51 protein-coding genes, 1 tRNA gene and 1 other annotated feature (2 of these 53 only partly in view) are annotated in these 57,671 nt (G+C 54.0%); of the genes, 35 read left to right on the top strand and 17 right to left on the bottom strand.

The features are described from left to right. The 4 genes from AC4G46_RS26155 to AC4G46_RS26140 all read left to right on the top strand — a co-directional run. A protein-coding gene (locus tag AC4G46_RS26155) for an ABC transporter permease (protein ID WP_491125278.1) crosses the window boundary here: on the top strand, nt 1-775 show its 3' portion. It extends 131 nt beyond the left edge of the window; 775 of the gene's 906 nt are visible here — the last part of the coding sequence; the start codon falls outside the window, past its left edge; its stop codon occupies nt 773-775. Nucleotides 776-792: 17 nt separating this feature from the next. Beyond that, nucleotides 793-1,680, top strand: coding sequence for a carbohydrate ABC transporter permease (locus tag AC4G46_RS26150; protein WP_491125277.1), 888 nt, complete (start codon nt 793-795; stop codon nt 1,678-1,680). Nucleotides 1,681-1,759: 79 nt separating this feature from the next. Beyond that, nucleotides 1,760-3,532, top strand: a complete 1,773-nt coding sequence (locus AC4G46_RS26145; RefSeq protein WP_491125276.1) for a sensor histidine kinase — start codon at nt 1,760-1,762, stop codon at nt 3,530-3,532. Beyond that, nucleotides 3,516-5,174 (top strand): response regulator transcription factor, encoded by a 1,659-nt coding sequence (locus AC4G46_RS26140; protein ID WP_491128981.1) that lies wholly within the window; start codon nt 3,516-3,518, stop codon nt 5,172-5,174. The genes AC4G46_RS26145 and AC4G46_RS26140 overlap by 17 nt, the downstream gene beginning before the upstream one ends. A 110-nt stretch (nt 5,175-5,284) precedes the next feature. Here AC4G46_RS26140 and AC4G46_RS26135 read toward each other — a convergent pair whose 3' ends face one another. After that, entirely contained in the window at nt 5,285-7,879 is a 2,595-nt protein-coding gene (locus tag AC4G46_RS26135) for a beta-L-arabinofuranosidase domain-containing protein (RefSeq protein WP_491125275.1), read from the bottom strand. A gap of 252 nt (nt 7,880-8,131) precedes the next feature. On the opposite strand from AC4G46_RS26135, the gene AC4G46_RS26130 reads away from it, so the two are divergent. Continuing rightward, nucleotides 8,132-9,100, top strand: a complete 969-nt coding sequence (locus AC4G46_RS26130) for a glycoside hydrolase family 43 protein (RefSeq protein WP_491125274.1) — start codon at nt 8,132-8,134, stop codon at nt 9,098-9,100. A 70-nt stretch (nt 9,101-9,170) separates the two neighbouring features. Here AC4G46_RS26130 and AC4G46_RS26125 read toward each other — a convergent pair whose 3' ends face one another. After that, entirely contained in the window at nt 9,171-9,998 is an 828-nt protein-coding gene (locus tag AC4G46_RS26125; protein WP_491125273.1) for a TerC family protein, read from the bottom strand. An 854-nt stretch (nt 9,999-10,852) separates the two neighbouring features. On the opposite strand from AC4G46_RS26125, the gene nifB reads away from it, so the two are divergent. From nifB to AC4G46_RS26050, 15 genes are all read left to right on the top strand, one after another. Continuing rightward, nucleotides 10,853-12,226 carry a nitrogenase cofactor biosynthesis protein NifB gene (gene nifB / locus AC4G46_RS26120; protein WP_491125272.1) on the top strand — a complete coding sequence of 458 codons (1,374 nt, stop codon included), beginning with the start codon at nt 10,853-10,855 and terminating at the stop codon, nt 12,224-12,226. A 6-nt stretch (nt 12,227-12,232) separates the two neighbouring features. Further along, entirely contained in the window at nt 12,233-13,099 is an 867-nt protein-coding gene (gene nifH, locus AC4G46_RS26115; protein ID WP_068728337.1) for a nitrogenase iron protein, read from the top strand. 47 nt (nt 13,100-13,146) lie between these two features. Next, nucleotides 13,147-14,604, top strand: a complete 1,458-nt coding sequence (gene nifD, locus AC4G46_RS26110; RefSeq protein ID WP_491125271.1) for a nitrogenase molybdenum-iron protein alpha chain — start codon at nt 13,147-13,149, stop codon at nt 14,602-14,604. After that, entirely contained in the window at nt 14,601-16,160 is a 1,560-nt protein-coding gene (gene nifK / locus AC4G46_RS26105) for a nitrogenase molybdenum-iron protein subunit beta (protein WP_068728339.1), read from the top strand. Before nifD ends, nifK begins: the two co-directional genes overlap by 4 nt. Nucleotides 16,161-16,447: 287 nt before the next feature. Then, entirely contained in the window at nt 16,448-17,809 is a 1,362-nt protein-coding gene (gene nifE / locus AC4G46_RS26100) for a nitrogenase iron-molybdenum cofactor biosynthesis protein NifE (protein ID WP_491125270.1), read from the top strand. Then, nucleotides 17,799-19,127 (top strand): nitrogenase iron-molybdenum cofactor biosynthesis protein NifN, encoded by a 1,329-nt coding sequence (nifN, locus tag AC4G46_RS26095; RefSeq protein ID WP_491125269.1) that lies wholly within the window; start codon nt 17,799-17,801, stop codon nt 19,125-19,127. Before nifE ends, nifN begins: the two co-directional genes overlap by 11 nt. Beyond that, nucleotides 19,102-19,512 carry a nitrogen fixation protein NifX gene (gene nifX, locus AC4G46_RS26090; protein ID WP_491125268.1) on the top strand — a complete coding sequence of 137 codons (411 nt, stop codon included), beginning with the start codon at nt 19,102-19,104 and terminating at the stop codon, nt 19,510-19,512. Before nifN ends, nifX begins: the two co-directional genes overlap by 26 nt. Then, nucleotides 19,496-20,062 carry a DUF269 domain-containing protein gene (locus tag AC4G46_RS26085; RefSeq protein ID WP_491125267.1) on the top strand — a complete coding sequence of 189 codons (567 nt, stop codon included), beginning with the start codon at nt 19,496-19,498 and terminating at the stop codon, nt 20,060-20,062. Before nifX ends, AC4G46_RS26085 begins: the two co-directional genes overlap by 17 nt. A 36-nt stretch (nt 20,063-20,098) precedes the next feature. Then, nucleotides 20,099-20,851, top strand: coding sequence for a HesA/MoeB/ThiF family protein (locus AC4G46_RS26080; protein WP_491125266.1), 753 nt, complete (start codon nt 20,099-20,101; stop codon nt 20,849-20,851). Beyond that, a complete protein-coding gene (locus AC4G46_RS26075) occupies nt 20,848-21,990 on the top strand; it encodes a hydroxymethylglutaryl-CoA lyase-like TIM-barrel protein (RefSeq protein ID WP_491125265.1) in 1,143 nt (380 codons plus the stop codon). Before AC4G46_RS26080 ends, AC4G46_RS26075 begins: the two co-directional genes overlap by 4 nt. Nucleotides 21,991-22,270: 280 nt before the next feature. Continuing rightward, on the top strand, nt 22,271-23,044 hold the full coding sequence (locus tag AC4G46_RS26070; protein WP_491125264.1) for a Cof-type HAD-IIB family hydrolase: 774 nt from the start codon (nt 22,271-22,273) through the stop codon (nt 23,042-23,044). A gap of 862 nt (nt 23,045-23,906) precedes the next feature. Further along, the gene (locus AC4G46_RS26065; protein WP_491125263.1) at nt 23,907-24,458 is read left to right on the top strand and encodes a hypothetical protein; all 552 of its coding nucleotides are present in this window, start codon (nt 23,907-23,909) and stop codon (nt 24,456-24,458) included. Nucleotides 24,459-24,578: 120 nt separating this feature from the next. Continuing rightward, nucleotides 24,579-26,276 carry a glycoside hydrolase family 13 protein gene (locus AC4G46_RS26060; RefSeq protein WP_491125262.1) on the top strand — a complete coding sequence of 566 codons (1,698 nt, stop codon included), beginning with the start codon at nt 24,579-24,581 and terminating at the stop codon, nt 26,274-26,276. A 133-nt stretch (nt 26,277-26,409) separates the two neighbouring features. Then, a complete protein-coding gene (locus AC4G46_RS26055; protein ID WP_491125261.1) occupies nt 26,410-27,144 on the top strand; it encodes a class I SAM-dependent methyltransferase in 735 nt (244 codons plus the stop codon). Further along, complete coding sequence (locus AC4G46_RS26050) at nt 27,145-28,185, top strand: MBL fold metallo-hydrolase (RefSeq protein WP_491125260.1); 1,041 nt, start codon at nt 27,145-27,147, stop codon at nt 28,183-28,185. Nucleotides 28,186-28,228: 43 nt separating this feature from the next. Here AC4G46_RS26050 and AC4G46_RS26045 read toward each other — a convergent pair whose 3' ends face one another. The 4 genes from AC4G46_RS26045 to AC4G46_RS26030 all read right to left on the bottom strand — a co-directional run bounded on the left by AC4G46_RS26045 (nt 28,229) and on the right by AC4G46_RS26030 (nt 31,375). Continuing rightward, complete coding sequence (locus AC4G46_RS26045; RefSeq protein ID WP_491125259.1) at nt 28,229-28,450, bottom strand: hypothetical protein; 222 nt, start codon at nt 28,448-28,450, stop codon at nt 28,229-28,231. 495 nt (nt 28,451-28,945) lie between these two features. Continuing rightward, nucleotides 28,946-29,716, bottom strand: coding sequence for a hypothetical protein (locus tag AC4G46_RS26040; RefSeq protein ID WP_491125258.1), 771 nt, complete (start codon nt 29,714-29,716; stop codon nt 28,946-28,948). Nucleotides 29,717-29,743: 27 nt separating this feature from the next. Then, nucleotides 29,744-30,436 carry a Type 1 glutamine amidotransferase-like domain-containing protein gene (locus AC4G46_RS26035; protein ID WP_491125257.1) on the bottom strand — a complete coding sequence of 231 codons (693 nt, stop codon included), beginning with the start codon at nt 30,434-30,436 and terminating at the stop codon, nt 29,744-29,746. A gap of 342 nt (nt 30,437-30,778) precedes the next feature. Further along, nucleotides 30,779-31,375 carry a phosphatidylglycerophosphatase A family protein gene (locus AC4G46_RS26030; RefSeq protein WP_491125256.1) on the bottom strand — a complete coding sequence of 199 codons (597 nt, stop codon included), beginning with the start codon at nt 31,373-31,375 and terminating at the stop codon, nt 30,779-30,781. 123 nt (nt 31,376-31,498) lie between these two features. On the opposite strand from AC4G46_RS26030, the gene AC4G46_RS26025 reads away from it, so the two are divergent. From AC4G46_RS26025 to AC4G46_RS25975, 11 genes are all read left to right on the top strand, one after another. Next, a complete protein-coding gene (locus AC4G46_RS26025; protein ID WP_491125255.1) occupies nt 31,499-31,930 on the top strand; it encodes a hypothetical protein in 432 nt (143 codons plus the stop codon). 15 nt (nt 31,931-31,945) lie between these two features. After that, the gene (locus tag AC4G46_RS26020; RefSeq protein WP_491125254.1) at nt 31,946-32,584 is read left to right on the top strand and encodes a hypothetical protein; all 639 of its coding nucleotides are present in this window, start codon (nt 31,946-31,948) and stop codon (nt 32,582-32,584) included. A 257-nt stretch (nt 32,585-32,841) separates the two neighbouring features. Next, nucleotides 32,842-33,960, top strand: a complete 1,119-nt coding sequence (locus AC4G46_RS26015; protein WP_491125253.1) for a GerMN domain-containing protein — start codon at nt 32,842-32,844, stop codon at nt 33,958-33,960. A gap of 178 nt (nt 33,961-34,138) precedes the next feature. After that, nucleotides 34,139-34,900: a ribonuclease PH gene (rph, locus tag AC4G46_RS26010; RefSeq protein ID WP_068723360.1), complete on the top strand. Its 762-nt coding sequence runs from the start codon at nt 34,139-34,141 to the stop codon at nt 34,898-34,900. 1 nt (nt 34,901) lies between these two features. After that, nucleotides 34,902-35,543, top strand: a complete 642-nt coding sequence (locus AC4G46_RS26005) for an XTP/dITP diphosphatase (protein ID WP_491125252.1) — start codon at nt 34,902-34,904, stop codon at nt 35,541-35,543. 98 nt (nt 35,544-35,641) lie between these two features. Further along, nucleotides 35,642-35,968 (top strand): hypothetical protein, encoded by a 327-nt coding sequence (locus tag AC4G46_RS26000; RefSeq protein WP_491125251.1) that lies wholly within the window; start codon nt 35,642-35,644, stop codon nt 35,966-35,968. A gap of 145 nt (nt 35,969-36,113) precedes the next feature. After that, entirely contained in the window at nt 36,114-38,063 is a 1,950-nt protein-coding gene (locus tag AC4G46_RS25995; protein WP_491125250.1) for a glycosyl hydrolase family 18 protein, read from the top strand. Nucleotides 38,064-38,295: 232 nt separating this feature from the next. Further along, nucleotides 38,296-38,730, top strand: a complete 435-nt coding sequence (locus AC4G46_RS25990) for an NfeD family protein (RefSeq protein WP_491125249.1) — start codon at nt 38,296-38,298, stop codon at nt 38,728-38,730. Further along, complete coding sequence (locus tag AC4G46_RS25985; RefSeq protein WP_090714863.1) at nt 38,730-39,668, top strand: SPFH domain-containing protein; 939 nt, start codon at nt 38,730-38,732, stop codon at nt 39,666-39,668. Before AC4G46_RS25990 ends, AC4G46_RS25985 begins: the two co-directional genes overlap by 1 nt. A gap of 108 nt (nt 39,669-39,776) precedes the next feature. Beyond that, nucleotides 39,777-40,232 (top strand): cupin domain-containing protein, encoded by a 456-nt coding sequence (locus AC4G46_RS25980; RefSeq protein ID WP_491125248.1) that lies wholly within the window; start codon nt 39,777-39,779, stop codon nt 40,230-40,232. A 217-nt stretch (nt 40,233-40,449) separates the two neighbouring features. Continuing rightward, on the top strand, nt 40,450-41,286 hold the full coding sequence (locus tag AC4G46_RS25975) for an aldo/keto reductase (RefSeq protein WP_491125247.1): 837 nt from the start codon (nt 40,450-40,452) through the stop codon (nt 41,284-41,286). A 23-nt stretch (nt 41,287-41,309) separates the two neighbouring features. Here the strand turns inward: AC4G46_RS25975 and AC4G46_RS25970 are convergent, their stop codons facing one another. The 3 genes from AC4G46_RS25970 to asnB all read right to left on the bottom strand — a co-directional run bounded on the left by AC4G46_RS25970 (nt 41,310) and on the right by asnB (nt 44,521). Further along, nucleotides 41,310-41,555, bottom strand: coding sequence for a hypothetical protein (locus AC4G46_RS25970; protein WP_491125246.1), 246 nt, complete (start codon nt 41,553-41,555; stop codon nt 41,310-41,312). Nucleotides 41,556-41,763: 208 nt separating this feature from the next. Further along, a complete protein-coding gene (locus AC4G46_RS25965; RefSeq protein WP_491125245.1) occupies nt 41,764-42,591 on the bottom strand; it encodes a CPBP family intramembrane glutamic endopeptidase in 828 nt (275 codons plus the stop codon). Between the two features lie 85 nt (nt 42,592-42,676). After that, nucleotides 42,677-44,521 (bottom strand): asparagine synthase (glutamine-hydrolyzing), encoded by a 1,845-nt coding sequence (asnB, locus tag AC4G46_RS25960; RefSeq protein WP_491125244.1) that lies wholly within the window; start codon nt 44,519-44,521, stop codon nt 42,677-42,679. A gap of 183 nt (nt 44,522-44,704) precedes the next feature. Here asnB and AC4G46_RS25955 point away from each other — a divergent pair, with 183 nt between their 5' ends. Together AC4G46_RS25955 and AC4G46_RS25950 are read left to right on the top strand one after the other, a co-directional pair. Next, nucleotides 44,705-45,073, top strand: coding sequence for a hypothetical protein (locus AC4G46_RS25955; RefSeq protein ID WP_491125243.1), 369 nt, complete (start codon nt 44,705-44,707; stop codon nt 45,071-45,073). A 187-nt stretch (nt 45,074-45,260) separates the two neighbouring features. Next, nucleotides 45,261-45,334 (top strand) — tRNA-Arg (locus AC4G46_RS25950). A 557-nt stretch (nt 45,335-45,891) separates the two neighbouring features. On the opposite strand, the gene AC4G46_RS25945 is transcribed toward AC4G46_RS25950, so the two are convergent. The 3 genes from AC4G46_RS25945 to AC4G46_RS25935 all read right to left on the bottom strand — a co-directional run bounded on the left by AC4G46_RS25945 (nt 45,892) and on the right by AC4G46_RS25935 (nt 48,721). Continuing rightward, on the bottom strand, nt 45,892-47,856 hold the full coding sequence (locus AC4G46_RS25945; protein WP_491125242.1) for an arginine--tRNA ligase: 1,965 nt from the start codon (nt 47,854-47,856) through the stop codon (nt 45,892-45,894). 84 nt (nt 47,857-47,940) lie between these two features. After that, nucleotides 47,941-48,161: a binding site (T-box leader), on the bottom strand. A gap of 80 nt (nt 48,162-48,241) precedes the next feature. Further along, nucleotides 48,242-48,367: a hypothetical protein gene (locus AC4G46_RS25940; protein WP_277815829.1), complete on the bottom strand. Its 126-nt coding sequence runs from the start codon at nt 48,365-48,367 to the stop codon at nt 48,242-48,244. 30 nt (nt 48,368-48,397) lie between these two features. Beyond that, nucleotides 48,398-48,721, bottom strand: a complete 324-nt coding sequence (locus AC4G46_RS25935) for a hypothetical protein (protein WP_491128980.1) — start codon at nt 48,719-48,721, stop codon at nt 48,398-48,400. Between the two features lie 213 nt (nt 48,722-48,934). On the opposite strand from AC4G46_RS25935, the gene AC4G46_RS25930 reads away from it, so the two are divergent. Beyond that, a complete protein-coding gene (locus AC4G46_RS25930; protein WP_491125241.1) occupies nt 48,935-49,285 on the top strand; it encodes a hypothetical protein in 351 nt (116 codons plus the stop codon). A 32-nt stretch (nt 49,286-49,317) separates the two neighbouring features. Next, nucleotides 49,318-50,934, top strand: coding sequence for an exosporium glycoprotein BclB-related protein (locus tag AC4G46_RS25925; RefSeq protein ID WP_491125240.1), 1,617 nt, complete (start codon nt 49,318-49,320; stop codon nt 50,932-50,934). 551 nt (nt 50,935-51,485) lie between these two features. Here AC4G46_RS25925 and AC4G46_RS25920 read toward each other — a convergent pair. The 5 genes from AC4G46_RS25920 to AC4G46_RS25900 all read right to left on the bottom strand — a co-directional run. Next, nucleotides 51,486-52,067: a thioredoxin family protein gene (locus AC4G46_RS25920; protein ID WP_491125239.1), complete on the bottom strand. Its 582-nt coding sequence runs from the start codon at nt 52,065-52,067 to the stop codon at nt 51,486-51,488. 135 nt (nt 52,068-52,202) lie between these two features. Next, on the bottom strand, nt 52,203-55,541 hold the full coding sequence (locus tag AC4G46_RS25915; protein ID WP_491125238.1) for a DEAD/DEAH box helicase: 3,339 nt from the start codon (nt 55,539-55,541) through the stop codon (nt 52,203-52,205). A gap of 210 nt (nt 55,542-55,751) precedes the next feature. Then, a complete protein-coding gene (locus AC4G46_RS25910) occupies nt 55,752-56,441 on the bottom strand; it encodes a TetR/AcrR family transcriptional regulator (RefSeq protein ID WP_491125237.1) in 690 nt (229 codons plus the stop codon). A gap of 67 nt (nt 56,442-56,508) precedes the next feature. Further along, nucleotides 56,509-57,546: an ABC transporter permease gene (locus tag AC4G46_RS25905; RefSeq protein ID WP_491125236.1), complete on the bottom strand. Its 1,038-nt coding sequence runs from the start codon at nt 57,544-57,546 to the stop codon at nt 56,509-56,511. Continuing rightward, nucleotides 57,543-57,671, bottom strand: the 3' portion of a protein-coding gene (locus AC4G46_RS25900) for an ABC transporter ATP-binding protein (RefSeq protein WP_491125235.1). It continues 603 nt past the right edge of the window; the window shows 129 of its 732 coding nt (coding positions 604-732); the start codon falls outside the window, past its right edge — the gene reads right to left on this strand; the stop codon is at nt 57,543-57,545. Before AC4G46_RS25900 ends, AC4G46_RS25905 begins: the two co-directional genes overlap by 4 nt.

Genomic DNA, 57,671 nt, shown 5'->3' with positions numbered 1-57,671 from the left:
CCCTATTTCTGGATTTCGTGATATGACCTGGACGGGTCTGGAGAACTTCCGTTATTTGCTTGACCTTCCCGGGTTTAGACAGGTGGTATGGAACACCGTTATTATCTCCGTACTCAAAATCATTGCCGGCCTGACCATTCCCGTGATCGCGGCGCTGCTGCTGAATGAGGTCCGCTCGAACGGTTTTAAACGTTCCATCCAGACGATCATTTATATGCCCCACTTTTTCTCCTGGGTCATTCTTGGCGGCATCATTGTTGATGTGCTGTCTCCAAGCAGCGGGATTGTCAACATGCTCCTGAAATCACTGGGCATCCAGCCCATTCAATTCCTGGCCGATAACGGCTGGTTCCGGTATGTTCTGGTCATTACCGACCAATGGAAGGAATTCGGCTTCGGAACGATTATCTATCTGGCCGCTCTGACCAGCATTGACCAGTCACTCTATGAAGCCTCGGTCATTGATGGTGCCGGACGCTGGAAGCAGACCTGGCATATTACCCTGCCGGGAATCCGCCCGATTATGATTCTGATGCTTACGCTCAGCTTGGGGAATGTACTGAACGGCGGTTTTGACCAGGTATTCAATCTGTACAATCCGCTGGTATACGAATCAGGCGATATTCTGGATACGATGATTTACCGGATCGGTTTACAGGAAGCGCAATATTCAGTCTCCACGGCACTTGGTTTAATCAAATCGGTCGTATCCTTTGTGTTTATCGGCCTGGGCTATTATCTGGCCTACCGTTTTGCTAAATACCGGATTTTTTAGAGAAAGGACTGGGCTGAATGCATCATACCTCTAGTGCGTACCGCTGGTTTCTCCGCTGTAATTATATGCTTCTGACTGTAATTGCGCTGCTCTGTCTCTTTCCCATTATCAATATTCTCGCCATTTCCTTCAGCTCAAGTGCGGCGGTCAGTGCAGGAAGCGTGACGCTGTGGCCCGTTGACTTTACCTTGTCCTCCTACCGCTACATGCTGGAGAACAACCAGTTCATTCAATCGTTCGGAACCAGTCTGCTTCGCGTCGTGCTGGGCGTATCCGTCAACCTGCTGTTTACCGTCCTGGTAGCTTACCCGCTCTCCAAGGAAGCAGCCACCTTCCGCTCACGGACTGCCTATGCCTGGATTTTCGTCTTTACGATGCTGTTCGGCGGCGGGTTGATTCCCGGATACCTGGTAGTCAAGGAAATGGGACTCCTGGATAGTGTATGGGCGCTTGTTCTACCGGGAGCGGTACCGATCTTTAACGTGCTGCTGATGCTGAACTTTTTCCGAGGCCTGCCCAAAGAACTGGAGGAAGCGGCCTGGATGGATGGAGCCGGCCATCTGCGCACCCTATGGAGTGTCTATCTCCCGGTCTCGCTGCCCAGCATTGCCACTGTAACGCTGTTCGCGCTGGTCGGCCACTGGAACGCCTGGTTCGACGGAATGATCTACATGCGCAGCCCGGAGCATTATCCGCTGGCTACCTATCTGCAGTCGATCCTGCAGCAGGTGTCGGTGCAGAATGAGAATGTTACCTTTGAGCAGGCAGCGCTGCTGAATGAAATCTCCGACCGGACGACGCAGGCCAGCCAGATCTTCCTATCTATTCTGCCGATCCTGGCGATCTATCCGTTTCTGCAGAGGTATTTTGTGCACGGTCTGGTCGTTGGCAGTGTGAAAGGGTAAACTGTAATAAGTATAAAGCAGGAGCTGCGTATTCGCGGTTCCTGCTTTATGCCAGTTTGGCAGGAGAGGACATTTTCCGATGAAACCATTCGCAATCCGCTGGAATCCGAATTCCATCGTTATCAAGCTGATCGGCGCTTTTTTGCTGGTTATGCTGCCGCTCTGTGTGCTCAGCATCTCGATAACCTATTACAGCTCTAATCAGATGCAGGCTGAGGTCGAACGGGCCAATGAATCGAAGCTTCATTTTTACTACAGCCATCTGGAATTCGAGCTGCAGCGTATGACTGCGCTGGTTACCGAATATTCGCTTGATGATGCGCTGTCGACCTTCAGCACGCGTATTCCGATCATGAGCCGTTATGAAATCGATTCCAATTTAAATGATATTCTCACCAAGCTTCTGCAGATACAGCAGACCAGTCCTTATATCAGTGACGTTGTCTATTATGTTCCGCAGATCAACAAACGGGTCAGCGCCGTGGACGGCATCAGAGAGGTTACGGACGCGGAGTGGCAGACCCTGCTTGGCACCATGGGTAATCTGAAAGGGGCATTATCCAAATCCGGGGATGAGCTGTATCTCCTGCGCAGCAATCCGTTTAATCTGGACAGCAATGTTCCTCCGAATTTTCTGCTGGGGATCAAGCTCTCTTCAGCGGAGCTTGAGCTGCGGCTGAAAGAATTCGCCGCCTCGGGCGGAAGTGATATTACACTGGCGTTTGGCAGCCATAATGAATATGTCGTTTCTTCCTCGGAACAACTGCCGGAGCTGCTGCCGGAAAGTTCTCCGGCGGAGGAGAGGGAGGCAGTGAGTGTTAAACGGTACCGGGTAGAGGATTCCTTCTATTATTCGCTGTATGACCAGGAGAATAACTTCACGCTGACTGCCGATATCCCGAATACAGTCCTAATGAAGCCGATTCACATTTACTCGCAGCTGCTGCGGCTGTTGCTGGTGGTCTCCATTGGAATTATCGTCCTTTTTTCTTTATGGACCTACCGGACCATTCACCGGCCGATGGCTGTGCTGATCCGCGGCTTCCGCAAAGCGGAGCAGGGACAGACCGGCATCTACATCACCCATTCCCGCAAGGATGAATTCGGATATATGTATTCCCGGTTTAATGAGATGCTGAAGCATCTGCATACCCTAATCCAGGAGAATTATGTGCAGCGCATACGTACAGGTGAAGCGGAGCTGAAGCATCTGCAGTCGCAGATTACACCGCACTTCCTTTACAACAGCCTATTCAGCATCAAGCAGATGGCAGAGGTTGAGAATGTGGAGCTGATCAAGGAATTTTCAGATTATCTCGGTCAATATTTCCGCTATATGACCCGAGACTTCGCCCAGGAAGTAACTTTGCAGCAGGAGCTGGATCATGCGCTCGTCTATCTTGCGATCCAGCGAATCCGCTTCGGAGCCAGAATCAATGCTGAAGTAGCTGAAATCCGGCCGGAATGGCGTGCGATTCAGGTCCCGCGCGTTCTGCTGCAGCCAATTATTGAAAATATATTCGAGCATGGGCTTCAGCATAAAAGCAGCAACGGACTGATTAAGATGAGCTATGAGACAACAGAAGACAGGCTGACCATAAAAATTGAGGACAACGGGGATAGTCTTGGCGTAGAACAGCTTGAGCTGCTGCAGAGGAAGTTTGCCTCCCAGGATACTGCCACCCAGGGCGAGATAACAGGATTACTTAATGTGCATCAGCGCATACGCATCAAGTTTGGTGCAGCTTTCGGGCTGCAGGCAGAGAGAAGTGAACTAGGCGGACTGTGTATTCGGGTTAACATTCCAGTAAGAGGAGGCAGCAGCGGTGCAGCGGATGATGATTGTGGATGATGAGCCGGTCATTCTGGACGGGCTGTATGAATTTTTTATGAAGGCGGAGCTTGCCGATCTGGAGATCATCAAGGTACATTCTGCGGACCATGCGATCGATTGGCTGAATGCAGTCAAGATAGACATTGTACTCAGCGATATTTGTATGCCCGGCATGGACGGCATGGAGCTGATCAAGGAGATTGTCGACCGCTGGCCGCGCTGTAAAGTAATTCTCTTAACGGGCCATGATGAGTTTAATTATGCGCATCAGGCGATTCGCAATCCTGTTGTAGTGGACTATCTGCTCAAGACCGAGGGAATGGACAAAATCCGTTCCGCCGTCACCCGGGCGCTGGAGAGGATCGCCTTGGAAGATGTGGACCAATACCAGACGCAGTGGTTCCGCGATAAGCTTCCCCGGGCTTTGCCCCAGTTACAGCAGCAATTGCTGCTGGATATACTTAGACGCACTGAAGGGATTGACCGGAAGGTCCTGCAGGATGAGTTCGATGCAATTCAGCTTCCGTTCCGGGCATCACAGCTGGTAGCACCGCTTATTTTGCGTATCGAAGCCTGGAGGGATGTAGAGACGGCCTCGGACCGGAGCCTGATCCGTTATGCCGTGGCTAATATCGCAGAAGAACTGTTTAGCGATAAGGCCGAAGTGAAAGCAGTGGATCTCGACCCGGGAACGATTGCCTGCTTTGTTCAGCCTGAGCGTGACAATCGTCTACAGGTGACAGAAGCGGAGCAGTGGTTGAAGACACTCCGGTTTGTTCACGGTACCATGGAGACAGTCCAGCAGGCTTGCAGCAAATGCCTGCAAGTATCAGTATCCGTGATTTCCAGTGATGGAGCAGTGGCGTGGCCCGAATTGAAATATGCTCTGAACCGGCTGCGGCTGGCCGTGTATGACCGGCCCGGACTTGGCATGGAAAAGCTGCTGAGGGTTAATGTTACAGAGGCAGGAGCCAGTCTTGGACCGATGATTAACCATAATGCAGCAGCCGAACTTCTGCTAGATTATGTAAAGCAGCGGCTACTTGAAGGAGACGGCGACTGGAGCGGATCGTTCTGTAAATGGGTGGAGCTGTGCGGAGAGGGAGGCCCGGAGGACCCTTTTTTCCGGCTGCGGCTGCTGTCCGGCATAAGCGGTACCTTGCTCCAGACCTTGCAGGAGCTGGGGTTGACGGAGGATGCCCTGAGTGAGATGGACCTGTCGGCCATGCTGCATTTTAATATTCATACCCGATGGACTGAAGTTGTTGCATTCTACCATACCTTTTTTGAATGGATCATTTCCAAGCGCAGCGCCTTCCGCAAGTTTGATGAATCGAACATCCTGTCAATGATTCACCAGTACATCAAGTTCCACCTTGGGGATGATTTGTCGCTGACCCGTATCGCCCAGGAGGTATCGCTGAATCCGTCCTACCTGTCACGCTGGTATAAACGGACCACTGGAAAGGGGATTTCCGATTATATTCTGGACAAGAAAGTGGAGCTAAGCAAGGAACTGCTGCTGGGAACGGCTATGAAAATGCACGAGATATCCGCCCAGCTCGGCTTCAGTGACCAGCATTACTTTTTCCGGTTTTTCAAAAAAACCGTCGGCTGCACGCCGCAGGAATTCCGGGAGCACCGGAAGGTTCAGATCTGAAGCTGTGTGCCGCTCCATCAGTCCAAAAAAGATCGTTCTCAATGTGCCGTTAAACGCACATAAGAACGATCTTTTTCGATTCGTTATCGCGAACAGGGCTGCCTCTGTTACTAAAGCGCCGGGCTCTTGATGATAGTTATGCTGTAATCCTTCGCTGCAACATGGTTCTCGGCCTTAACAGTAAGTGCCAGCACGGTGCTGTCCCCCTGCAGGGAGACGGTTCTTGGCTGTGTATCATCAATCAGGATACCGCTGCAGTAGAGCAGGCCATTCTTGTGTGACAGTCCGGCGCGAAGCACTACAGACTGTGTTCCGGAAGGCACGCTCAGGATGTAACGGCTCCGGTCTGCTGTGAACGGATGATCCAGTGTTCCGGCATCAAAGCTTAGGCTGTCCAGCTCTGCCCGCTGATCGAAGCCAGTCATCATCCGCAGCAGGTCAAAGATTCCGTTCATGCCGCCCGGAATGACGAATTTGATTTCCAGCTCTGTGCGATCCTGAACAGCCTCCGCAGGAATCAGATAGCTCTTTGTATAGAAGGAACGGGGTTTATCCGTCATCAGCGTATCACTGGCCAGCAGCTTGCCATCTGCATAAATATCAATGGCCTTGCCGTTATTGCCGGAGAAATAAGTGACAGACAGATAGTTGTCCCGCTGTGGCAGAACCTTGATCTGATAACTGAACCAGCCGTTATTCTCGGCCTGTCTGATGTTATATCCATCCCAGGTGGCTACAGTGGTGTTCTCACCTCTGATCTGATGCTCCAGCTCATACTGGTCATTGCCGACCGGAAGGTTGTCGATCGTTGCTTCCTGTACGCGCTGGCGCTGCTTGCCCTGCAGGATATGCTCCTGAAGCTCGACGGAGTCAGCCTCTACCAGCTTCCAGTAGATGCCGTAGCGCTCATCATGCTGCTTGTAATGAGGGGTGAACACCTGCCGGCCGTCTTCGTCCGTACCCCGGAGTACGAAAGCCAGCTCCCCGTCCTGTTGAACAAAATGCTGATCAAAATCCTCGAGCCAGCGATCCGCACTCTGGCCGGCAGGTGTAATGAAATCCTTGACCAGCATGTTGCGGGTCGGTACGCTGACAGCCACACCGGTAGCGGATTCGGCCAGATCCTCTGTGCCGAGTGCAGCGCTCAGGACCACCGGTCCATAACGGAAAGCCACGACATTCTGGGCATCCGGCAGTGTACGGTAGGACGGCTTCATCGGCAGCCGGAGACGGAGGGTATCCCCGTCTGACCACTCCCGCTCCAGCACGGCGTAGCGGCCGGACAGGTCAATGGCCTGCTTCTGCCCGTTAAGCGTCAGCTCCGCCTCGCCTGCCAGCCAGTGGGGCAGGCGAAGATGCAGGGCAACGGGCTGACCGGCCTCTTTTAGCGTACGGATTCTGAATTCGGCAGTGTCCTCATAGGGGAAATTGGCCGTCTGGGTCAGCTCAATGCCGTATTCCCCGGCAAGCACAGTCGAGCTTACGTACTGGTTCACATGGATGCCGCTGCTGCCATGGAAATACAGGCTGTCGTTCAGCTTGGTGAAGCTCTCCATTCCTGTTCCGGTGCAGCACCAGAAATGGTCAAACGGCGAGCTGTATACCTTGAAGTAGCCGGTGGCCATCGGCTGAAAATACATCGTCATCCCGGTATGCGGATTCTGCGACGAAAGGATGGCGTTGATAAAGGTATTTTCATAGAAATCCATATATTTCGCATCACCGGTAATCTTGTATAATTCCCGGCTCAGCTTCAGCATGTTGTAGGTGTTGCACGTCTCTGCCGTGAAGTTCGAGCGCTCCGCGTCGAGTATATCCGGGTCGCCAAAATGTTCCCATTCGCTGTTGCCGCCCGTTACATAGCTGTGGTGGAGAACCACCATATCCCAAAATTGCTGCGCAGCCTCCAGATAGAACCTCTCGCTTTCACCCAGCACCCGGTACCGGTTCAGCGCCCCGAGGAATTTCGGAATTGTGGTATTGGCGTGCTTGCCTTTCAGGATATCCCTGCCTTCCTGCACCGGAGTGAACAGGCTCAGCTCGTCGAACATATGGGCAGCCTGCAGATGGTGCTCGTCTCCGGAAATTTTGTACAGCTCGTAGAGACAGTCGTTCATCCCCCCGTACTCCACGGACAATACACGCTCCTGAATTTCCGCTGACCAGCCTGTGCTGCGCTGATACACCCAGCTTCCAAGCCGGGTAACCAGAGTGTAAGCTGTATTGCTGCCGGTAGCCCGGTATGCCGCAGTCAGCCCTGCGATGATCTTGTGCATGGTGTACCAGGGTACCCAGGCAGGCTGCCTGTTCTCGACATTATCAAACAATTGTTCGGAAAAGGCCGATAGGTAACCGCTGTCAAACTGGCAGGAAGCAAGCTCTTCCATCAGATACTCCAGCCGCTGGAGCAGATGTGTGCTGCGGGTGGTTTCATAGGCCTGAGACAGCGCGCTCAGATAATGGCCCAGGGTATGGCCGCGGATTTCGGTGCTTTCCCAGCCGGGGTATTTTTCACTCCTGGCAGGCAGGCCGCGGTTTTCGCGGAAGCCGGCGACCAGACGGTCGAGGTCATAGCTTTTGAGATATAGTACTTCTTTGGAGAAGGCGTTGACGAAATAGGGATCGGTCACCGCAACCTGGTCCATCCGGAAGCCGTGCAGCATGGGCCGGCCTTGAATATGCGAAGCGGTATTGTGAGTGGTCATGTTTATAATCTCCTGCCTCTTGAGTTTCGGGCCGCCGTCCTGCCGGCGCCTCCGTTCTTGCTCTAACAACAGCTTATATTTTCATAGGATCAGAGGTAAATAGTGCAACGTTTGAATTTGTGTGAAAAGGTTAGGTGAGCCGGTGACACGCGGACAACAATTTGTATATATTTTTACGTTATATTTCACTCGTACATAAAATAAAAATAAAAATAATTAACCTGTGAACCGCTATTGAAAAGGAGAATGTCCATGCCCGGGAACCCGGAATATATCAATCCGCTGGTAGAACAGCGTGCTGACCCATGGGTGTATAAGCATACCGACGGTTATTATTATTTCACCGCTTCCGTACCGGAATATGACCGGATTGAAGTGAGAAGGGCACAGACCCTGGAGGAAATCGCTGCGGCACAGCCTGTTACAATCTGGCGCAAATATGATTCCGGACCGCTCAGCGCCAACATCTGGGCGCCAGAGCTGCATCATATCGCTGATAAATGGTATATCTATTTTGCCGCTGCCCATACCTCGGAGACGAAGGAAGGGCTGTTCGACCACCGGATGTATGTGCTGGAGAATGATTCTGCGAATCCGCTTGAAGGAGAATGGGCCGAGAAGGGGCAGGTAATAACCGCCTGGGAATCCTTTGCGCTGGATGCGACGGTGTTCCGGCACCGGGGCGTACTGTATTACGTCTGGGCGCAGAAGGATCCGGAGATTAAGGGGAATTCCAATCTCTATATATCGGAGATGAGGAATCCGTGGACGCTGCAGGGCAGGCAGACGATGATTTCTGCTCCGGAGTATCCGTGGGAGACGATCGGCTTTCGCGTAAATGAAGGACCTGCAGTATTGAAGCACAACGGCCGGATTTACATCAGTTACTCTGCCAGTGCTACGGATTACAACTATTGTATGGGGCTGCTTGCAGCGGATGAGGACAGTGATCTGCTGGATGCTGCTTCCTGGAGCAAATCGGCGGAGCCGGTGTTTAAGACCTCGGAGGAGAACAGCCAGTACGGGCCGGGGCACAACAGCTTTACTGTCAATGAGCACGGGGAGGATGTGCTGGTCTATCATGCCCGCAATTATAAAGACATTACCGGTGATCCGCTGTATGACCCGAACCGTCATACGCGGGTCCAGGTATTCGGCTGGAAGGAAGACGGTACGCCGGATTTCGGAGCTCCTGTCAAGGACGGCCCATTGAAGCGCTAAAGCAAATAACCCGGAAGACTGCACCTTGGGAGGTGCAGCTTCCGGGTTATTGTTTTAATGAGAGGATGCTTTATTTACCGAGCTGCTTGTCGACTTCCTTAATCGGATTCTCGTCGGTTTTCACTTCTTCAACCTTGCTGCTCAAGAACCAGCCGGTAGCGGCAATGATGATCAGAACAACATAGAAGGTTGTTTTCCACCAGGTGCTGTGGGCGAAGTCTTCGGACAGAACACCCAGGGAAGGGTGAGCCAGTGTAATAACCGCAAGCTTAACCCCTACCCAGCCTACGATGAAGAAAGCGGCAATTTCCAGACCCGGACGGGTATGCAGCAGCTTAACGAAGAACGATGCCGCAAACCGCATGATGATCAGGCCGATAAATCCGCCGGCAAAGATAACGAGGAACTGACCGCCGTCGAGGCCGCCGATGTGGCCGATGCCGCTTGGCGGAAGGGCAACCGCCAGGGCAACTGCAGCCAGGATGGAATCGACTGCAAATGCGATGTCAGCCACTTCAACCTTAAGTACAGTGAACCAGAAGCCGGCTTTCTTTTTGTCGACAGCTTTCGGGCTTCCGCTTTCCACAGCTTCGTCCGTGACCGGCTTTTTGATAAGAAGCTTTCGGAAGATATGATTCCCTGCTATGAACAACAGGTAAATGGCTCCGATAGCTTGTACTTGCCAGATGTCCACCAGATATGAGATGACAAAAAGTGAACCGAACCGGAACACGAATGCTCCCGCCAAACCGTAGAACAGCGCTTTTTTACGTTCCTCATCAGGAAGGTGTTTAACCATAATTGCCAGTACCAGTGCGTTATCTGCGGCCAGCAGCCCTTCCAGTGCGACCAGAACGAGCAATACCCAGCCGTACTCCAATAATAATCCCCAATCCATTGCTGTTTCCTCCTCATTCGGATGTAAATATCTCTTGAAAAGAATACCCACATTACCTAATTTTGATCAAAATATATATAAAAAAGACCTTTACCAAACAGATCAGCCTTTGGGATAAAGGTCTAACCTGATTGGTAAAGGTCTCGCTAGCAATAGTTCATTGCCGATAAAGCCGGAGAATATCCTCATATTCTCGTATTGACGACTTTATCTGAAATATAAGCAGTTTAGCATTGAGCCTGGAACTGTCTTATATTATCCACAGAAACGGGCACGATTTCTCGGTGAAACCGGCAGGTTGTTTCTGTTTACGCAGCTACTCCCCTTTACGGGATATATGAAGTTAAGGACGTTCGTTTGAGTCATGCGATTAACCTAAAAGTATCATATATGAGCTCCGGAGGATTGTCAATGGTCCTGAGAACAAATATCAACTGCAAAAATAGAGAGAATGGAAACGGAAACATGATAAGTATGAGTTAATTAATCTCACATGTCTTTTGTCGATACTGCAAACATAGGGAAAACAAGGGCTTTTTCAGCTTGTATGTAATTGACGGTACGGGTCTGGAAAAATATGATGAGAGTAATTCAAGCGGTCAAGCGAGTTCTTTGTTAGATAAAATAACATATAGCTCACCGCTGTTTCTGCCACTGCCGTACAGCCTGTCATGGAGGTAACATCAGAAAGTTAAGCTTCGCAAAACGAAGCGTATGCTTCCGAAGTGAGTTTTGCTCGAAGCGAAATCAGGGATGCAAATGCTCGCAAAACGAAGCGTATGCTTCCGAAGTGAGTTTTACTGCGAAGAGTTTTCAAAGAAGTTAAGCTCCGTAAAACTTTTAGGAGGTGGGAAATGATGCAGCCGTCGTGTATATCAAATGAAGCAGAGGAGGAGATCAGCCGCCACCCTTGCTACAGCGAGGAAGCTCACCGGTTCTATGCCAGAATGCACATCCCGGTTGCGCCCGCCTGCAACATCCAGTGCAACTACTGCAACCGCAAGTTCGACTGTGTTAATGAGAGCAGGCCGGGCGTGGTCAGTGAAGTGCTGACACCGGAGCAGGCGGAACGCAAGGTGAAGGGGGTCGCGGCCCAGCTGATGCAGCTCTCCGTAGTCGGCATAGCCGGCCCGGGCGATCCGCTGGCAAATCCGGAGCAGACGTTTGACACCTTTGCAAGGGTGAAACAGCATGTCCCTGATGTCAGTCTCTGCCTCAGCACTAACGGTCTTACACTTTACCGGCATGTGGAGGAAATCCTTGAGCTTGGTATCCGCCATGTCACCATCACGATCAACGCCATTGACCCGGATGTCGGCCAGCACATTTATCCCTGGGTATTCGATGAAGGGATCCGGTACGAAGGAAGGGCAGCGGCGGAGCTGCTGATCAGCCGCCAGCTGGCAGGACTTGAAATGCTGGCAAAGCTGGGGATTCTCGTTAAGGTTAATTCGATTATGATTCCGGGGGTCAACGATCACCATCTGCCGGACGTGTCCAAAAGGGTAAAAGAGCTCGGGGCCACGCTGCACAATGTAACACCGCTGATTATCGCGCCGGGAAGCCAATACGAAGCGGACGGCCGCAAGGCGCCACGTCCGAAGGAGCTGCACAATCTGCAGGAGCTGCTGGGGCGTGAAGGAATGAAGGTCATGCGTCACTGCCGGCAATGCCGGGCTGATGCCATCGGGCTGCTCGGCCAGGACCGTAACCAGGACTTCCCGCTGGAGGCGATGGAGGCCGATCCGCTCATTGATCTGGAGGCCAGGACCCAGTTCCAGAGCGACCTCGACGTCAAAATCCGCGAGCGGGTCACCGCGAAGCGGGCCAGAGCCAGAGGGCGCTGGGAAGATTCGCAGAAAACAAGAGTTGCCGTAGCCACCAGAGGCGGCGACAAGGTCAATCAGCATTTCGGCCATGCGACGGAATTCCTTGTGTATGATACCGACGGGGCTGAGGTCAAGCTGGTCGGTGTCCGCAAGATCCAGGCGTATTGCCACGGCAAGGCGGATTGTAACGGCGACAAAGCCGCTACGCTGCAGGAAATTATCTCTATTTTAAGCGACTGCCGCATTCTTCTCTGCTCCGGAATCGGAGACGGCCCGCGGGCCAGCCTGAATAAAGCCGGTGTACTGCCGCTGGTCCGCAAGGGCGGCATACAGGACATGATTCTTGAAAGCGTCAAGTACAGCTCCTATTTTGAAAATATGAACATTTCGAAGGGATGATGAAAAATGAGACAAATAGCTTTCTACGGTAAAGGCGGTATCGGTAAATCGACAACTTCGCAAAACACCCTGGCTCAGTTAGCTACAAAGTTCGGACAACGCATTATGATTGTCGGCTGTGACCCTAAGGCAGACTCCACCCGCCTGATTCTGAACACCAAAGCGCAGCAGACCGTGCTTCATCTGGCTGCTGAGCTAGGCTCCGTGGAGGATCTGGAGCTGGATGATGTACTGCAGACCGGCTTCGGCGACATCATCAACGTGGAATGCGGCGGGCCTGAGCCGGGTGTAGGCTGTGCGGGACGCGGGATCATCACTGCTATCAACTTCCTGGAGCAGGAAGGTGCTTATACCGATCTGGACTTTGTATCCTATGACGTACTCGGGGACGTTGTGTGCGGGGGCTTCGCAATGCCGATCCGTGAGAATAAGGCGCAGGAAATTTACATCGTCTGTTCGGGGGAAATGATGGCGATGTACGCTGCCAATAACATCGCCCGCGGGATTCTGAAATATGCCACCAGCGGCGGTGTCAGACTGGGCGGACTGATCTGCAACAGCCGGAACACCGACCGTGAGGATGAGCTGATTACTGAGCTGGCCCGCCGCCTGAATACGCAGATGATTCATTTTGTGCCGCGTGACAATGTCGTTCAGCACGCCGAGCTGCGCCGGATGACTGTTGCCCAGTACAATCCGGAGCACAAGCAGGCCAAGGAATATGAGATTCTGGCCGAGAAAATCCTCAACAACAAAATGCTGACCATCCCTACCCCGATCTCCATGGAAGAGCTGGAGGAGCTGCTGATGGAATTCGGGATCATCGAAGATGAAGAAGCAGCCATTCAGAAGCTGCAGGCTTCCGGACAATAAGCAACAGCGGGCGCCAAGGTGCCCCGCCATGAAAAGGAGGGTCAATAATGGGATTGGATATTGAAGCGAATAAAAAACTCGTGGAAGAAGTGCTGGAGGCTTACCCGAAAAAAGCGAAAAAAGACCGGGAAAAGCATTACCAGATCAATACAGCCGAAGCCCAAACCTGCGGCACCTGTGCCCTGAAATCGAATATCAAGTCCCGTCCCGGTGTCATGACGCCGCGCGGCTGCTCCTATGCGGGCTCTAAAGGCGTGGTGTGGGGCCCGATCAAGGATATGGTCCATATCAGCCACGGCCCTATCGGCTGCGGGCAGTACAGCTGGGGAACCCGGCGCAATTATGCGAACGGGACGCTGGGGATCGATAATTTTACCGCGATGCAGATTACAAGTGATTTTCAGGAGACGGATATCGTCTTCGGCGGTGACAAGAAGCTGGAAGTGATCATGCGGGAGATTACCGAGATGTTCCCGCTGGCCAAAGGGATTTCGGTACAGTCCGAGTGCCCGGTTGGCCTGATCGGTGATGATATTGAAGCGGTATCCAAGAAGATGTCCAAGGAGCTGGAGATGCCGATCGTGCCTGTCCGGTGTGAGGGCTTCCGCGGCGTCAGCCAGTCATTGGGCCATCATATCGCGAACGATGCGATCCGTGATTTTGTGCTCGGCAAAGCTGACTTAGCTGAAACCGGCCCGTATGATGTCAATATTATTGGAGACTACAATATCGGCGGCGATGCCTGGGCTTCACGCATCCTGCTTGAAGAAATGGGCCTTCGGGTTATTGCGCAGTGGTCCGGCGACGGTACGCTGAACGAGCTGGAGATTGCCCATAAAGCGAAGCTGAATCTGATCCACTGTCACCGCTCCATGAACTACATGGTCGAGCATATGGAGAAGGCTTACGGTATTCCTTGGATGGAATACAACTTCTTCGGACCTTCGAAGACGTACGAGAGCCTTCGCGCCATCGCCGCGCTGTTCGATGAAACGATTCAGGAGAACTGCGAGAAGATGATTGCGAAGCACAAGCCGGCCATGGATGCCATTATTAATAAATTTAAGCCGCGTCTGGAAAATAAAAAGGTGCTGCTGATGATCGGCGGTCTGCGTTCCCGCCATACCATCGGCGCTTATGAGGATTTGGGCATGGAAATTGTAGCTTCCGGCTACGAATTCGCCCACAAGGATGATTACGAGAAAATGTTCCCGATGCTTAAAGAAGGTGCAGTTATTATGGATGATCCTACGGCTTACGAGCTGGAAGAACTTGCCCAGAAAATGAATATCGATCTCGTAGGATCGGGTATCAAAGAAAAATACGTGTACCATAAAATGGGTGTTCCGTTCCGCCAGATGCACTCCTGGGATTACAGCGGCCCATATCACGGCTTTGACGGCTTTAAAATCTTTGCCAAGGATATGGATATGACTGTGAACAGCCCGGTATGGAGCCTGATGCAGAAGAAGACAAAAGCCCAAAAGGAGGAAGCGAGCATATGAGCAAGGACAGACTGGATATTCCGGATTACAACTCCCTGTTCTCGGAGCACCGGTTCGTGGAGCAGCGGCTGAACAAGCGGCAGTTTGAAGCACCCTGCAGCGAGCAGGAAACGGCAGAAGCGCTCGCTTACTCCCAATCTGCCGAATATATGGAGAAGAACTTTAACCGTAAAGCGGTGGTCATTAACCCGCACAAGGCCTGCCAGCCGCTGGGGTCCATTATGGCCGCGCTCGGCTTTGAGAAGACTTTGCCTTTTGTCCATGGCTCACAGGGGTGCAACTCCTATTTCCGCAGCCATTTAAGCCGCCATTTCAAGGAGCCTACGCCGGCCGTATCCTCCTCAATGACCGAGGATGCAGCGGTATTCGGCGGCATGAGCAACCTGATCGACGGCCTGGAAAACAGTATTGCCCTGTATAAGCCTGAGATGGTGGCAATCTGTACGACCTGCATGGCCGAGGTTATCGGGGATGACCTGTCCTCCTTCATCGGCAATGCCCGCAATAAAGGGGTGATCTCCGAGGATTTCCCGGTTGCCTACTGCAACACGCCGAGCTTCGTCGGGTCACATATTACCGGCTATGATGCCATGATGAAGGGTATTCTTAGCTACCTCTATGAACGCTCCGGCCTTGAAGCAGCCCCTGGCAGCGGTGAAGAAACCGGGGAGAAGCTGAACGTCATGCTCGGCTTCGAGCCTTACACGGGGAATTTCGCGGAAATTCGGAAAATTCTTGAGGCATTTGATACGAAATATACATTGCTTGGTGACCACAGCGGCAACTATGATTCGCCGGCTACCGGGGAGTACGAGTACTACTACGGCGGAACCAGACTGGCGGATGTGCCGCTGGCGGCGAATGCGCTAGGCACCCTCTCTCTTCAAAAATATACGCTGAAGAAGACCCAGGACTACATTGCCGAAGCCTGGAAGCAGCAGATAACTGCGCTGTCTACGCCGCTCGGCATCACCGGAACCGACAAGCTGCTGGAGGCGGTCAGCGAGCTGACAGGGCTTCCGCTTCCGGCCTCCCTGCTGGAAGAACGCGGCCGTGTGGTGGATGCCCTCACGGACAGCCATCCCTATATTCACGGCAAGCGGGTAGCTCTGGTAGGCGATCCGGATCTGCTGATCGGCTTAATCGGCTTCTGCCTGGAGGTCGGTATGGAGCCGGTACACATCGTCTGCTCAAACGGGGATGTGGACTTCAATGAAGTGAAGTTCAAGGAGGAAGCGGAGGCACTGCTCGCCTCAAGCCCTTATGGTTCTGAAGCCTCCCTGTATATCGGAAATGACCTGTGGCATATGCGGTCGCTGCTGCTGAATGATCCGGTTGATCTGGCCATCGGCAGCTCGCATCTGAAGTTTGCGGCCAAGGATGCGAATGTTCCGCTGATCCGCGTAGGGTTCCCGATCTTTGACCGTCATCACATGCACCGTTATCCGATCCTTGGCTATCAGGGTGCGCTTAATCTGCTCAGTCTGATTGTCAACACCGTGCTCGATGAACTGGACCGCAATAATTCCGGATTCAATTATGACCTGGTGCGGTAAGCGGCTTATCTGTTTTTTTTACACTTTGACAGTATGGATAAGTGATGGAAATTACTGAAACTTTCTGTAAATATTTTTTATGCTTAACATACATCAATTTGAATAAATGGTAATGATTCATCCAGCCCGGCGTTCCCTATATCCCGTTTTTCGCCTATGGTCAGCTCATGCGAAATCCGGGAACAGGGCAGGCCGGGATTCTTGCTAGTGATATGTATAAGCCGTTACTGCTGCAGGTCAGTATTGCCAGAGTTAGCATCCACCTTTAGCGAAGGAGATGAAAGCCGATGGACCCAGTACGAAAAGCCGATTTTGATTCCGGGGATTGCGGGAGCCAGGCACCCAAATCCAAGCCGTGTCCGCGGCCGAAGCCCGGTGAAGCAGCCGGAGGCTGCTCCTTCGACGGAGCCCAGATCACGCTGCTTCCTATTATGGACGCCGCGCATCTGATTCATGGCCCGATTGCCTGTGCCGGGAACAGCTGGGAGAGCAGAGGTACGCTGTCGAGCGGCCCATCGCTGTCGCAATACGGCTTCGCCACCGATCTGAATGACTCCGACATTATTTTTGGCGGGGAAAAGAAGCTGAAGGAGAGCATCGACTATATTGCCGGGCGTTTTGCGCCTCCGGCAATCTTTGTATATTCAACCTGTGTGACGGCACTGATCGGCGAAGATATGGATGCCGTTTGCAAGGAGGCTGCGGACCGGCTGGGCATACCGGTTGTTCCCGTTAACAGCCCTGGGTTTGTGGGCAGTAAGAACCTGGGCAACCGGCTGGCCGGCGATGCCCTGCTGCAGTATGTTATCGGCACAGGAGAGCCGCAGCCGGAAACTCCGCTTGGTGTCAACCTGATCGGCGAATACAATATCGCGGGTGAAATGTGGGACATTGAGAAGCTGATGAACAGTGCGGGCATTGCTGTTACCTCGCGCATTACAGGCGACGCCAGATACGAGGAGATTACCTGGGCGCACCGCGCCAAGGTTAACATGGTCGTCTGCAGCCGCGCGCTGCTGGGGCTGGCCAGGGAGATGGAGGCCCGGTACGGTATCCCTTATTTTGAAGGCTCCTTCTACGGGGCTAAGGAGACTACCTACTCTCTGCGCCAGATGGCCTATCTGATGAATGACCGGGAAATGGAGCGGAGGGTGGACCGTCTGACCGAACGGGAGGAGAGCCGTCTGGCCCAGGATCTGCGTCCTTACCGCAAAATTCTGAAGGGGAAAAAAGCAGTGCTGTATACCGGCGGTGTCAAAAGCTGGTCCGTTATTTCGGCGCTCAAGGAGCTGGGGGTACAGGTGGTCGGTGTAGGCACGAACAAAAGCACGGAGGATGACGTGAGGCGGATTGCCGACCGGGTCGGAGATGATACCGAATATATACCGGAAGGCGGGGCCAGCCGGATTCTCAAGACGGTGCGGGAACGCAAGGCCGACATTATGATCGCCGGCGGGCGCAACATGTATGTGGCGATGAAGGAACAGATTCCGTTCATCGATATTAACCAGGAAAGGCATAAGGCTTATGCCGGCTATGAAGGCCTGCTGCGGCTGGCCAAGGAGCTGACCTATTCACTGGCCAATCCGATCTGGAAGCTCGCGGCCAGCCCCGCCCCCTGGGACAGGGAGGTGCCTTATGACCGTTAACAGACGGAAGAAGCCGGCTTCAATCAATCCGGTCAAGATCGGCCAGTCGCTGGGGGCTGTGCTTGCCCTGCAGGGCTGCTATCGCGCAATGCCGCTGATACACGGTTCGCAAGGCTGTTCGGCTTTTCCCAAGGCGCTGCTGACACGGCATTTCCGCGAGCCGATTGCCGTGCAGACCTCCGCGCTGCAGGAAATGGATGTGATCTTTGACGCCAACCGGAATCTGGAGGAGGCGCTGAATATAGTACTGAGCAAGCATCGTCCGGATATTATCGGCATCATCGGAACAGAGCTGACCGATGTGGCGGGGGTAGATTATGCGACGATGCTCAAGAGCTACAAGCGGGAGCGGAATCTGCGCGGAGGACTCGCCTTCTCTGTAGTGCTGCCCGACTTCCGCGGCTCGCTCGAATCCGGCTTCAGCTGGGCTGTGGAGGCGATGATGGACGAAATGATCCAGCAGGTGGGACACCGGGGTTCAAGAACCGTGAACACCCGCCAGATTACCCTGCTTCCGGGATCGTTTCTGACGCCCGCAGATGTGATGGAGCTGAAGGAAATGATCTCCGCCTTCGGGTTTGAGGTGATTGCCGTTCCGGACATATCGACTTCGCTGTCCGGCCATCTGCTGACCGGCTTCTCCCCGTTGACACGCGGCGGTGTGCCGCTGGATTCGATGCTGCAGAGCCTGCAGTCCGGCTTAACGATTGCGGTCGGCGCCAGCATGGAGCGGCCGGCCAGAAGACTGCATAACGCGCTTGGCACGCCTTATAAGGTATTCAGCGGTGCAATGGGCCTGAAGGCTTCGGATGATCTGCTGCATTTCCTGCACCAGATCAGCGGCGAACCGGTTCCGCTGCGCTACTGCTGGCAGCGGGAGAATCTGCTCGACAGCATGCTTGATGCGCATTTCCAGTTCGCCGGTATGTCCGCTGTTGCGGCGCTTGAACCGGATCATCTGTATTCTGTATCCGGCTGGCTGGAGGAGCTGGGCGTAGAGCAAAAGGCGCTTATAGCTTCTTTTGAAACACCGCTTGTAGACGGTATGGAGCGTGAGGTATGGGTCGGCGACCTGGATGATGCCGAGGTGCTCGGCAAAGGTGCAGACCTGTGGATCAGCAATTCGCACGGAATCAGCGGTGCAGCCCGCATAGGCGCGGCATTTATGCCCGCCGGCTTCCCGGTCTGGAACGAGCTTGGGGCCTATATGTCCGTATCGGTCGGCTACAGGGGAGCAATGGAATGGAGCAACAAGGCTGGGAATTTATTAATGCAGAGGGAGGCTGGCCACCGTGAAAGTAGCATTCGCCACAGATGACGGAATCCGCGTCAATGCCCACTTCGGGCAGAGTCCGATGTTTGCAATATACAATGTGACCAAGCAGGGAAGCGAGCTTGTTGAGCTGCGCAGACTGCCGGTGGTCCTGAACCAGGATGAAGCCGGCAAAATTGAGAGCCGCCTTGAGGCGGTAGGTGACTGCACGTTGATCTTCATTATGCAGATCGGTGCTTCGGCGGCTGCCCGGGTGACACGGCGCAAGATTATGCCGGTGAAGGTTCCTTTTGGCAGCCCGATCGAGGAGCAGGTCAAGCGGCTGGCCGAGATGCTGCAGGGCAAGCCGCCGATGTGGCTGGCCAAGGTGCTGCGGGCGGAAGAGGAAGGCTTATCGGAAGGAGAGGAATCTGATGGAACCCATGGCTAATGAAAGCCCGGCAGTATTGGAAGGAGCGCTTCAGGAGAACGCGCTCCTGAAGCGCCGCAGCCGGCCGGTCCGTAAGGCCGTGAACCAGGAGACGGCGGAGGCTCTGGTCCGGCGGCTATGCGGTCTGCTGGACGCGGAAGATTTCTTCGGCCGTTATGCGGCTCTGCAGCCGCGGGAGAAGATTGCACAGCAGTTCCTAGCCTCCGCTGCTGACCAGAGCCAGTCGGAATTCAACTGTGCAGTCTCGCCCAAGGTACGCCAGCAGGTGCCGCTGCTGTTTCAGGCTATGGCCGGAGTGATCGAAGAAAGAAGCGGGACGATGATCCAGAGCACGGCCGAGATTAACGGTGAGGGCTTCGGCCGGGGACTGCTCTACAGCGGCCGGGTCATTCTGGTGCTGAAGAGCCTGCGGGCAGGCTTTCCGTTTCCGTTCACATCAGAGGAGAAGATGTTCCGGTACGGCGTTGAGTGTATCGAGGAAGGGCTGGCTTTTCTGGACAGATACAAGGAAGTGACTGCGCTGCACGGCTTGCTGAGCCTGGAGGGCTAAGGCAGATACAATCATCAGTCACAGGAGGCGACAGGCATGGAGCAGCTTGCCGGAGGAGCAGAGCTTGAACGGTATGCCCGGCAGCTGAAGCTGCTGGGAGAGGACGGACAGCGGGCATTAAAGGAAGCAACGGTCATGGTGGCTGGTATCGGCGGGTTAGGAGGAACGGCTGCGCTGTATCTGGCGGCGGCAGGTGTCGGCAAGCTTATTCTGGCGCACGAAGGTATTATTCTGCCGCCGGATCTCAACCGGCAGATTCTGATGGACAGCGGAGCTTTAGGGATGGAACGGATCAGTACGGCAGCAGCGCAGCTGAAACGTCTTAATCCGCATGTGGAAATCGAGGGCTACAATGCCAGAATTGAATATGAACGGGCGAAGCCGTGGGTGGAGAACGCCGACATCGTGATTGATGCGCGGTATGATTTTCCGGAGCGGTATACCTTGAACCGGCTGTGTATCGATACTGCTACACCGATGGTGGAGGCGGCGATGTACGGCTTTGAGATTTCACTTACCACGATGATTCCAGGTCAGACCCCCTGTCTGGAATGCCTGTACCCGAATCTGCAGCCGCAATGGGAACCGTTCGGATTTCCAGTTCTGGGTGCGACCTCCGGAATTGCCGGTTGTCTGGCAGCACTGGAAGCCGTAAAATGGATTACAGGGGTAGGGACAACTTATGCGGGCGTAATGCATCGCTTCAGCTCACTCGACTTCGCCTGTTATAGCGTCACTATTACCCGTAATCCGAATTGCGCTTGCTGCGGAGAAGGAGGTAAACCGTGAAAAGTCTCAAGCTATGTGACACGACACTCAGGGATGGTGAACAGGCGGCTGGAGTATCATTCACGCGGGCGGAAAAGCTGGAAATCGCAAAGTTGCTGTCGGAATGCGGAGTAGAACAGGCAGAGGTGGGTATCCCTGCCATGGGCAGACGGGAACAGGAGGACATTGCGGCTATTGCGGAGCTGGGCTTGCCGATGAAGCTGATGACCTGGAACCGGTCAACCCTTGGCGACATCGACAAGGCGCGGAGCACCGGAGTGAACTGGGCCCATGTATCCATTCCGGTCTCGGATATCCAGCTGCAGGGCAAGCTGGGTCTGACACCGCTTGAAGGGATGAACAAGCTGCTGCGTGCAGCGGAGTACGGGCTCAGGCAGGGCATGACGGTATCGGTCGGCATGGAGGACTCGTCCCGGGCGGATATGAAGTTTCTGACCCAATTGGTCAACACGTTATACAAGGAAGGCATACGCCGGTTCCGTTATGCGGACACGGTGTCTGCCCATCATCCGGGACAAATGGCAGGACGGATTCAGACGCTGCTTGGCGCGGTTCCGGCGGATGTGGAGCTGGAGGTGCACTGCCATAATGACTTCGGGCTGGCCGTGGCCAACACGCTGAGCGGCATAGCCGCCGGGGCGGTCTGGGCCAGCACCACAGTAGCCGGTATAGGTGAGCGTACCGGCAATGCGGCCATGGAGGAAGTCGCCATGGCCTGGCGGCATTTATACGGCGGCGAATGCGGCGTGCGGCTGGACCTGCTCAAAGGGCTGGCGGATATGGTCATTGCGGCCTCCGGGCGCAATGTCGGTGACGCCAAGCCCATAGTGGGACAGCTCGCGTTCACGCATGAGTCCGGCATTCATGTGGACGGGCTGATGAAGGAGAAGGCGACGTATCAGACGTTTGATCCGGCCGAGGTCGGCCGGTCCCACCGCTTTGTGCTGGGCAAGCATTCCGGCAGCGGCGGAGTGGCGCATGTGCTGGAGCAGCGCGGTCTTGAGGTCAGCCCGGAGACGGCAGGCCGGCTGCTGGAGCGGGTCCGGGAATACGCCGAGGCCCGCAAAGGCAATGTGCCGGAGGTCATGCTGCTCCAGTGGCTGATGGAGGAGCAGCAGCGGGCGCAGAATGCGGTGTGATCAGGCTGTTCTACTAACCTGTATCCGGTAAGGAAGATGAACGGAATAGCCGGAAGTTACGTCCAATCGGCAGCGGCAGTCTCTATTTAGGGGGCTGCCGCTGTTTTATTTTGCAATAAATAGGATAAAGGGGATGGGATATGATTGAGGCCGACGGAGGCCAGGCGCATTATACTTCTTGAACCGCCCGCCGGCAAAGGAAAGCTTGCACCCGTTTCAGTAAACCTCTACAATTTGGGCAGGATAAATATAAAGAGCCACACAAGGAGACTGGAGACCCATGACCAAGAAGACTATTTTTTTCGATATTGACGGAACGATTTATGATGAGGATAAGAACGTACCGGCTTCCACCAGGGAGGCTATTGCCGAGCTGCAGCGGCGGGGCCATAATGTCGCCATTGCGACGGGCAGAGGCGCTTATATGTTCAAGGAGCTGCGCGAAGAGCTGGGGATTGATTCCTTTGTCTCGCTTAACGGCCAATATGTGGTCCATGAAGGCAAGGTGATCTACACCAACCGGCTGGAAACCGAAGTGCTGAAGGAGCTTACCCTGTTCGCTGAAAAAAACGACCATCCGGTTGCTTACATCGACGCTACGGATATGAAGGTCAATACAGCCGAGCATGAGAACATTCTGACCAGCATCGGTTCGCTGAAGCTGGCTTTTCCGACGCATGATGCCGAATATTTTTTGCAGAACGAGATTTATCAGGCGATCATCTTCTGCCCGCAGGAGAACCAGGCGGCGTATGAGGAAGCCTATCCGGATCTTAAATTCGTCCGCTGGCACCCGCTTGGGATGGACGTCCTGCCGGGCAACGGCTCCAAGGCAAACGGCATTGCTAAGATGATCGAAATCCTCGGTGTGGACAAAGAAGATGTGTACGCGTTCGGCGACGGGCTCAATGATGTGGAAATGCTCGGCTACGTGGGACACGGTATTGCCATGGGCAACGCGGAGGAAGAAGTGAAGGCGGCCGCGTCCTATGTTACGAAGCATGTCAGCGAGGACGGTATTTACGAGGGGCTGAAGATGGTGGGGCTGCTGTAGGAGGCAGGCGTTATTTGTACTGGCGGCAACAGTGCACGGCCGGGGAATTAAGTGGTTCGGCGTTCAGTCTTTATCCTGCTCAACCATTGGCTAACTGAGGACTGGACAGTTGTTGCAGAGCGGGTGGATCAGCCGGCTTAACTGTACTTTGTACACCTAAAAACATCTATTTGCCGCCAAGTCATCCCTTTAGCTGCATTTGATGCAGTTAAAAGGACGCATAACCATAGTTTTGGCCAGTTTGGGCGGATTTAGTTGTACGAAATACAGTTATGTGGTGCAGATGCTGATTTCAGCGGCTTTTAAGTGTACAAAATACAGCTATTCGACAGTCAGAGGGCTTTCTGTTGCAGAATGTGCAATAGAAATGCCCTTTTTTGTGCGGGAAAAGCAATCTATTGTATTTCATGCAGCAGATTTGGCTAGTCGACGGATAAATGTACCCATTGAGCCTTTTCTATTGCACAAAATACAACAGAAGCTGCTTACAGGGAGGAATTTAAGTAAACGATTGTACAAAATGCAATCACAGTGCCGCAGGGGTGGTAGGTGTGGTAGGCGAGGTAGATGTGGCAGGTGATGCAGGTGAACGCAGGTGTAGCCGGTGAGTGAGGTGAGTCAGGTATGGCAGGGGTGGTAGGTGTGGTAGGCGAGCTAGATGTGATAGGTATGGCAGGTGATGCAGGTGTCACGTTTTTTCTCAAAATGTCACAGATACCAGAGATATCCCTACTGCCATTGTTGTCCCTACTCTTATTGTTGCCTCCACTTTCACTTTAGCCGCTTGTTCCGTACCCGCCGCAACAATATCTGCCACACGGCCGTCCATTCATAATAAGAGGCAATTGAGGGGGCGGTTTGGATGAGTTTAAGTACGAACACAGAGGTGACTTTAACTAAAAGAATGCACAGCAAGAATGGCGTTAGCAAGAACACCGGCACATTAGCGCTCATATCAAGCGTGAAAAGGATAGTTATAGTGCTGATGCTCCTCGTCATTGGAATACTGGTTACCGGGTGCAGCCAGAGCAATAATGTGACGGTTAAGGAGCTAAGGGAGCTAGGTGCGGACGAGATTGCTGCTGTTTTTGCGGAACAGGGGCTTGACCTGCGCAGTAGTGAAGTGCGGGCGGAGAGTGTGTTTCACAGGGAGCTGAGCGGGCGGAAGCCGCTTGTTTTTTTGCTGGACGGGGAAGAGCTGGTTATGTACCAGTTTGCCGGGGAAGTGGAGCGCGAAGCGGGCTGGGCTGATTTTGAGAATCAGACGGCCACAGCGGATCTGGTTCAGCATAAAGTGTTTCAGGAGCGGTCGCTGCTGATTTTTTATATCCGTGATGAGGGGGAGACCGCGCGTGTGATATTCCGGCAGATGGAGCAAGTCATTCCAGAGCTGCTGGAGCTGAGAGAGGGCTAAACCGGATGCACCCCCGCCTGCTTTTGCCAAACAATCTGTGATTGTCTTCCACCAGTATGGTTAAGATATTATAAATATCACTAACTGAGGCAAACACCGGAGAAGCGGAGGAGAGTCCAAGTGAATCCAAAATGGTGGAAAGAAAGCGTGGCCTACCAGATTTATCCGATCAGCTTCAAGGACAGCAACGGTGACGGGATCGGTGATCTGCGCGGCATTATATCGAAGCTGGATTATTTGCAGGACCTGGGTGTGGATGTCATCTGGGTGTGCCCGATTTACAAATCGCCGAACCATGATAACGGCTACGATATCAGTGATTACTGCGACATTATGAAGGAATTCGGGACGATGGCTGATTTTGACCTGATGCTGCGCGAGATGCACGCCCGGGGAATGAAGCTGATGATGGATCTGGTGCTTAACCACACGTCCCACCAGCATCCCTGGTTCATCGAATCGCGGAGCTCGAAGGATAATCCGAAACGCGATTACTACATCTGGCGTAAAGGCAAAAACGGCGGTCCCCCGAACAACTGGGAATCCTATTTCAGCGGCTCGGTGTGGGAGCTTGATCCCCAGACGGACGAGTATTACCTGCATCTGTACTCCAAATACCAGCCCGATCTGAACTGGGAAAATCAGGTGGTGATCGACAAGCTGCATGAGATGGTGGAGTGGTGGCTCAAGAAAGGCGTTGACGGCTTCAGGTTCGATGCCATTGCCCACATCATCAAGGCAGAAGGCTATCCGGACGCGGCTAATCCGGGCGGAACAGCTACGGTGCGGGCGTATGAGATGTTCTCCAACCTCGAAGATGTGCACACGATGCTGCAGAACCTGCATGACAAGGTGCTGTACTTCTACGATATTATGACTGTCGGGGAGACTTCGGGTCTTGGGCCGGAGCAGGCGCTGGATTATGTTGGAGACGGGCGGCGCGAGCTGAATATGACCTTTCAGTTTGAGCATATGAATCTGGACTGTGCGGCTCCGGGCGGGGGTAAATGGGATACCGTACCCTGGAAGCTCACCGACCTCAAAAAAATCATCAGCAACTGGCAGACGGTTCTGCATAACCGGGGCTGGAACGCCAATTACCTGTGCAATCATGATCAGCCGCGCTCAGTGTCGCGTTTCGGGAATGATCTGTTCTACCGCGTACCGTCAGCCAAAATGCTGGCCACGTTCATTCATATGCAGGAGGGCACTCCCTACATTTATCAGGGGGAAGAGATCGGCATGACGAATGCGGCGTTCGACTCCATTGATGACTACCGTGATGTGGAGACGCTGAATTACTATGAGGACAAGCGTAACCAGGGGATGCCGGAAGAGCAGATTATGGCCAATATCCACAAAAAAAGCCGGGACAACGCCCGCACCCCGATGCAGTGGGATGATTCGGACGAGGGCGGTTTTACGACAGGCGTACCGTGGATCAGAGTCAACTCTAACTCCCGGGAGATCAATGCGGCGGCTGCGGTCAAGGACCCGGATTCGATCTACCACTACTACAAGAAGCTGATCCAGCTCCGTAAAAAGCATCCGGTTATCGTCTACGGCGAATATGGCCTGCTGCTTGCGGAGCATGAGGAAATTTATGCTTTTACCCGGACGCTAGAGGACCAGCGTCTGCTGATCATCTTGAATTTCTATGAGCATGAGCCGGTGTTCGAGCTGCCTGCGGAGTTCGCAGCCGGCAAACAGGAGCTGCTGATCTCCAACTACCCTCCTTCCAAGGAAGATGATCTGACTTCGCTGAAGCTGCGGCCATATGAAGCAAGGGTTTATCTGGAGCGGCAGATCCAGGCCTAATCAGGAGAGTTGCCAGGGCGCGTGAAATATGGCGGAATGGCGACTCTTCTTTGAGTTTGCGGAGAAAAGGGGGTACAATCGTTACAATATTATACATAGAGAGTGTGCAGGAGGCGCGGGGAGGAGAAGCAGGATGAGTGAATGGTATGAAAAAAGCTTTGGCGAGGACTATTTAATTGTGTACCGGCACAGGGATTTCTGCGGGGCCCGGCATGAGGTGGAGAAGATGATCGGCTGGCTTGGGCTCCCGGAGCGGGCGAAGGTGCTGGATCTGTGCTGCGGTATGGGCCGCCATTCCCTGGCGCTGGCGGAAGCGGGCTTTGCGGTAACCGGCGTTGACCTGTCTGAAGTCCTGCTGCGTGAAGCCCGTGCCCAGGATGGCGCGGAAGCGGTGACCTGGCTGCGTTCCGATATGCGGGAGCTGCCGCTTGACGGCGGATTTGATGCGGTGGTGAATCTGTTTACTTCCTTTGGGTATTTTGAGGATGACGAAGAGCAGGTGAAGGTGCTGCGTGAGGTATACCGGATGCTGAAGCCGGGCGGCCAATTTATAATCGACTTTCTGAATCCCGCCTTTGTTATCGCCCATCTGGTGCCCCATTCTACCCGTAGGGACGGGGAGAATCGGATCGATGAATCCCGGAGGATTGAAGACGGTTATGTCAAAAAAGACATCATCCTCACCTCCAAGGGGGATGGTACGCCGCGCAAATACCATGAGCGGGTGAAGCTCTACCCGCTGGAGACGTTCAAGCAGCTGATTGCCGCCGCCGGTCTGCAGCTTGAAGCCGTCCACGGCAGCTATGATGAAGAGGAATACAATGAGGAGCATTCCAAACGGATGATCTTTGTTGGTATACGTCCTTAGATGGTATCAGGCAGAAGACTCCCGAGAGGCGGTGACGGCATCATGCGTAAGGCGGAAATAAAAGCCTGGGAGGACGGTATCCTGCAGGTAAGCGTGCCGATGGACCCTCCGCTGCGCTGGGTCAACAGCTATATTGTCACAGAGCCGGAGGGCGGCATCACGGTCATTGACCCCGGCCCGCACACGGCGGAGGCGGAGCTCGCCTGGCAGGGCGTGCTGGATGAGCTGGATCTCTCCTGGGATCATGTCCGGCAGATCGTAGTGACCCATCACCATCCCGACCACTACGGGCTGTCGGGCTGGATGCAGGCCCGCAGCGGCAGCCGGGTCTGGATGTCGGAGCGGGCCCACGCCGAGGCCCGTATGTCCTGGGGCGCGGAGGCGACGCTCAATGAGTCGCTGCCACTGCTGTTCCTCCGGCACGGCATGCCGGAGGAGCTGGTCCAGGGGGTCAGGGAGCATCTGGAGAGCTTCCTGACCCAGGTTACTCCGCAGGCGGAGGTCAGCTATATCGACGCTGCGGTGCCGCTTATGCTGGGCGGCCGGGAGTGGACGCCCGTGCTGACCGGCGGGCATGCGCCGGGTCATGTGTCTTTGTATGAGGCCGGCAGCGGGCTCATGATCTGCGGCGATGCTATCCTGCCGCAGATTTCGCCCAATGTCGGCCTGCAGCCCGGCAGCGATCCGCAGCCGCTGCAGACGTTTTTGGAGGGGCTGCGCGTGCTGCGCAGCCTGCCTGTGCGCCGTGCGTTCCCGGGGCACCGGGAACCGTTCACGGCGTGGGCGGAGCGGGCGGACAGCCTGCTCCGGCATCATGAGGAGCGGCTGGACACCGCCGCTCAGCTGCTGGCCGGCGGACCGCAGAGCGGGTTCGCCGTGTGCGAAGCGCTGTTCCGCGGCCGCGTGAACAGCGCGCATCAGCTGCGCTTCGCCATGAGCGAGGCGCTCGCGCACCTGGCGGAGCTGGTGCGCCGCGGCCGGGCGGCTACGCTTGCGGCAGCGCCGGGCAGGCCGCTGCTGTTCGCGGCGGCCGAGCGGTAGCGCCGTACATGACGGCGCGTGCAGTGTGGACGCAATGCCGTGCTTAGCGGCGCGTGCGGTGTGGGTGCAGCGGCGGCGTGCAGTGTGGGTGCAGCGGCGTGTAGTGCAGTTGCAGCAGCGGCGTGCAGTGCAGTTGCAGCGCCGGGCACAGCAGCGCAGCTGAAAACAGCCAGCTCACGAACAGCTTGGCGGGAACAATCCCGCCGGTTCGTGATCTGGCTGTTTTGTTTGGTGACCAACTGCGACTTAGCTGCACTTTATGCACTTATTATGGCTCGGATTTAGTCAAATGCAGCAATAGCTGCATTCTGTGCAACTAAAAGTGCAGGATAAGGCCAAATCGGCTAAAAATCGGATTTTTAAGTGTACCGAATACAACTATATCTGGATAATGGCCTTTTTTGGTTCTTTTAGTTGCATCAACTGCAGTTAAAGTATGTATGCGTTCCGTAAAATGAGCTCGAAAAGGTACTCAGAAACCCGTGCGGCGAATCACCAACTAACGGGCACTTAATACCAAGCGCTTCCGTGGTCATTCAACTAACGTTTCCCGTTTGTTTAATGAGCGGTGGACACTCCTATTTTGTGTTTGACACTGGCGACGGTTCCTTAGTCCACTCGGTTGGACCCTCACTGTCTGAAATAAACTTTCTCCAATACTCTCCATTTTGTTTATTAATTGTGATGCCGGATAATCTCTTTTTACCTTTCCTCCGCATAACTCTCCGTTAGCTGCTTTTGCTTTCTTTGTATCATCAAACTACCGTTTCCCGCCAGCTCCATTACTCAAATTACGCTCAATCCCTTTATAAACATCAACAAAGTCCCCGCCTTTATTCAAAGAATCGATCAGTTTCAATAAACCGGGTGTACCAACAATCCCGTACCACCTCGAAACCTCGTAACACGCCAGTTCATAATTGATATGGCTTTCGGCATTTGGCTGAAATGCAGAGGGAGAGTCCAGACGATCAAAATCTATAGGTTCTTTCCCGCCATTAGTTTGGGTGCTCCAAGTCATTTCACTATCAGTAAATCGCCCATCAGCCATGGCGGCTAATCCCTCATCAAACCATATGGGCACCCTGCTGCTGTTTCTGAGCCTCTTCCTTAATTCGGAATGTGTAAATTCATGGGCAATCACATTTTCGTTAAAGCCCCTTGACCCGATAACAATGTAGGTATTCCACGGATAATAATAGGTTTGTCCAACATCTGAATCTGCGTAATGCTCCAGGGCCTTTTTTGATTGTGCATAAATTAAAACGGGAGACGATTCTTTTTGACCAAAAAGTGTATTGATTTTTGCATTAGCTGTTTGCACATTACGCAGCAGTTCCGCTTGTTCAATCGCCTTGAATTCAGGTTCAACGTACACGTTATGAGCGATTTGGTTCATATTGGAAAAGCGGATGAATACAGCATTTGTCTGCTTAGCATAAATCAAATATAAGATCAGGGTAACGAGCGCGAATGACAGAATCGCAGAAAAGCCGATGATTTTGCTCTTTTTTGTTCTGAATAATAACAAAATAAGGTTCTCCTTTTTTTGAAAATGTCAGGGGGTAAAATGTCTCCAATTCCCTTCAGAAACAATCTCCACTGCCCCGTTGGTCACTTTGATGGCGGTCTGATCATCAATTGCATAGGACGGTCCCCGCATTCCGGGGGCCCAACGCTCAGCGGCAACCATGGTATTGTCAGGAAGCAGTTCATGGTCCAGGTGCGGGAATATTGCAAAATCAACCAACCCCAGCGATTCATCGCCGCCCGCGGGTGGAGTCCAGCCGGCGAAGTATTCCCCGATGTTAGGTGCCATTACCATACTTCCTGCGCTCATTCCTACATAAACAGCCTGCAGCGACGGCAAAAGCTCTGCCAGTCCGGACTGCCGCATCCAGTGGTTCAGGTAGAGGGCATCGCCGCCTGATACCAGCAGGACGTCCGTCTCCTGAACCAGCAGGACGTCCGTCTCCTGAACCAGCGGAACCCAGCGGTCCCTGCTGATGCTTGGCAGTGCAGTCAGCTCCAGCACGCCCACAGACTTCCAGCCCAGTTCAACCATAGGGTTCTCGGATTTCCCGCTGATGAATTCCCAGGCATTGATGCCGGGACCGACCCAGGGGTGGCCGTACATTGCGGTGGGAATGCACAAAGCTTTGCAGCTGGCTATGGGCTTGCCGAGCATGTCTATCAGGGCGTTGTGGATGCTTTTGTTATTAACGCCCGCAGATGTCAGTAATAATCTCATAACTTCACACTCCTTGGTGGCTATATAAATATTAGAATACGATAGTCTACTGAGTGGGGGAGCAGCTTAAGCTGCTGTAATTCTGCCCATTGCATCTTTAAGCTTTTTCTTGGTGAATGACTGCTCGGGAATTCATAATTTTTCCAGTACCCATGTGTTCGATAAAAGCCTGGAGCTTTCCTGCCAATAAGCACAGTGAAGGCAGCCGATGTTATGACCGGCTGCCTCATTGTTCTGAAGCTATAGTACTCGTCAGATAAACGCTTTATTTGATCCTATTGTGCGTTTGCCCTGCATTTGGCCCCTATAGCCAGCAGCGCCCAGATATATAAGCAGCAGAGGCTACTCTAATTTGTCCTCGGCAGCAGGCTTTCTGGCGGCTTCTTCTACATCCTCCGGCGCGTGCGGGAGGCCAAGCTCCTGCTCGCGTTCTGCCTGTTTGCGATGGGCGATACGGCTGCTGGCCGCTGCAGCGATTGCGCCGACAATATCATCCAGGTAAGTATGTACCTGACCGGTGCTTTTATCATTCAGCCGCTCAAGTACTCCGGGCTTCAGCTTATCTACGTAACCGTAATTGGTGAACCCGATGCTGCCGTATACGTTCACAATGGAGAAGGCCAGAATTTCATCTACTCCGTACAGGCCTTCATCATTTTCGATCATATCCTGAAGGGGGGAGAACAGCTTGCCTTCCTCTGCCAGCACATCCAGCTGAATTCCGGTGAGCACGGCGTTCTGCACCTCACGTTTACTGAGCACCATTTCGACGTTGTGAACACATTCCTCCATAGTTAGTGTGGGATAGTACTTCTGCTGCAAAAACATAACAAGCTCAGCAATTTCATTTACTGTAACGCCGCGCTCCTGCATCCAGTGCCTGGTTGCTTCTGCAACTGCTTTACTGTTAAGGCTGTAAGGACCTTTAATTTTATTCATGATAGTCACCTCATTGTAGGAGTAGGCTGGACTCAGCCTTATAACTTTATTACCTCAGCAGTGGACAACGGACGCATTTTTTTGTTATTGCAACACGGTAAGCACACAGGTAGATTCCTTAACTTGTCTACTGATGGAGTCTGCCCGCCCGCAGGGGCCGAAATCAAGGGCAAAAATGCCTTTGATTTGCTCGTTTCGCCCGCCGGAGCCGAAATCAAAGGCAAAAATGCCTCTGATATGCTCGTTCCGCCCGCCGGAGCCGAAAGCAAGGGCAAAAATGCCTTTGATTTGCTCATTGTGCCCGCTGGAGCTGAAATCAAAGGTAAAAATGCCTCTGATTTGCTCGTTTCGCCCGCCGCAGCCGAAATCAAAGGTAAAAATGCCTCTGATTTGCTCGTTTCGCCCGCCGGAGCCGAAATCAAAGGCAAAAATGCCTCTGATTTGCCCGTTTCGTCCGCCGGAGCCGAAATCAAAGGCAAAAATGCCTTTGATTTGCTCGTTTCGCCCGCCGGAGCCGAAATCAAGGGCAAAAATGCCTTTGATTTGCTCGTTTAGCCCGCCGAGGCTGAAATGAAAGGCAAAAATGCCTTTGATTTGCTCGTTCCGCCCGCCGGAGCTGAAATCAAAGGCAAAAATGCCTTAGATTTGCTCGTTTCGCCCGCCGAGGCGAAAATCAAGGGCAAAAATGCCTCTTATTTGCTCGTTCCGCCCGCCGGAGCCGAAATCAAGGGCAAAAATGCCTCTGATTTGCCCGTTTCGCCCGCCGGAGCTGAAATCAAAGGCAAAAATGCCTTTGATTTGCTCGTTCCGCCCGCCGGAGCTGAAATCAAAGGCAAAAATGCCTTTGATTTGCTCATTGTGCTCGCCGGAGCCGAAATCAAGGGCAAAAATGCCTTTGATTTGCTCATTGTGCCCGCCGGAGCTGAAATCAAAGGCAAAAATGCCTTAGATTTGCTCGTTCCGCCCGCCGGAGCTGAAATCAAAGGCAAAAATGCCTTTGATTTGCTCATTGTGCCCGTCGGAGCTGAAATCAAAGGCAAAAATGCCTTTGATTTGCTCGTTTCGCCCGCCGAGGCGAAAATCAAGGGCAAAAATGCCTCTGATTTGCTCGTTTCGCCCGCCGGAGCTGAAATCAAAGGCAAAAATGCCTCTGATTTATTTGCCCGTTTCGCCCGCCGAGGCCGAAATCAAAGGCAAAAATGCCTTTGATTTGCCCGTTTCGCCCGCCGGAGCCGAAATCAAGGGCAAAAATGCCTTTGATTGCTCAATGCTCAATTGCTCTTTGCTCAATTACTCATCGCTCAATGCTCTTCACTAAGTTATATCCACCCTCACCCGCAGCCAGTCCTACTACTGCCACCGTGCGTTGTCCAAATTTGAGGATAAGCTGTTGTTATTTTTTGCGAAGAGGGCTCGTATACATAGCAGTACAAACTGATCCTAGTAATTGAAAGGGGCAATGATTAATGAAACATATGACAAAAGTCCGCGGTCTGTCTGCGGCTTGCCTGCTCACGGTTCCGATTCTGCTGTCCGGCTGCGGACTGTTCGGCTCGGAGTCGGCAGCGGTTGATCCGCCGCCGGAGGAGATCGAAGCGCAGATGCTGGAGATCAGCGGCAGCACTACGCTAGACACAGGGGTGTTCGGACCGGTGGCAGAGGAGGATACAGAGGCTGCAGCCGGCTCCGGACAGCAAGAAGCCATCGCTCCCGGAGAGCGGACGACAGTCTACCTTCAGGACAGCAACGGTCTCCTGGCCCCGGTAGCGCTGAAGCTTCCGGAGGGAGACAGTAACGCAATGCTGAAGGACTCGCTCACCGCACTGGTCAGCAAGGGAGCTTATGCCTCCACTGTACCGGAAGGCTTCAGCGGCATACTGCCCGCCGGAACCGAAGTGCAGAGTGTCTCTATAGACAAGAACAAAATTGCTGTGGTTGAGTTCAATACTGTATTTAACGAATACAAGCCGGCTGATGAACGGACGATTCTTGAAGCCATTACCTGGACCCTGACCGGACAGGAAGGCATTGAGGGCGTACAGCTGTGGGTGGACGGCAAAAAGCTGACCGAAATGCCGCTCCAGGGCACACCTCTGGACCACCCGCTGTCCCGTTCCTTTGGAATCAATCTGCCGCGTAACGGACCGGTGTTGATGAACTCTACTGCAGTTACTGTTTATTTTTCCGCAGCAACGCCTGACGGCACTCAACAGTATTATGTTCCGGTTACGCGCTTTGTACCCGCCGGTGAGGACCGGGTAAAGGCAGCACTGAACGAGCTGATTGCCGGTCCGGAATCGGCAGGCGGCCTGGAGATGGTGATGACAGGAGGAACCGCAATCGATTCGGTGGAGGCCGGGCAGAACGGCGTAGTTACAGTATCGCTGACCGATGATATGTTTGAAGATGCGCAGAATGTTCCGGCGGAAATGCTGGAATCCGTAGTGCTTACTGTAGCGCAAAATGCCGATGATGCTCCGGTGCAGATCCGCCTGAATGGCCAGGAGACGGTCACCGGAACGGATAATGTCAACTACGGGCAGCCTGTGTCCGCACCGGAGTATGTAAACGCGCTGGCGCTGTAAAAGATTTTGATCTGGGCAAAAGATGCTTTTGTGCTTTCTCTTTGGTAGAATAAAGTTTGCTAAGCAAAAAACGGATAATGCCCTCCCGGGTGTTATCCGTTTCGCGCGCAAAGTCCAAATATTGACTCCGCTTGGCGGACGCGTTAACTTTAGCTACTCAAGATGCAGGAGGCAGACTATGACAAGATCAAACGGGCGTAACAGCGACCAGCTCCGGCCGCTTACGATTACAACCCAAACTAATAAATATGCAGAGGGCTCTGTACTGATTGAAATGGGCGACACCAAGGTTATTGTGACGGCTACAGTAGACGAGAAGGTTCCGCCGTTTCTAAAGGGACAGGGCAAGGGCTGGGTAACCGCCGAATATTCAATGCTGCCCCGGGCAACCCAGACACGCAACCAGCGTGAAGCCGCACGCGGCAAGCTGACCGGACGGACGATGGAGATCCAGCGGCTGATCGGGCGTGCGCTCCGCTCTGTAGTGAACCTGCAGGCGCTCGGTGAGCGCAGCATTACGCTGGACTGCGACGTCATCCAGGCAGATGGCGGTACGCGGACAGCTTCGATTACGGGAGCTTTTGTGGCGATGGCCTTTGCCATTAACAAAATCGCCCTCCAGCACAAGCTGGCCGTATTTCCGATTACAGACTATCTGGCGGCTATCAGTGTCGGCGTGGTCGGGGATAAGGCGCTGCTTGACCTGAACTATGAAGAGGATTCCAAGGCGAAGGTTGATATGAATGTGGTGATGACCGGGGGCGGCGCTTTTGTGGAGCTGCAGGGTACCGGCGAAGAGCGGCCGTTCACCCGCCAGGAGCTGGACGAGCTGCTCGGTCTCGGGGAGAAGGGCATTTATGAACTGATCGCTGTGCAAAAGGAAGTGCTCGGCCCGATTGCGCTCAAAATCCCTTCCGGCCAGCCCGGACAAGAGGTGTAGCATGACTAACAGCGGCGGCATCCTGATTGTTGCAACGAAGAACAAAGGCAAGGTCCGCGAGTTCCAGCATGCTTTTGCACCGCTCGGTCTGACTGTCAAGAGCATGTTCGACTACCCCGAGCTTCCGGATGTAGTAGAGGACGGCACCACCTTTGCCGAGAATGCGCTCAAAAAATCAAAGGCAGTCGGCGAGGCCCTCGGCCTGCCCGTACTGTCGGATGATTCCGGCCTGTGCGTCGATGCGCTGGACGGCAAGCCTGGAGTATACTCTGCCCGTTATGCCGGCGAGGGTGCACAGGATCAGGAGAACAATCTCAAGCTGCTCAGCGAGCTGGAGCGGATGAAGCAGGGCGAGGACACCGGCCAGCCGCTGCTCAGCACAGCCCGTTTTGTCTGTGCATTATCGCTTTATGATCCGGCGGACGGATCAGAGCTGACTGCGGAGGGGACAGTGGAGGGCTGGATTACCTCGGAGCCTGCGGGCGCCGGGGGATTCGGGTATGATCCGCTTTTCTATCTTCCGGAGTATGAGAAGACGATGGCGGAGCTGACGCTCGAAGAGAAGCAGAAGATCAGCCACCGCGGAACGGCACTCCGCCTGCTGACGGATAAGCTGGCCGCGAAGCAGGGCAATAACGGGTAGCCCTATACGATTGATAATACAGACTCTGTTTGCTGCATAGGCGGGCAGAGTCTTTTTACGTTTTTATAAGGCGGCTCCCTCCAAAAAATAAACTCCAAATGCAATACTTCGCAGCAGCTGTTTTTGAGCATGAGATGATTTTATCCCCTGATTACAGAAATTTCCCCCTGGCGGATCAGGCCATGATGCCTGAAAATTATAATTACCTTCATCTCTTAATGATGTCAGAAAAATCCAAATACTTACTGCTTAAATTCCCCACCCATCCCCTACCTGACACCTTTTATCTCAAAAAATTTTTTATGAGCCCTCAGATTTGTAGCTTTACAGGCAAAGGAACAGCCCGAAGGGCGGCTTTGTGCGCGCGTTTTTCCATTACCAGTCTATTAACAGACAGCCGTAACATTGCTAGGAACGCAGAGTGAGGGTGAATCCAAAACCGGGAAGCGGGGTGAGTGCTGGGCTTAGCCGGGCTTGCAGAGAGATTGCTGCTGAGGTCCGGATACGGTCGCTGATTCTTTGCTGGTGAAAGGCATTGCTGTGAGAATATACCGGGGAGGTAACACTTGCATGCTGAAAAAGAAATCACGGAAGACTGTTGCGCTGGGTCTGGCGGCTGCTTTGTTTATTACGCTGTTTGCCGCGCTCGGCGGCAGCGTCCAAACGGTAAAAGCCGAAGGCAATAATTATAAGATAGTCGGTTATTACGCGTCCTGGGCTGCTTACGGACGGGCATTTAATGTAGCAGATATCGATGCCACCAAAATGAATGTAATCAACTACGCGTTTGCCGACATCTGCTGGAACGGGGTGCACGGCAATCCGGACCCGACCGGGCCGAATCCGGTTACTTGGACCTGTCAAAATGAGCAGGGTCAGGCCATCAGCGTGCCAAACGGCACAATCGTGCTCGGCGATCCGTGGATCGATGCCCAGAAAAGCTTCGGGGATGACAAATGGGATGACCCGATTAAAGGCAACCTGAAGCAGCTGTGGAAGCTCAAGGAGAAAAATCCGAACCTGAAGACTATGATCTCCGTCGGCGGCTGGACCTGGTCGAACCGCTTCTCGGATGTGGCGGCAACAGCAGCTACCCGTGAGGTGTTCGCCAATTCGGCGGTGGATTTCATCCGTAAATACAAGATGGACGGCGTTGACCTTGACTGGGAGTATCCGGTAAGCGGCGGGTTGGCCGGCAACAGCTACCGTCCCGAGGATAAACAGAATTATGTGCTGCTGCTGCAAAAAATACGTGAAAAGCTGAATGCGGCCGGTACCGCCGACGGTAAAACCTACCTGCTGACCATCGCCTCGGGGGCAAGTCCGGCTTATGTACAGAACAATAACCTCAGCGGAATTGCTGCGGTAGTAGACTGGATCAACATCATGACCTACGACTTCAACGGAAGCTGGAATACGACGACCGGGCATAATGCCCCGCTGTATTATGATCCTGCCACCGCCTCCACCGGACTTACCGAGCCGGCCAATTATAATATTGACAAGGCGGTCACCACCTATCTGGGTGCTGGAGTTCCTGCAAGCAAGCTGGTACTGGGAATGCCGTTTTACGGCCGCGGCTGGGGCGGTGCACCGGCTGCAGGCAACGGGCAATACCAGGTATCGGCCGGCATTTCCTCAACAGGCACCTGGGAAAAGGGAAACTATGATTTCAATGATCTGGAAGCAAATTATATCAACAAAAACGGCTATACCCGTTACTGGAACAACGTAGCCAAGGTGCCTTATCTGTATAATCCTTCGAATCAGACTTATATCAGCTATGATGATGCAGAATCCCTCGGCTACAAAATCAGCTACCTGAAGTCCAAGGGACTGGCCGGAGCGATGTTCTGGGAAACGAGCGGCGACCGCAACCGGACACTTCAGACCAAGCTCAGTGCAGAGCTTGGGGGAGGAGTGATTCCGACGCCGACTCCGACCGCGACAGTGTCGCCGACACCTGCGCCAACCGCGACACCTACAGCAACGCCGAAACCAAGCACAACGCCAGCTCCGACAGCTACAGCAACTCCGGCGCCAACCGCCACACCAAAACCAAGTGGTACCCCTGTGCCAACCCCCACTGTAGTGCCGACGCCTACAGCAACACCGGGTCAATGTACCGCGCCTGCCTGGACTTCAACTGGTATATACACACAGGGCCAGCAGGTTTCCTATGGCGGTTACGTATATGAAGCCAAATGGTGGACCCAGGGTGACCGTCCGGATCTGAGCGGCGCGTATGGCGCGTGGAAGGTAATCGGTGTCTGCGGCAATACGCCGGCAACGCCTGCACCGACAGCCTCGGCTACTCCTGTGCCAACTGCCCTGCCAACGCCGACAGTTACTCCTTCTGCTACGGCTACTCCAGGTGCCAATGCTTGGGCAGCAGGCATCGCTTATAAGGCAGGGGATACGGTGTCTTATAATGGACAGTCGTATGTCTGCCAGCAGGCTCACACCTCGCTGGCCGGCTGGGAACCGGCAACTACACCTGCCCTCTGGAAGCTGAAATAACAGCGGCTTAAGCGGCAGTATCCATAGCCTGCGGAGAAGAACCATTTCTCTGCAGGCTTTTTGGTATGGCGGCAAGTGCTGTCAGGATGGGGAAGAGATTTATTCATAACCTTCCACCGGTTGAAATATACTAAAAATGCCTGCTTTTGTCCCGCTCAGGGAAAAAAGGATGCAACGCACTGCCGTTTTATTCGTTTATAGTAGTATATAGCGGAAGGTGGTGAGGTCACCTATGGTTGCATGGGTGCTATGGTTAGTCGCGGCCGGTGTTCTGCTTGTAATTGAAATGTTTACGCTTACTTTTTATTTGTTCTGGCTTACTATCGGGGCTGTGGCAGCGCTGCTCGTATCGCTTGTCTGGCCTGAGGCGGTTCTGCTGCAGGTGTTGGCCAGTGCGCTGGTAACGGTGCTGCTGACCGTATTCTCGAAGCCGCTGGTTGCCCGGTTCAGGCACTCGCGCGGTTTCAAGGATATTGGAACCGAAATTATCGGGCGTCAGGGGGTTGTGACGGAGCCGGTAGAGCCGGGGCGTTACGGGCAGGTTAAGGTCGGCGGTGATACCTGGAGTGCAGTTTCCGGCCAGGTGCTGGCCAAAGATGAGTTAGTCAGAGTCATCCGCAGAAGCTCCACAATTATCGAAGTAGAACGATGGGAGGATTTTAGCTGATGGATTCATGGATCATTATCGGGATTATTGTTGCAGTCGTTGTTGTATTTGTCGCACTGACGATCAAAATCGTTCCCCAGCAGCGTGTCGGCGTGGTCGAACGGCTCGGGAAATTCAACCGCCTGCTTACGCCGGGGCTGAACATTCTGATCCCGGTCATTGATCAGGTGCGGACGTATCATGATCTGCGGATCCAGCAGGCCAATGTGCCGCCGCAGACCGTTATTACGAAGGATAACGTGCAGGTGCAGATTGATACGATCATCTTCTACCAGGTGGTCGGACCGGAACAGGCGACTTATGGCATTTCCGATTATGTATACGGGGTACGCAATATCTCCACCGCAACGATGCGGCAGATTATCGGGAAGCTGGAGCTGGATGAAACCCTGTCAGGCCGTGAAAAAATCTCCGCCGATATCCGGCTGGCCCTGGATGAAGCGACCGAGAAATGGGGCGTGCGGATCGAGCGCGTCGAGGTTATTGATATCAAGCCGCCGCTCGATATCCAGGAAGCCATGGATAAGCAGATGAAGGCGGAACGCAGCAAGCGTGCGATTGTGCTTGAGGCGGAAGCTGCCAAGCAGGATATGATCCTTCGCGCGGAAGGTGACAAGCAGAGTAAGATTCTCAAGGCTGAAGGGGATAAGGAAGCGCGGATCCGTCAGGCGGAAGGTCTGCGGCAGGCACAGGAGTTGGAAGCGCTTGGTCAGGCCAAGGCTATCCAGGCTGTAGCCGAAGCCGAGAAGGCACGGATTCAGCTGATCAGCACTGCCGGGCTGGATGAACGGGTGCTGGCTTATCAATCCTTTGATGCGCTGACCGAAATCTCCAAAGGACCAGCCAACAAGGTGTTCCTGCCGAGCAGCACCGTTGAGGCGCTGGGCTCACTCGGTGCGATCGCTGAGGTGTTCAAGGCAGGCAAGGACGGCAAGTAAGCAGCGGCGGAAGGTTTTACAATTGCGGCACATTCCGTTAAAGTAAAAGCAAACCTAAATCTAAGTGGTTGCTTATTTTATGCGGCGATACTTTAAGGAGAAGATACTGTGACGCAAAAAGAAATTTCCCCGCTGGTAGCAGCGCTGGGCCTGGAGCCCCACGTTGAAGGCGGATGGTACAAGAGACTTTGGAACTCATCCTTTGAAATCCCCCAGGAAACACTCGGCAGCAACTATTCGGGAGCGAGAGCCTCGGCTTCCTCGATTTACTTCCTGCTTCATCCGGGTGAAACCTCGGAGTGGCACACGGTGCTGTCCGATGAAATCTGGCTGTGGCACTCCGGCAGTCCGATTATCCTGAGCCTGGGCGGCAGCGGCGAGCAGCCGGAGAATGCAACGGAGGTCGTACTCGGCGCTGATGTATTGGCCGGACAGCAGCCTCAGGTCGTTATTCCGGCAGGCGTCTGGCAGGCGGCACGTAACCTCGGCGATGAGCCTGTGCTGGTCTCCTGCATCGTATCCCCGGAATTCAGCTTTGATGATTTCAAGCTGATCGAGAAATAATAAGGAGCGTCTGCTGCGGTTGCGGCGGACGCTTTTTTTTGGTTGTGCTGTTACTGCCGGCCACACTGTAAGCAGCAAGTTCTTGAACGCCGCGGGGCTGCACTTTTGGTAGCGCTACCGCAATCTGTTATAATCTTGTTGAATCCGGGCTGATTACTCAGCCATTTTTGAGGTTATAAGAAGCTTGATCACACCAATAGGCTTGGAGGGGTTAACAATGAGCGAACTAAATGGACCATTCTCAGGCGGACCTACGCTGAATGACGGGAAGACTATGCCGTGGCTGGGCCTCGGCGTATGGCAGACTAAGGATGGCGAAGAAGTCATCCATGCGGTGAAAACGGCGGTTGAAACGGGATACCGCAGCATTGACACGGCTGCCGGATACAATAATGAAGAAGGTGTCGGACAAGCAATCCGCGAATGCGGAGTGCCGCGGGACGAGCTGTTCATCACAACCAAGGTGCGTAATCCCGACCAGGGGTATGAATCGACGCTAAAGGCTTTTGAGGTAAGCCGCAAGAAGCTTGGGCTGGATGTCATCGACCTGTACCTGATCCACTGGCCGGTAGCCGGCAAGTACCGGGATACGTGGAAGGCGCTGATCCACCTGCAGAAGGAAGGGCTTGTCAAATCCATAGGTGTCAGCAACTTCCAGGTGCATCACCTGCAGGATATCATTGACGATACCGGCGTGGTTCCTGCCGTTAACCAAATTGAATTCCATCCGCTGCTGACCCAGCGTGAGGTGCTGAAATTTGCCAAAGCGCATGATATTCAGGTGGAGGCCTGGAGCCCGCTGATGCAGGGGAACCTGGATATTCCGCTCCTGAAGGAAATTGCGGAAAGATACGGCAAGACCGTTGCACAGATTGTATTGCGCTGGGATCTGCAGCAGGGCGTCATTACAATTCCCAAGTCCGTGCATGCCGAGCGGATTGTAGAGAATGCCGGCTTCTTCGACTTCACTTTAAGTGACGACGATGTCAAAGCAATTGAGGACCTGAACCAGAATCACCGCTTCGGCCCGGATCCGGATAATTTCAATTTCTAAGAGGACTGAGGACTGAGGGAAGTTCAGGAAGAGGATAAATGCTGATAAAAAGCGTTGGATGAAAAGAATAGAGAGTAGTCAAAGCGAAGAGCAGGCCGCATGTACAGGAACGTACGCGGCTTGCTCTTTTTGCGCTTCACTTTAGTTGCCGCTGGATACCTTGCCGCGCGGCCCGAATGGACAGAATGAAGGGCAAAAGTGCCCTTGATTTCGCCCGCGCGGCCCGAATGGACAGAATGAAGGGCAAAAATGCCCTTGATTTCGCCCACGCGGCCCGAATGGACAAAATGAAGGGCAAAAATGCCCTTGAATTCGCCCGCGCGGCCCGAATGGACAGAATGAAGGGCAAAAATGCCCTTGAATTCGCCTACGCGTCACGAATGGACAGAATGAAGGGCAAAAGTGCCCTTGAATTCGCCCGCACAGCGAGAATAAACTGGTGCGATAACCTACGTTTACAGGGTACAGGTACCGCAGCTAAACGCCGGTCGGTTTACGATGGCGTCTGCCCAGTATCCGCATCAGCAAAATGCCGTGGAGGATAACGAGCATGCTGCATACCATAGCCATAACCTCTGCCGCCTGGTCACTGGCAGTCAGCAGATCGAAGATGCCGTGCCAGATAATAACGGGAATAATACTCCAGCGGCTCCCGGCACAGATCCAGGCCAGCACTACAGAGCCGTAAGTCAGGCTGATCGCCCAGCCGATTACCCCGGGGCCCATGCCGAGATAGCTTTCATTGAACCAGAAGGCCGGCAGATGCCAGGCCATCCAGATCAGGGCCACCAGCAGGGCAGAGGTATTCAGGGAATACCGCTTATGCAGGGCCGGAAGCAGGTATCCGCGCCAGCCGCTCTCCTCACCTATCCCGAAGGTCAGCATCCATACCAGTGAGGTTGTCCAGAGATTGAACTGCGGCGGAAGGTCCGAGGTCAGGCCGAAGCTGTGCAGGTCAGGCGCTTTTCCCGTGACCAGAGTGTGAACCAGGACAGCTACAGCTCCATAAGCCACAGGTAATCCGGCGGACAGCACCAGCCATTTTTTCGGGAAAGAAAAGGAAAAGGCTGTTTTGAACCACCCGGTGAAGCCGTCTTCGCCCGGTAAGATAAGGCAGCAGAGCGTTCCGAGCAGCGGGCCGAAGGAGCCCAGGTAGAATTGCCCGGGAAGCACAGGAAGGCCGGCTGCAAACTGCTTGTTGAGCAGCAGCGGCAGCCAGCACAGCCAGGTGAAGCCGAAGGATACGATAAGAAAGGGAACCAGTTTGGCTGAAGACCATACGGACGGTTTTGCAGAGGTCGGCATCAGGGTTAATACCCCCTTGACTAAGATATGTTTATCTATAGTTGTAGAGGTTTTAGGCCCGCCCCGCTATGGGAATAATCACGGCTTAGCCGATGGATACATTATACTTTTGCAGCCAGAGATTCACCTGGGCCAGATATGCAAACAGCTGCGGGCCGGACATCAGCTGGCCGAACCAGGGCAGGTTGCTGGAGGATTCCGGAGAAGCGGCAATCTCGCGGATTTTGGCCGGATCGATCAGCGGCAGGATTGGAGACGACGGATCGTCCAGAATATTCAGCATCTGTGTACGCACAGCGTTCAGATAGGCTGGATTATGGGTTTTGGGATAGGGGCTCTTTTTACGGTAAAGCACATCATCCGGCAGTACGCCTTCCAGCGCTTTACGGAGAATGCCTTTTTCGCGGTTGCCGACGGTTTTGATCTCCCAGGGAATGTTGAACACGTACTGCACCAGCCGGTGATCGCAATAGGGAACGCGCACCTCGAGCCCGACACCCATGCTCATCCGGTCCTTGCGGTCCAGCAGCGTCGGCATAAACCGGGTGATATTAAGATAGGACATTACGCGCATTTGAGCCTGTTTGCCGGTCTCGCCGTCCAGTTTCGGAACTTCAGCCACTGCGTCGCTGTAACGGTCTCCTAAATATTCCAGCGGACGTATCCATTCGCGGACTTCGGGCGACAATAGACCTGCACGCATTTTGGGGGCTACCGACCACGGGAAGGTCCCTGAGGAGAGGGCCTCTTCACGGTGAAACCAGGGGTATCCGCCAAAAATTTCGTCAGCCGCTTCGCCGGAAATGGCAACCGTCGCATTCTTTTTAATCTCCCGGCAAAATAAATACAGCGACGAATCCACATCGGTCATCCCCGGCAGGTCACGCGAGTAGAGGGCGTTATCCAGCGCTGCCACCAGCTCAGGTGTATCAAAAGTGACATAATGGTGATTGGTCTTCAGCTCATCCACCATCCGTTTAATCCACGGGCCGTCTGCGCCGGGCTGGAAGGTATGGCTTTTGAAATGCTTGTCGTTATCGACATAATCGACCGAGTAGGTGTCTACCTGTCCCTGGCCGCTGCGGTTGTAATAATTCACGGCCAGTGCGGTCAGGGCACTGGAATCCAGCCCTCCGGACAGCAGGGAACATACCGGAACGTCGGAGACGAGCTGGCGCTCCAGCGTATCCTGCAGCAATTCACGCACTCTGGCGGCTGTTTCATCAACGCTATCGGTGTGGGGATGGCTTTCCAGTTCCCAGTAAGCATACTTGCGGATGCCGCTGCGGCTATAAATCATGGCATGACCCGGGCGAAGCTCGAATATATCTTTGTATACACCCTGTCCCGGAGTGCGGGCCGGACCGACGATGAAAATCTCCGCGAGTCCTTCCGGTCCGACCTTCGGCTGAACCTTGGGATGCTGCAGCAGCGCTTTGGGCTCGGAGCCAAAGACAAACACATCGTCCACCTGGCTGTAGAACAGCGGTTTTACGCCAAGCCGGTCGCGGGCCAGAAACAGATGCTCACGCACGCTGTCCCAGACGGCAAAAGCAAAAATCCCGTTCAGCTTCCCGGTGCAGTCCGGTCCCCACTCCATGTAGGCGTGCAGCAGGACCTCAGTATCACACTGGGTCAGAAAATGGTGTCCGCGCTGCTTGAGTTCGGTTTTTAGCTCACCAGCATTATAGAGCTCGCCGTTATACGCAAGCGCGTAGACATTCTCGTCCTGGCGGGCGATCATCGGCTGTGCGCCGTTCTCAGGATCAATAACGCTAAGTCTGCGGTGTCCGAGGGCGCAGGGGCCTGAAATCCACGTTCCGGCGGCATCCGGTCCGCGGTTGGATAAGGTTTCAGTCATTTTTACGAGCAGCTGCGAGTGCTGGGTAAGGTCACCCCGCCACTCAATAAAACCGGTTATTCCGCACATGGTGTTCATCCTCTCTTTGTGCGATGCTACTGCTCCGGAAGCGGGGCTCCCTTGAAAAGCAGGTGTAATCACTTGTTTCTTTTTTGCCAAGTAATACAGATATATGCCGATTGAAGGGATAAAATGTATGTCCTTATCCGAACACTAGAGTAGAGGAAAATTTGCCAGGAGGGATGATGACAAGTGTATTACATTAAAGACGCCAAGATCCGCAGAATGACTGAATATGACGGTGCTCCATGTGCCGAGGTTGGCGTATTGCCTGGAGCTGTAGGGGATTCAGCGCTTTTGGTGTATATTGTGGAAGACCAGCATGAGGAAGGCTACGAAATTGTACGCATCCTGACGAATGATGCAGACACCCAAACCGACTGGTTTGATAATAATATGCACAATGCCTTCGAGGACGTGACAGTCAGCGCGTTCACCGGGAGTCCTGTCATGAGCCCCGAGGATGAACGCTCCAAATTCCAGCGCGAGCTGCTGATCTTCGGCCATTTGAAAAAGCAGCTGGGTGAGCATTTCCGGCAAGTGGCGCTGAAGCGGCGCTGATGATCTTGCTGTAATGCGGCCACTGCTCCGGCGGCGGATAGAGGAAGTGTATGCGGTGAACGGTGCCGTGGCACCCGCTGCCGGGGGCAGAATGTTTTTTTGGCGTGTAGCCTTGAAAAAAAATTTCAATGCGTTATAATAGATAACGTTGCGTTAATACATAGTATATAAAATCTACACTTTATATGTCCCGGTAGCTCAGTTGGATAGAGCATGCGCCTTCTAAGCGCACGGTCGGGGGTTCGAATCCCTTCCGGGACGTAACACAAGAAACAGCCTTCCTTAGGGGAGGCTGTTTCTGCGTTCCGGTGGGATGAGAACCCCAAGCTGGGGGACGTTGGAGCATTAGCATCGTTAGCCTCTACTTCGCAATCAGCCCGAAAGGGCTGCATCCCTTCCGGGACGTAACACAAGAAACAGCCTTCCTTCGGGGAGGCTGTTTCTGCGTTCCGGTGGAAACAGGAGAGGGAGCAGCTTTAAGTGTAGTTTGTACAATTAAAAGCACCGTCAGGCCCGTGGAATCTCACTTTAGCTGTACTCTGTGCAGCTAAAACTCCGGAAATCTGGATAAATGGACGATTTTGCTGATTTTAGTTGCACGGAATACACTTATCCCAATGAGAGATACTTTTTTGCGGGATATAGCTGCACAAAATGCAGTTATATCAATGGCGTTGCAGCCATAAGGATCGGTCAGGCAGTAGATAGGATTAAATCCCTCTGTATAGACTTTATTTAGTCCGGTCTTTCTCATGTTTATCGTAGCCAAAGTACAAACCAACTCACATATTAGTTCAAGGCAACGGTAATCACGACGGCTACATCCGCTCCGGCTGCGGCAGGCCGAGTACCTCCAGTACTTCACCGAGTGTGTCCCGGAATCTTTGCGTGAGCCAAAGGCGGAAGGCAATGGATTCAGGCTCGCCTTTCAGAATCGGGCAGGCCGAGTAAAAATTGTTGAACAGCGACGCCAGCGTATGCGCGTAGCTGCAGATCGTATTCGGCGTCAGCTGAACGCTTGCGCTGTAAAGCGTGTCCTGCCAGTTGCTCAGATGTCTCAGCAGAGCAAGTTCAGCTTTTTGCAGTGCCGCCGGGAAGACGGGAATTGCATCCGGTTGCTTCGTATTAAGGTTAGCTTTTTCCACAGGAGGGTTGGTCATCTCCGCATTGAGGTTGGCTTTTTCCGCAGAAGGACGGGCCTTCTTCGAAGTAAGCGCAGCCTCTGCCGCCATAGACCCGGCTTTACTAAGCACACTGCCTGCACGCGCATAGGTGTACATCAGGTACACGCCTGTGTTGCCGGAAATCTCGGTCGCCTGCTTGAAGTCGAAAATAATCTCCGTCCCCAGATTAAACCGCAGCAGATAATAACGGATGGCAGCGGTGGCGATGAGCCGGCTGGAGAGGCCGCTTTTGTCAGAACGGGTAGCGTCAATCGTGTTCTCCATCAGCTGCACCAGCTCGGTTACCTTGATCCCGATGCCCTGGCGGCCGGACATGGCGTAAGAGGTTTTGCCATCTGAAATGTCGATACCAAGCTCGGCTGCGGACGCCGGACTGAGTGAGACCACGCCATAGCTTACATGATGCAATTTTTCAGCCTGCTCTGTGTACCCCAGCACCTCGAGTGCCTGCTTGACCATCGCCTGCGGATATTCCTGTCTGTAGTCGATGACATTAACCACCCGGTCAGCCCGGCCAAAAGCCCGCTGCTCCCCGCTCAGCCCCGTAGTCCAAAGTCCGGCGTTAAACTCACTGTAGCTGAAATCTTTATCCAGCAGCCCGAATTTCCAGAGATGATAGGCAATATCCTTGGCCGTATAGGTCAAAATACCGTTCGAGCGCACCAGCACCTTATCTTTGTGATGCTCATCTGCCTCTGACGGCTCCTCCGCAGCCTGTTTGAGAATCCAGCAGCCCGCCAGCTTGCCCTCTGTTTCCTGCACGAATACCTCTGTCTGCTCCAGCAGCGCAAAAGCCGATGCCCAGAAGCCTTCCTTTAGAATACTGCTCTCCCAGACCAGCAGGTCATAGCCAATGCCAAAACCCCTCATCTCCGCGACATGCTCCCGCACAATCCGTTCGGCGACAAGACTGCCCAGCCAGGCGGTATTGCCGTGGCCTTCTTCCAGCGCGTGAAGAATCTCCGTCCGTTTGTGCACACTCTCCGGATGCAGCGCGTATTCTTTGTTCACACCGGCATATATGTCCCAGCAGTAATCTCCAAAACGGATATGATCACCCGCGAGCGGCACATTCAGCAGCCCGACCACCGTATCCGCCAGCTGATTGCCGAGATCATCCACATAGTTATGCACCTCAACGCTGTACCCGGTTTTTCGCAAAATACGCACCAGTGCATCCCCGATACAAGAGTTTCTGAGATGTCCTATATGCATTGATTTGTTTGGATTCACGCTGGTATGCTCAACGATAACTTTTTCCCCTGCTGCCCCGGGCAGTTCAAAGCTGCGTCCGGCCCACTCCTGCCAGTCGATATATAGATTAATGAAGCCGGGTGCGGCAATATCGATTTTGCAAAAAAGTCCGTTTAAACCACCTGATTGACTAATTTCAGTTGTTATCAGCTCTGCAATAGCCAAAGGCGCCTTACGGAGTACTCTGGCCAGCTGCATAGCAATATTACTGGAGTAGTCCCCGAAATCGGGATTAGCAGGCTGCTCGAGGACAACAGAGGGAAGCTCCGTAACTGCTGCACCCAAGGCTGTGATCACCTGCCGGACGCTTTGCTCCAGGCTGTTTTTGATAAGTTGGCTTAACATGAATTTGACCTCCTATTTTGGCAATATGGCTGCAGCACCGATGAACGGGGAACCTTTTTCCATAAGAAAAAGCCCTCATCTCATCAAAGAGACGAAGGCTTGATTAGCGCTCGCGGTACCACTCTCGTTGCTGAACCGCAGTTCAGCCACTCACAAGTTAACGGTCTTCAGCCGGGGCTTCCTACTGTTCGTTCAGAAGTCCATCTCCCGGGTGCGCTTCATGTATTGGCTCTGTACCGGTTTCCACCATTCCCGGCTCGCTGAGACTAGATCCGACACACTACTGTCCCGTTCATCGATTACGTATGATTTTGTTCAAGTATAGCGAATTTCCGGAAGAAAGCAAGAGGCGGGAGGGAAGACGACTGTTTTTTTGTGAAAAATACTAATCCGAGGTAGGTGCTGCTGTGAGCGTTTTAATGTCTGTGGACCCGTAGATCAGTAGTGCAATCACAATGACGAGCAAAAGCCCGCCGGCGAATTCCTCCCCGTCAAAATCCGCTTTTCCCATTAGCGCTGTCCCCCTTTTCGGCGGTATTCCTTATGAGTTATCCGCTTTTTGCTTCAGGGCGGTCATAATTTCGTTCAAAGTCAGGCTGCTGTTATCGTCCAGAAAGCTGACCAGCTTATCCACATTGCTCTGGCTTAGATCGCTTAACGTTTTATATTTGCCGACCAGGCCGACCACCAGTGATGCATCAGTAAACATCTGAATCGAATCCACCCTCAGCTTACCTGTCAGCAAAAGCGCTGCAACCGCGAATTCCAGCCCCTTCGGGCTTTGGGCCTTTGGATTTGCCGGCTGTTTCTTGGTACTTGTTTTTTTCCCTTTGCCAGGAGGGACCATGGGACTCCCTTCTTCCATCTCCAACGTTCAGGAAAGCAGCAGCACGATAGGCATTCTCTCCATAGAACAGCTTATGCGGATTTGAAGATTTCGGTGAATGCAGCCTGTCTGCCGTCCACACAGCCGGAACTGCGCAGGAATATTAATATATTGTGCGGTTCATTAGAAGGGCCGCTAGAATCAAAGATTAAATTCATAGACGCGAGAAATGGAAAGGAGGAATAAAACAGGATGGCGATATTATCAACTGGACCGATTGAAAATAATCCTGTGTCCGGGGTCAGACCTGCCCAGCTTGTGACTGTACGGATTATTAACCGTTCTTCCACGAATTCAGCCGGTGTTGTAATTGAAGGCTACTATCTTACCGCAATCAGAAACTTATATGTGAGTGAGGTTATCAATATTGCTCCGGATGAGGCTGTGAGCCGGGAGTATTTTGCAGACCTGGATGGCTATGAGTTTGTTGTAACAACCGGAGAGATTATGGAGGCTGATCTGGGCATCTCCGTGTGGGGCAAGCAGGCAGGCGGCCAACTGGTGGAAGCCCACCGTATTGTTTCTCATGAAGTCATGGATTAATACAAATTTCATAGAAAAGGAGTGTTGCGCAGATGAGTTTCTTATCTACTGGACCGATTGAAAACAATATGATTGCCGGCACAAGACCCACAACCCAGGTAACGCTCCGTGTAGATAACCGCAGCAGCAGCGCGGCTTCTAGCGTAATTGTACAAGGCTATTATTTGCTTGGCGGTGTAAGAAACCTATATGTCAGTGAGACGCTTAATGTGGCTCCGAACCAGGTGATAACGACCAATTACTACGCCGATTTTGATGGTTTTGAATTTCTGTTCAATACCCCAACCAGTCCTCCGGATGATCCGGTTCAAATTTCTTTGTGGGGCAAAAGTAGCACCGGTGCGCTCGTAACCGCCCACCGCCTGGTTTCAGCTGAGCTGCTGGGCGAGGTGATCGGGGTCACAGGCGCAACCGGATCGACCGGTGAAGCCGGTGCTACAGGAGCTACCGGAGTGACGGGAGCGACGGGGTTAGCTGGAGCAACCGGGGTAACGGGAGCGACGGGTTTAGCTGGAGCAACCGGGGGAACGGGAGCGACGGGTTTGGCAGGAGCAACCGGGGTGACGGGAGCGACTGGTTTGGCAGGAGCAACCGGTGTAACGGGAGCGACGGGTTTAGCAGGAGCAACCGGGGTGACGGGAGCGACGGGGTTAGCTGGAGCAACCGGGGTAACGGGGGCGACGGGGTTAGCTGGAGCTACCGGTGTGACGGGAGCGACGGGTTTGGCAGGAGCTACCGGTGTGACGGGAGCGACGGGTTTGGCAGGAGCAACCGGGGTAACGGGAGCGACAGGTTTGGCAGGAGCAACCGGGGTGACGGGAGCGACGGGGTTAGCTGGAGCTACCGGTGTGACGGGAGCGACGGGGTTAGCTGGAGCTACCGGTGTGACGGGAGCGACGGGGTTAGCTGGAGCAACCGGTGTAACGGGAGCGACGGGTTTAGCTGGAGCAACCGGGGTAACGGGAGCGACGGGGTTAGCTGGAGCAACCGGTGTAACGGGAGCTACGGGATTGGCAGGAGCTACCGGGGTAACGGGAGCGACAGGTTTGGCAGGAGCTACCGGGGTGACGGGAGCGACGGGGTTAGCTGGAGCAACCGGGGTAACGGGAGCGACGGGACCAACCGGTTCGGGCGCGATCATTCCTTACGCATCTGGCCTTCCTGCCGCACTGACTACTGTGCTGGGCGGTCTGCTTAATACCTCCAGCTTGATCGGCTTCGGCAACAGTGCTACTGGAGTTGCTATTACTGGCGGAGTCATTGACCTCACAGGAGCTGCAGGTACGCTGCTAAACTTTGCCTTCTCCGTGCCGCGTGCGGGTACCATTACTTCATTGGCTGCATATTTTAGCACTACAGCTTCATTGAGTCTGGTAGGCTCTACAGTAACTATAACCGCTCAATTATTCCGTTCGACAACGCCGAACAACACCTTTACCGCTGTACCGGGGGCGTTAGTTACTCTGGCACCGGCACTCACGGGTATCCTAGCTTTGGGTACTATCAGCAGCGGCCTCACCACAGGGCTAAGTATCCCGGTTACCGCAGGCGAACGGCTGCTGATGGTCTTCTCGGCTGGTGTTACAGCAGGCCTTGACGTGGCTGCTACCGTGGCAGGATACGCAAGCGGCGGTCTGACAATCGTCTAGTAACGGGTTTCTTTAGCTAACAATAAAATAATAAAGAGGGACTTCTCCAGCTTCCGGCTGGAAAGTCCCTCTTTTTATGCGAAAACCAAGCATAACTCAGCCATCCAATCCCCGGCTAAGCGCGAAAATCCCTTAACTGGGCTCAAACCAAGCACTTAAGCCAAGCAATCAAGCCCGGAATAAAGGGAAGAATCCCCTTAACTGAGCCCAAACCAACCACTCAAGCCCGGAATAAAGGGAAAAATCCCCTTAACTGAGCCCAAACTAAGCACCCAAGCCCGGAATAAAGGGAAAAATCCCCTTAACTGGGCCCAAACCAACCACTCAAGCCCGGAATAAAGGGAAAAATCCCCTTAACTGAGCCCAAACCAACCACTCAAGCCCGGAATAAAGGGAAAAATCCCCTTAACTGAGCCCAAACCAAGCACCCAAGCCCGGAATAAAGGGAAAAATCCCCTTAATTCAGCCCAAACCACCTACTCATGTAGCCTGGCTCAGCCTATCAAATATAATTTCAGCCCGATGCGATCTCAACCTGCTAAAAAAACCATCTAAACCAAATCACAAGCCTCGGCAGGCATCCAGTGTGCATCCTGGCCGTCCCATTTGACGTTGCAGCCGATCGGGTTGGTCAGCGGTGTGGCAATGGCTTGTCCGGCGAGCAGCTGGGACAATGCGTTGTCCAGGTCGTTGACCGTCATTTTGTCTGTTTCCCGCGGGTTATCGACGCCGCGGCCGGTGTAGACCAGCTTGCGGTCCTGGTCAAACACGAAGAAATGAGGTGTGCGCAGCGCACCATATGCACGCGCGGTTTCCTGCGTGTCATCGCGGAGATAGAGCCACGGGAAGTTCTGCTCCTCCATCCGCTTCACCATATGCTCGTAGGAATCGTCCGGATGGGTCGTCTCACTGTTGGCGTTAATTCCTGCAAAAGCCACTCCCAGCTCACGGTACTTTTCGGCGGTCTGGCGCGTAACCTCATCGGACCCGACGACGAACGGACAATGATTGCAGGTGAAGAAGATGACCAGCGCTTTTGCCGTAGCAAAGCTGTCCAGCGAGTACGTCTGACCGTCTGTTGCTTTTAAAGAGAAGTCGGGAGCAGAAGCGCCCAGTTCCAGGGTAAAGCTCATGTTAATGCACCTCCGTAAAATAGTATGAAACCATTGAGAGAAGCGTCAGCAGGCCCAAACGGCCTGCTGCTTAAGCAATAACAATCCCTGTCATTATACTTTATTCAGGCAGAAGCTTCCAAATCCTTCGACGCATCAGAGCATCAGAATCTCGCGGATATCCTGCTCGGTGAGGGCGGAGAGCGCCTCCGCCCCAGGCTGGATGACCTCCTCGATCAGGTTCTTTTTCTTCTGCTGCAGCTCATACATTTTGTCCTCGACGGTGCCCTGGGCAACGAGACGGATCACCTGCACCACCTTTTTCTGTCCGATCCGGTGGGCCCGGTCGGCAGCCTGCTGCTCGACAGCCGGGTTCCACCACAGATCATAAAGGATCACCGTGTCCGCTCCGGTCAGGTTAAGGCCGGTGCCTCCGGCTTTTAACGAAATGAGAAACAGGTCGCGTTCCCCCTCATTGAACCGGCTGCACAGCTCCACCCGCTGGTCGGCCGGCGTCTTGCCGTCCAGATAGAAATGCCGGACGCCCTGCAGGGCAAGCTCCCGGCCGATCATCCCGAGCATCTCCGTGAACTGGGAGAAGATCAGCATCCGTTTGCCGGAGCTTCGGCATTCCTCGATGATCTCCAGCAGCTGGTCGAACTTGGCCGAGCCGCCGCTGTAGCCCTCGACGAACAGGGCAGGGTGGCAGCAGAGCTGGCGCAGCCGGGTGATCCCGGCCAGCACCTTGATCCGGCCGTGGCCGAAGCTCTCATTGTCGAGATGCTTGAGCGCTTCCTTCCGCAGTCTGGCGAGATAAGCCATGTACAGCTGTTTCTGCTCAGGCAGCAGCTCCGAGGCGTGCAGGGATTCGATTTTGTCCGGCAGCTCCTTGAGCACATCGCTTTTCAGCCGGCGCAGCAGGAACGGGCGGGTCCGCTTGGCGACTGTTTCGCGCGGCAGATCATGGAACGCTTTTTTGCCGGGGAACAGGCCGGGAAAAACAACACTGTAAATCGACCACAAATCCTCCAGCGCATTTTCCACCGGCGTTCCTGTGAGGGCGAAGCGGTAGCGGGCCTGCAGTATTTTTACCGCCTGCGCAGTCTGGGTGGCATGGTTCTTGATCATCTGGGCTTCATCCAGAATCAGGGTGTGGAAGGACAGCCGGGCATACAGCTCAATGTCCCGCCGCAGCAGCGGATAGGAGGTGATAATGACGTCAGCCCCCGAACTCTTGCGGACCGCCTTGGTACGTTCATTCAGATTGCCGTCAGCAATAACGGCCTTGATGTCCGGGGCAAACCGCCTCAGCTCATTCTGCCAGTTGTAGAGCAGGGAGGCAGGAGCGACGATCAGCGCCGGCTTGCCGCCTTCACGGATATCGGTAAGCTCCGAGAGCAGAAAAGCAATGCTCTGCAGCGTTTTGCCAAGTCCCATATCATCAGCCAGAATGCCGCCGAAGCGGTAGTGGGCCAATGTTTTCATCCACTGGAACCCGAACTGCTGATAGTCGCGGAGCACGGTGGAAAGGCTATCCGGCAGCGGAAAATCGAGATTTTCGGGACTGGCCATATTGGCCATTAACCGCCGGAAAGAGCGCCCGATTGTAACAGCATCGCCATGCCGGGATTCCGGATTCAGCTGCAGACCCTGGATCAGCGGCAGAGTAAATTGTGGTTTGTTAAAAGGAACACTGTGTACCCCGAGCTCATTCATGAACTCGATAATCTGCAGAAACTCGGCACTTTCCAGCGGCAGCAGCGCACCGTCCGGAAGGCGGTAGTATCTGCGTTTTTCCTGCAGCGCCTCAAGAATCTGCACAATGTCAGTCTCCGCGATGCCCTGCACGGCGAATTTGAACTCCAGCCAGTCGGTTTTTTCGTTCCAGGTCAATACAGCCTTGGGCGTGTAGGTCTCAGCCGCAATCCGGCCCTTGACGGCAGTGGTGGCATACACCTGAAGCAGCGGCTCCAGGAGCGGAATCGTGTGATAGAGAAAATCATACTCCGCTTCCTCATCGCTCATAATAAAGCCGCCTTCCGTCCGTACAAAAGATTCATGCTCCATGTGTGCGAGAATCCGCCGCTCCGCTTCTCCGTCACGCATCAGGATGACCTCGCTGCCCCGGCTGCGGCTGTCCTCCTCCAGCGGATTAATGATGATGCTGCCATACTGGAATTCGAGGCCGGCCAGCAGCCGGTCCCGCACACGGTCCAGGTACAGCCGTGCCTGCAGCTGGGTCTGCACTATCCGGTCAGCGATCGTCTCGGCGATGTGCACGCTGCCCAGCTTTTTCAGCCCGGGAATGACCTGCTCCATAAAAGGCTCCATTTGCTCAGGCGCAATCGCAATCCCGTCCTTGCGGGCAGCGGCCAGCATCCGCTTCAGCTCAGCGAGCCTGCGGCATTCATCAATGTCCAGCTTCAGCAGCCTGCCTCCGGCCAGCACCAGCCCGTAATCCTCCAGCACCATAACCTGTGCTATACCATCAATATCCAGATGATAGCCGCTTTCTGACTGGTCGAACCGGAAGCTTAACGGCGGGGACTCGGTGGATAGCTCCAGCTTTTCCAGGATCAGGTCACCCTGCTGCAACAAAGCGGAGGGGGCAGCAAGCAGCGCCGGCAGCAAGCCCTCCCAGAAAAAAGGCGGAACCGCCAGCAGCCGCTCCCCGCCCATCCCGCCTGATTGTGCAGCATAAGGATTGACACCTGCACGGTACAGCTTTTCATTCGACGAGATATCAATCAGCTTCAGCAGAACATCGTTGTCTTCCTTATTGAACGAGTGCAGCGCCGGATCATAACTGAAATGCCGGGAGAACTCAAAAGGCTCACCGCGCCGGACCTGCTCCAGAAAGGTTCTGATTTTTTGTACAATATAGAGGCGCTTGGGCCCGACTTTTAGCTCAATTCCGAGCATTTGCGTGCTGTAGCTGACGGTGACCGGCTTGACGATAAATTCAACCTGCAGCGGTGCCCGGAGATCGGAATAGGTTCCTGTTACGCTAGGCCGGGAGCGGCCTCCGCCTGCGAATACCTCCAGCATACCGTTCACCAGCTGGCGGTCTCCGGTACGTTCAGCCGCGCCGGCAGCAGGGGGCTGTACAGTGCGTGGCGTAAGAACGCCAGTCTCCGCCGGCAGCGGGTCAGATTCCTCATGAGGCAGGCTGCTAACCTCATCGTCCGCGCCACCTTCCTCCAGACGGAGAATAGTGAACAGGCTGGCCGCAATATGCCGGCAAAAAGCCCCTCCATGATAATAGGCAGGACAGGTGCATTCCGCATTTACATCCCCGTCACTGTCGATGGCCAGCGCTACATCATAGCTCTCCAGCCCCTGAACCGCCGTGCGGTATTTGGAATATTCAAGTCTGTCGTCGTTCTCTCTATAATTCAGCCGGACCCTCCCGGCTTCGTAGTCAGCCCTGCCTTTATCCAAGGCATCACTGCCGCACAGCAGCCGGATTACCCGTTCCGGTACATAATAACCCATGTTACATTCACTTCCTCACACCTGTCCGGATTTTCCGGTTATTCGATAGTATTTATCTTATCAGAACAGATGTGCGTCTTAAAGTCCGGGACAGTTATCAGAGCAGTTTAGGGGGAAGTTACGAATCCCGTATCCGAAAAAAAACCACTACAGAAGGTGTCTTCTACAGTGGTTTTGGAGAGTATAAGCTCATTTGATTCCATACGGACTTTACTGCCCGTGCAGCGCCGGCCCGCCGATCCCGTGCAGCATGAAGCCGATCAGCTGACTGATCTCCTCCTCATCGTCCCAGTCCTTCTCCGGCATCAGCAGCAGGCGGGCCAGCAGATAGCCGATCACTGAGGAAACAGTGAACCGGATAATGGCGGGGGTTGGCGCATCAATTACCTCACCTTCAGCCTTAAAATGCTCTGTAATCGCGGTTACCCGCTCCAGCACCTGAGCCAGGACGTTCTCGGCAAACTGCTCGCGTAGTGCAGGCTGGAACGGAATTTCCTGAACGAGAATCCGGATAATTTTAAAATTTTTACGGGCAAAGTCCAGCCGGTTCACAATAAATGCCCGCAAAAAGGCCTCATAGCTCTCAAACGGCATATCCAGCACCCCATTAAAGTTGCGCATCACGAACGGGGCAATCATCCGGCTCATGGTCGGTCCGACGATGGACAGCAGCAGATCTTTTTTGGTTTTGTAGTAGCGGAAAATCGTCCCCTCAGCCACGCCCGCCTTTTGGGCGATCTCACTGGTGGATGCCGCCGAGAAGCCTTTATCGGAAAATATCTCTATCGCCGCCTCCAGGATGGAGATTTGCTTGGGCGTCATCTGCCCGTCTTCCTTGACGGAGAGCAGTTCCTCGATCCATTGCTCTTTATCGTGCTGCCCGGCACTTTCTTTAGTCATATCATGGCCCTCCAAAAATGTTGCTGTCCCTCTATAGTATCACGGCTGCGGACGAAGTTACACCGCCCTACATTCTGCGGTGTTTGCGCAGAGCCAGCACGTTAAGAATCATGAACAGCAGCGAAAAGCCGACCAGCACATAGGCATTCAGGGCAATTGCGCTCCAGCCTTTGCCGCGGATCATAATATCCATCAGCGCCTGGGCGCCGTAATAGATCGGCGTCCCAAGGCTGACCCGCTGCAGCCACAGCGGCAGCGTATCCATCGGGAACAGGCCGCTCAAAAAAATCTGCGGCACAATCACCAGCGGAATGAACTGGATCATCTGCAGCTCATTGCCGGCAAAGGCTGAGAGCAGCGTACCCAAGGTGAGTGCCGTAATCGCCAGGAGCAGCGTAATGAGCAGCACATAGCCGAAGCTGCCGGCCATCATGATACCGAGCACCTGAATGGAGAACCAGGAGATCAGCAGCGCCTGAACGACAGTGAAAATACCGAAGCCGCAGACATAGCCCAGTACAATCTCCCAGCGCTTCAGCGGTGTGGAGAGCAGACGTTCCAGCGTACCGGTCGTCCGTTCGCGCAGGAAGGACACTCCGGCAATCAGAAATACGAAAAAGAAAACGAAGACCCCGATCATAATCGGTCCGAAGCGGTCGATTGTGGTCATATCCTCGGCACCGTACAAGTAGCTGATCTGTGGCCGGATTTGCTCCTGAGCGGAGCCGGCGGGGTGGAGCTGCAGCACAGCTTCCTGCAGGGCGAGCAGAACCGCGCGGTTAGCGGCCGGGTTACTGCCTTCCAGCATTACGGCGGGTACGGTTCCGTCGAGCGTAATCAGGGCATCTATGTCGCCGTCCTTAAGCGCAGCTTCTCCCTGTTCAGCCGCAGTGAAGTCTGTAACGGCAGCGTCCTGCGCTTCCAGCGCAGAGGCGAAGACAGCGGCCCCGCCGGTTACACCGATAGTCGGCTTATAGGCATCACCGTTAAAGACGAGACTCATCAGGCTCAGGACGAGCAGGGGAGCGATAAACATCAGCGCCATCGTCCGCTTGTCATGAATGAACTGCCGCAGAATGCGTAAGGTTATGGCACGAATTTTCATTTGCGGGCACCCCCATAGGTTAAAAAGGCTTCTTCAATGGTTGCGGAGCCGGTAGCCTGTATAAGTCCCGCAGGCGTATCTACGGCCAGCAGCTGACCATCGCGGATCATGCCCAGCCGGTCGCA

The sequence above is a fragment of the Paenibacillus sp. fava2 genome (genome assembly GCF_058313675.1).
The sequence above is the reverse complement of the archived record's forward strand: the minus strand, read 5'-3'. Positions and strand labels throughout refer to the sequence as shown.

Excerpts from the sequence above, each read along its gene's own strand:
- AC4G46_RS26150 (WP_491125277.1), top strand. The coding sequence starts at position 793 with ATGCATCATACCTCTAGTGCGTACCGCTGGTTTCTCCGCTGTAATTAT.
- AC4G46_RS25930 (WP_491125241.1), top strand. The coding sequence starts at position 48,935 with ATGGCGATATTATCAACTGGACCGATTGAAAATAATCCTGTGTCCGGG.
- nifN (WP_491125269.1), top strand. The coding sequence starts at position 17,799 with ATGACCGTTAACAGACGGAAGAAGCCGGCTTCAATCAATCCGGTCAAG.
- AC4G46_RS26005 (WP_491125252.1), top strand. The coding sequence starts at position 34,902 with ATGACTAACAGCGGCGGCATCCTGATTGTTGCAACGAAGAACAAAGGC.
- asnB (WP_491125244.1), bottom strand. The coding sequence starts at position 44,521 with ATGTGCGGAATAACCGGTTTTATTGAGTGGCGGGGTGACCTTACCCAG.
- AC4G46_RS26055 (WP_491125261.1), top strand. The coding sequence starts at position 26,410 with ATGAGTGAATGGTATGAAAAAAGCTTTGGCGAGGACTATTTAATTGTG.
- AC4G46_RS25965 (WP_491125245.1), bottom strand. The coding sequence starts at position 42,591 with ATGCCGACCTCTGCAAAACCGTCCGTATGGTCTTCAGCCAAACTGGTT.
- AC4G46_RS25990 (WP_491125249.1), top strand. The coding sequence starts at position 38,296 with ATGGTTGCATGGGTGCTATGGTTAGTCGCGGCCGGTGTTCTGCTTGTA.
- nifH (WP_068728337.1), top strand. The coding sequence starts at position 12,233 with ATGAGACAAATAGCTTTCTACGGTAAAGGCGGTATCGGTAAATCGACA.
- AC4G46_RS26015 (WP_491125253.1), top strand. The coding sequence starts at position 32,842 with ATGAAACATATGACAAAAGTCCGCGGTCTGTCTGCGGCTTGCCTGCTC.
- AC4G46_RS26035 (WP_491125257.1), bottom strand. The coding sequence starts at position 30,436 with ATGAGATTATTACTGACATCTGCGGGCGTTAATAACAAAAGCATCCAC.
- AC4G46_RS25935 (WP_491128980.1), bottom strand. The coding sequence starts at position 48,721 with ATGGAAGAAGGGAGTCCCATGGTCCCTCCTGGCAAAGGGAAAAAAACA.
- AC4G46_RS25940 (WP_277815829.1), bottom strand. The coding sequence starts at position 48,367 with ATGGGAAAAGCGGATTTTGACGGGGAGGAATTCGCCGGCGGGCTTTTG.
- nifK (WP_068728339.1), top strand. The coding sequence starts at position 14,601 with ATGAGCAAGGACAGACTGGATATTCCGGATTACAACTCCCTGTTCTCG.
- AC4G46_RS25985 (WP_090714863.1), top strand. The coding sequence starts at position 38,730 with ATGGATTCATGGATCATTATCGGGATTATTGTTGCAGTCGTTGTTGTA.
- nifB (WP_491125272.1), top strand. The coding sequence starts at position 10,853 with ATGATGCAGCCGTCGTGTATATCAAATGAAGCAGAGGAGGAGATCAGC.
- nifE (WP_491125270.1), top strand. The coding sequence starts at position 16,448 with ATGGACCCAGTACGAAAAGCCGATTTTGATTCCGGGGATTGCGGGAGC.
- AC4G46_RS26065 (WP_491125263.1), top strand. The coding sequence starts at position 23,907 with ATGAGTTTAAGTACGAACACAGAGGTGACTTTAACTAAAAGAATGCAC.
- AC4G46_RS25925 (WP_491125240.1), top strand. The coding sequence starts at position 49,318 with ATGAGTTTCTTATCTACTGGACCGATTGAAAACAATATGATTGCCGGC.
- AC4G46_RS26145 (WP_491125276.1), top strand. The coding sequence starts at position 1,760 with ATGAAACCATTCGCAATCCGCTGGAATCCGAATTCCATCGTTATCAAG.
- AC4G46_RS26020 (WP_491125254.1), top strand. The coding sequence starts at position 31,946 with ATGAAAGGCAAAAATGCCTTTGATTTGCTCGTTCCGCCCGCCGGAGCT.
- AC4G46_RS25915 (WP_491125238.1), bottom strand. The coding sequence starts at position 55,541 with ATGGGTTATTATGTACCGGAACGGGTAATCCGGCTGCTGTGCGGCAGT.
- AC4G46_RS25945 (WP_491125242.1), bottom strand. The coding sequence starts at position 47,856 with ATGTTAAGCCAACTTATCAAAAACAGCCTGGAGCAAAGCGTCCGGCAG.
- AC4G46_RS26135 (WP_491125275.1), bottom strand. The coding sequence starts at position 7,879 with ATGACCACTCACAATACCGCTTCGCATATTCAAGGCCGGCCCATGCTG.
- AC4G46_RS26080 (WP_491125266.1), top strand. The coding sequence starts at position 20,099 with ATGGAGCAGCTTGCCGGAGGAGCAGAGCTTGAACGGTATGCCCGGCAG.
- AC4G46_RS26000 (WP_491125251.1), top strand. The coding sequence starts at position 35,642 with ATGCAATACTTCGCAGCAGCTGTTTTTGAGCATGAGATGATTTTATCC.
- AC4G46_RS25910 (WP_491125237.1), bottom strand. The coding sequence starts at position 56,441 with ATGACTAAAGAAAGTGCCGGGCAGCACGATAAAGAGCAATGGATCGAG.
- AC4G46_RS26030 (WP_491125256.1), bottom strand. The coding sequence starts at position 31,375 with ATGAATAAAATTAAAGGTCCTTACAGCCTTAACAGTAAAGCAGTTGCA.
- AC4G46_RS26085 (WP_491125267.1), top strand. The coding sequence starts at position 19,496 with ATGGAACCCATGGCTAATGAAAGCCCGGCAGTATTGGAAGGAGCGCTT.
- AC4G46_RS25975 (WP_491125247.1), top strand. The coding sequence starts at position 40,450 with ATGAGCGAACTAAATGGACCATTCTCAGGCGGACCTACGCTGAATGAC.
- AC4G46_RS26140 (WP_491128981.1), top strand. The coding sequence starts at position 3,516 with ATGATGATTGTGGATGATGAGCCGGTCATTCTGGACGGGCTGTATGAA.
- AC4G46_RS25995 (WP_491125250.1), top strand. The coding sequence starts at position 36,114 with ATGCTGAAAAAGAAATCACGGAAGACTGTTGCGCTGGGTCTGGCGGCT.
- AC4G46_RS26050 (WP_491125260.1), top strand. The coding sequence starts at position 27,145 with ATGGTATCAGGCAGAAGACTCCCGAGAGGCGGTGACGGCATCATGCGT.
- nifD (WP_491125271.1), top strand. The coding sequence starts at position 13,147 with ATGGGATTGGATATTGAAGCGAATAAAAAACTCGTGGAAGAAGTGCTG.
- AC4G46_RS26125 (WP_491125273.1), bottom strand. The coding sequence starts at position 9,998 with ATGGATTGGGGATTATTATTGGAGTACGGCTGGGTATTGCTCGTTCTG.
- AC4G46_RS25920 (WP_491125239.1), bottom strand. The coding sequence starts at position 52,067 with ATGAGCTTTACCCTGGAACTGGGCGCTTCTGCTCCCGACTTCTCTTTA.
- AC4G46_RS25905 (WP_491125236.1), bottom strand. The coding sequence starts at position 57,546 with ATGAAAATTCGTGCCATAACCTTACGCATTCTGCGGCAGTTCATTCAT.
- AC4G46_RS26130 (WP_491125274.1), top strand. The coding sequence starts at position 8,132 with ATGCCCGGGAACCCGGAATATATCAATCCGCTGGTAGAACAGCGTGCT.
- rph (WP_068723360.1), top strand. The coding sequence starts at position 34,139 with ATGACAAGATCAAACGGGCGTAACAGCGACCAGCTCCGGCCGCTTACG.
- AC4G46_RS26070 (WP_491125264.1), top strand. The coding sequence starts at position 22,271 with ATGACCAAGAAGACTATTTTTTTCGATATTGACGGAACGATTTATGAT.